47 protein-coding genes (1 of these 47 running past the window's edge) are annotated in these 57,671 nt (G+C 58.2%); 30 read left to right on the top strand and 17 right to left on the bottom strand.

Translation table 11 applies throughout. From position 1 onward, the window contains the following. Positions 1 to 512 carry the 3' portion of a head GIN domain-containing protein gene (locus ACYSMN_RS09520; protein ID WP_488923636.1) on the top strand. Its footprint begins 205 nt before the window's first position, so the window shows 512 of its 717 coding nt (coding positions 206-717); the start codon falls outside the window, past its left edge; the stop codon is at positions 510 to 512. A gap of 70 nt (positions 513 to 582) precedes the next feature. Here ACYSMN_RS09520 and ACYSMN_RS09515 read toward each other — a convergent pair whose 3' ends face one another. Next, the gene (locus ACYSMN_RS09515; RefSeq protein WP_488923635.1) at positions 583 to 1,161 is read right to left on the bottom strand and encodes a hypothetical protein; all 579 of its coding nucleotides are present in this window, start codon (positions 1,159 to 1,161) and stop codon (positions 583 to 585) included. Between the two features lie 161 nt (positions 1,162 to 1,322). Here ACYSMN_RS09515 and ACYSMN_RS09510 point away from each other — a divergent pair, with 161 nt between their 5' ends. Together ACYSMN_RS09510 and ACYSMN_RS09505 are read left to right on the top strand one after the other, a co-directional pair. Further along, on the top strand, positions 1,323 to 2,270 hold the full coding sequence (locus ACYSMN_RS09510; RefSeq protein ID WP_488923634.1) for a 3-oxoacyl-ACP synthase III family protein: 948 nt from the start codon (positions 1,323 to 1,325) through the stop codon (positions 2,268 to 2,270). A gap of 38 nt (positions 2,271 to 2,308) precedes the next feature. Continuing rightward, entirely contained in the window at positions 2,309 to 2,911 is a 603-nt protein-coding gene (locus tag ACYSMN_RS09505; RefSeq protein ID WP_488923633.1) for a DUF6992 family protein, read from the top strand. A 105-nt stretch (positions 2,912 to 3,016) separates the two neighbouring features. Here ACYSMN_RS09505 and ACYSMN_RS09500 read toward each other — a convergent pair whose 3' ends face one another. Next, on the bottom strand, positions 3,017 to 5,122 hold the full coding sequence (locus tag ACYSMN_RS09500; RefSeq protein WP_488923632.1) for a matrixin family metalloprotease: 2,106 nt from the start codon (positions 5,120 to 5,122) through the stop codon (positions 3,017 to 3,019). A gap of 105 nt (positions 5,123 to 5,227) precedes the next feature. After that, positions 5,228 to 6,136, bottom strand: coding sequence for a DUF72 domain-containing protein (locus ACYSMN_RS09495; protein WP_488923631.1), 909 nt, complete (start codon positions 6,134 to 6,136; stop codon positions 5,228 to 5,230). A gap of 718 nt (positions 6,137 to 6,854) precedes the next feature. Here ACYSMN_RS09495 and ACYSMN_RS09490 point away from each other — a divergent pair. From ACYSMN_RS09490 to ACYSMN_RS09475, 4 genes are all read left to right on the top strand, one after another. Beyond that, complete coding sequence (locus ACYSMN_RS09490) at positions 6,855 to 7,622, top strand: septal ring lytic transglycosylase RlpA family protein (RefSeq protein ID WP_488923630.1); 768 nt, start codon at positions 6,855 to 6,857, stop codon at positions 7,620 to 7,622. A gap of 124 nt (positions 7,623 to 7,746) precedes the next feature. Then, positions 7,747 to 8,355: a DUF3575 domain-containing protein gene (locus ACYSMN_RS09485; RefSeq protein ID WP_488923629.1), complete on the top strand. Its 609-nt coding sequence runs from the start codon at positions 7,747 to 7,749 to the stop codon at positions 8,353 to 8,355. A 104-nt stretch (positions 8,356 to 8,459) separates the two neighbouring features. Further along, positions 8,460 to 10,898, top strand: a complete 2,439-nt coding sequence (locus tag ACYSMN_RS09480; RefSeq protein ID WP_488923628.1) for a penicillin acylase family protein — start codon at positions 8,460 to 8,462, stop codon at positions 10,896 to 10,898. A gap of 12 nt (positions 10,899 to 10,910) precedes the next feature. Further along, on the top strand, positions 10,911 to 11,282 hold the full coding sequence (locus ACYSMN_RS09475; RefSeq protein ID WP_488923627.1) for a hypothetical protein: 372 nt from the start codon (positions 10,911 to 10,913) through the stop codon (positions 11,280 to 11,282). A gap of 578 nt (positions 11,283 to 11,860) precedes the next feature. Here ACYSMN_RS09475 and ACYSMN_RS09470 read toward each other — a convergent pair. Further along, positions 11,861 to 13,084: an alpha/beta hydrolase family protein gene (locus ACYSMN_RS09470; RefSeq protein WP_488923626.1), complete on the bottom strand. Its 1,224-nt coding sequence runs from the start codon at positions 13,082 to 13,084 to the stop codon at positions 11,861 to 11,863. 253 nt (positions 13,085 to 13,337) lie between these two features. Here ACYSMN_RS09470 and ACYSMN_RS09465 point away from each other — a divergent pair, with 253 nt between their 5' ends. The 3 genes from ACYSMN_RS09465 (at position 13,338) to ACYSMN_RS09455 (ending at position 16,397) form a co-directional block, all read left to right on the top strand. Then, entirely contained in the window at positions 13,338 to 13,766 is a 429-nt protein-coding gene (locus ACYSMN_RS09465) for a BlaI/MecI/CopY family transcriptional regulator (protein WP_488923625.1), read from the top strand. Continuing rightward, positions 13,723 to 15,060 (top strand): TonB family protein, encoded by a 1,338-nt coding sequence (locus ACYSMN_RS09460; RefSeq protein ID WP_488923624.1) that lies wholly within the window; start codon positions 13,723 to 13,725, stop codon positions 15,058 to 15,060. Before ACYSMN_RS09465 ends, ACYSMN_RS09460 begins: the two co-directional genes overlap by 44 nt. A 302-nt stretch (positions 15,061 to 15,362) precedes the next feature. Then, positions 15,363 to 16,397, top strand: coding sequence for a hypothetical protein (locus ACYSMN_RS09455; RefSeq protein WP_488923623.1), 1,035 nt, complete (start codon positions 15,363 to 15,365; stop codon positions 16,395 to 16,397). A gap of 184 nt (positions 16,398 to 16,581) precedes the next feature. Here ACYSMN_RS09455 and ACYSMN_RS09450 read toward each other — a convergent pair whose 3' ends face one another. The 10 genes from ACYSMN_RS09450 to ACYSMN_RS09405 all read right to left on the bottom strand — a co-directional run bounded on the left by ACYSMN_RS09450 (position 16,582) and on the right by ACYSMN_RS09405 (position 26,625). Beyond that, entirely contained in the window at positions 16,582 to 17,280 is a 699-nt protein-coding gene (locus ACYSMN_RS09450) for a carboxypeptidase-like regulatory domain-containing protein (protein ID WP_488923622.1), read from the bottom strand. A gap of 244 nt (positions 17,281 to 17,524) precedes the next feature. Continuing rightward, a complete protein-coding gene (locus tag ACYSMN_RS09445) occupies positions 17,525 to 17,905 on the bottom strand; it encodes a hypothetical protein (RefSeq protein ID WP_488923621.1) in 381 nt (126 codons plus the stop codon). 55 nt (positions 17,906 to 17,960) lie between these two features. Further along, positions 17,961 to 18,389: a hypothetical protein gene (locus ACYSMN_RS09440; protein ID WP_488923620.1), complete on the bottom strand. Its 429-nt coding sequence runs from the start codon at positions 18,387 to 18,389 to the stop codon at positions 17,961 to 17,963. 621 nt (positions 18,390 to 19,010) lie between these two features. After that, positions 19,011 to 19,556: a BLUF domain-containing protein gene (locus tag ACYSMN_RS09435; RefSeq protein ID WP_488923619.1), complete on the bottom strand. Its 546-nt coding sequence runs from the start codon at positions 19,554 to 19,556 to the stop codon at positions 19,011 to 19,013. Between the two features lie 31 nt (positions 19,557 to 19,587). Beyond that, entirely contained in the window at positions 19,588 to 20,526 is a 939-nt protein-coding gene (locus ACYSMN_RS09430) for a carboxypeptidase-like regulatory domain-containing protein (protein ID WP_488923618.1), read from the bottom strand. A 47-nt stretch (positions 20,527 to 20,573) separates the two neighbouring features. Then, on the bottom strand, positions 20,574 to 21,269 hold the full coding sequence (locus tag ACYSMN_RS09425; protein ID WP_488923617.1) for a bacteriorhodopsin: 696 nt from the start codon (positions 21,267 to 21,269) through the stop codon (positions 20,574 to 20,576). Positions 21,270 to 21,664: 395 nt separating this feature from the next. Continuing rightward, on the bottom strand, positions 21,665 to 23,236 hold the full coding sequence (locus tag ACYSMN_RS09420; RefSeq protein ID WP_488923616.1) for a DHA2 family efflux MFS transporter permease subunit: 1,572 nt from the start codon (positions 23,234 to 23,236) through the stop codon (positions 21,665 to 21,667). A gap of 203 nt (positions 23,237 to 23,439) precedes the next feature. After that, positions 23,440 to 24,552, bottom strand: coding sequence for an HlyD family secretion protein (locus ACYSMN_RS09415; protein WP_488923615.1), 1,113 nt, complete (start codon positions 24,550 to 24,552; stop codon positions 23,440 to 23,442). A 105-nt stretch (positions 24,553 to 24,657) separates the two neighbouring features. Beyond that, positions 24,658 to 25,092, bottom strand: coding sequence for a universal stress protein (locus ACYSMN_RS09410; RefSeq protein WP_488923614.1), 435 nt, complete (start codon positions 25,090 to 25,092; stop codon positions 24,658 to 24,660). A gap of 207 nt (positions 25,093 to 25,299) precedes the next feature. Further along, positions 25,300 to 26,625 carry a TolC family protein gene (locus ACYSMN_RS09405; RefSeq protein WP_488923613.1) on the bottom strand — a complete coding sequence of 442 codons (1,326 nt, stop codon included), beginning with the start codon at positions 26,623 to 26,625 and terminating at the stop codon, positions 25,300 to 25,302. 209 nt (positions 26,626 to 26,834) lie between these two features. On the opposite strand from ACYSMN_RS09405, the gene ACYSMN_RS09400 reads away from it, so the two are divergent. The 9 genes from ACYSMN_RS09400 to ACYSMN_RS09360 all read left to right on the top strand — a co-directional run bounded on the left by ACYSMN_RS09400 (position 26,835) and on the right by ACYSMN_RS09360 (position 40,133). Continuing rightward, on the top strand, positions 26,835 to 28,925 hold the full coding sequence (locus ACYSMN_RS09400; protein ID WP_488923612.1) for a sigma 54-interacting transcriptional regulator: 2,091 nt from the start codon (positions 26,835 to 26,837) through the stop codon (positions 28,923 to 28,925). A gap of 171 nt (positions 28,926 to 29,096) precedes the next feature. Beyond that, a complete protein-coding gene (locus tag ACYSMN_RS09395) occupies positions 29,097 to 29,288 on the top strand; it encodes a hypothetical protein (protein ID WP_488923611.1) in 192 nt (63 codons plus the stop codon). Between the two features lie 4 nt (positions 29,289 to 29,292). Then, positions 29,293 to 30,618 (top strand): AAA family ATPase, encoded by a 1,326-nt coding sequence (locus ACYSMN_RS09390; RefSeq protein ID WP_488923610.1) that lies wholly within the window; start codon positions 29,293 to 29,295, stop codon positions 30,616 to 30,618. 133 nt (positions 30,619 to 30,751) lie between these two features. Then, positions 30,752 to 31,783, top strand: coding sequence for a 5-methylcytosine restriction system specificity protein McrC (locus ACYSMN_RS09385; RefSeq protein WP_488923609.1), 1,032 nt, complete (start codon positions 30,752 to 30,754; stop codon positions 31,781 to 31,783). A 163-nt stretch (positions 31,784 to 31,946) separates the two neighbouring features. Further along, complete coding sequence (locus tag ACYSMN_RS09380; RefSeq protein ID WP_488923608.1) at positions 31,947 to 33,593, top strand: TldD/PmbA family protein; 1,647 nt, start codon at positions 31,947 to 31,949, stop codon at positions 33,591 to 33,593. Between the two features lie 109 nt (positions 33,594 to 33,702). Next, the gene (locus ACYSMN_RS09375; protein WP_488923607.1) at positions 33,703 to 35,037 is read left to right on the top strand and encodes a TldD/PmbA family protein; all 1,335 of its coding nucleotides are present in this window, start codon (positions 33,703 to 33,705) and stop codon (positions 35,035 to 35,037) included. A gap of 144 nt (positions 35,038 to 35,181) precedes the next feature. Next, the gene (locus tag ACYSMN_RS09370; RefSeq protein WP_488923606.1) at positions 35,182 to 36,834 is read left to right on the top strand and encodes a TldD/PmbA family protein; all 1,653 of its coding nucleotides are present in this window, start codon (positions 35,182 to 35,184) and stop codon (positions 36,832 to 36,834) included. Positions 36,835 to 37,051: 217 nt separating this feature from the next. Continuing rightward, entirely contained in the window at positions 37,052 to 38,698 is a 1,647-nt protein-coding gene (locus tag ACYSMN_RS09365) for a TldD/PmbA family protein (protein WP_488923605.1), read from the top strand. A 109-nt stretch (positions 38,699 to 38,807) separates the two neighbouring features. Beyond that, positions 38,808 to 40,133 carry a TldD/PmbA family protein gene (locus tag ACYSMN_RS09360; RefSeq protein ID WP_488923604.1) on the top strand — a complete coding sequence of 442 codons (1,326 nt, stop codon included), beginning with the start codon at positions 38,808 to 38,810 and terminating at the stop codon, positions 40,131 to 40,133. A 167-nt stretch (positions 40,134 to 40,300) separates the two neighbouring features. On the opposite strand, the gene ACYSMN_RS09355 is transcribed toward ACYSMN_RS09360, so the two are convergent. Then, positions 40,301 to 40,924 carry a porin family protein gene (locus ACYSMN_RS09355; protein WP_488923603.1) on the bottom strand — a complete coding sequence of 208 codons (624 nt, stop codon included), beginning with the start codon at positions 40,922 to 40,924 and terminating at the stop codon, positions 40,301 to 40,303. 234 nt (positions 40,925 to 41,158) lie between these two features. On the opposite strand from ACYSMN_RS09355, the gene ACYSMN_RS09350 reads away from it, so the two are divergent. Then, positions 41,159 to 41,782, top strand: a complete 624-nt coding sequence (locus ACYSMN_RS09350; RefSeq protein ID WP_488923602.1) for a DUF4159 domain-containing protein — start codon at positions 41,159 to 41,161, stop codon at positions 41,780 to 41,782. Positions 41,783 to 41,794: 12 nt separating this feature from the next. On the opposite strand, the gene ACYSMN_RS09345 is transcribed toward ACYSMN_RS09350, so the two are convergent. Continuing rightward, positions 41,795 to 42,436, bottom strand: coding sequence for a hypothetical protein (locus tag ACYSMN_RS09345; RefSeq protein WP_488923601.1), 642 nt, complete (start codon positions 42,434 to 42,436; stop codon positions 41,795 to 41,797). 164 nt (positions 42,437 to 42,600) lie between these two features. Between ACYSMN_RS09345 and ACYSMN_RS09340 the strand changes: the two genes are divergently transcribed. From ACYSMN_RS09340 to ACYSMN_RS09320, 5 genes are all read left to right on the top strand, one after another. Further along, positions 42,601 to 43,578, top strand: a complete 978-nt coding sequence (locus ACYSMN_RS09340; RefSeq protein WP_488923600.1) for an AAA family ATPase — start codon at positions 42,601 to 42,603, stop codon at positions 43,576 to 43,578. 122 nt (positions 43,579 to 43,700) lie between these two features. Then, entirely contained in the window at positions 43,701 to 44,579 is an 879-nt protein-coding gene (locus tag ACYSMN_RS09335) for a DUF58 domain-containing protein (RefSeq protein ID WP_488923599.1), read from the top strand. Between the two features lie 203 nt (positions 44,580 to 44,782). After that, a complete protein-coding gene (locus tag ACYSMN_RS09330; protein ID WP_488923598.1) occupies positions 44,783 to 46,372 on the top strand; it encodes a BatA domain-containing protein in 1,590 nt (529 codons plus the stop codon). Then, a complete protein-coding gene (locus ACYSMN_RS09325; RefSeq protein WP_488923597.1) occupies positions 46,369 to 48,627 on the top strand; it encodes a hypothetical protein in 2,259 nt (752 codons plus the stop codon). The genes ACYSMN_RS09330 and ACYSMN_RS09325 overlap by 4 nt, the downstream gene beginning before the upstream one ends. Next, positions 48,624 to 50,402 (top strand): hypothetical protein, encoded by a 1,779-nt coding sequence (locus tag ACYSMN_RS09320; protein WP_488923596.1) that lies wholly within the window; start codon positions 48,624 to 48,626, stop codon positions 50,400 to 50,402. Before ACYSMN_RS09325 ends, ACYSMN_RS09320 begins: the two co-directional genes overlap by 4 nt. A 493-nt stretch (positions 50,403 to 50,895) precedes the next feature. Here ACYSMN_RS09320 and ACYSMN_RS09315 read toward each other — a convergent pair whose 3' ends face one another. Further along, positions 50,896 to 51,135 carry a hypothetical protein gene (locus ACYSMN_RS09315; RefSeq protein ID WP_488923595.1) on the bottom strand — a complete coding sequence of 80 codons (240 nt, stop codon included), beginning with the start codon at positions 51,133 to 51,135 and terminating at the stop codon, positions 50,896 to 50,898. 134 nt (positions 51,136 to 51,269) lie between these two features. Between ACYSMN_RS09315 and ACYSMN_RS09310 the strand changes: the two genes are divergently transcribed. The 5 genes from ACYSMN_RS09310 (at position 51,270) to ACYSMN_RS09290 (ending at position 57,372) form a co-directional block, all read left to right on the top strand. Beyond that, positions 51,270 to 51,857 carry an RNA polymerase sigma factor gene (locus ACYSMN_RS09310; protein ID WP_488923594.1) on the top strand — a complete coding sequence of 196 codons (588 nt, stop codon included), beginning with the start codon at positions 51,270 to 51,272 and terminating at the stop codon, positions 51,855 to 51,857. Positions 51,858 to 51,910: 53 nt separating this feature from the next. Further along, complete coding sequence (locus ACYSMN_RS09305) at positions 51,911 to 53,071, top strand: S1C family serine protease (protein ID WP_488923593.1); 1,161 nt, start codon at positions 51,911 to 51,913, stop codon at positions 53,069 to 53,071. 255 nt (positions 53,072 to 53,326) lie between these two features. Continuing rightward, positions 53,327 to 55,069, top strand: a complete 1,743-nt coding sequence (locus ACYSMN_RS09300; protein ID WP_488923592.1) for a DUF1800 domain-containing protein — start codon at positions 53,327 to 53,329, stop codon at positions 55,067 to 55,069. A gap of 98 nt (positions 55,070 to 55,167) precedes the next feature. Beyond that, positions 55,168 to 56,754, top strand: coding sequence for a DUF1501 domain-containing protein (locus ACYSMN_RS09295; protein WP_488923591.1), 1,587 nt, complete (start codon positions 55,168 to 55,170; stop codon positions 56,752 to 56,754). A 288-nt stretch (positions 56,755 to 57,042) separates the two neighbouring features. Beyond that, positions 57,043 to 57,372 carry a hypothetical protein gene (locus ACYSMN_RS09290; protein WP_488923590.1) on the top strand — a complete coding sequence of 110 codons (330 nt, stop codon included), beginning with the start codon at positions 57,043 to 57,045 and terminating at the stop codon, positions 57,370 to 57,372. Positions 57,373 to 57,671 lie beyond the last annotated feature (299 nt).

The following is a 57,671-nucleotide window of genomic DNA, read 5'->3' as shown; positions in this document are numbered from 1 at the left end:
TCGAAACCACCGTGGAAGGCGGCCGGCTGCGCATCACAACCAAACGCGAAGAAGGCAAGATGTGGTCGAATGAGCGGTTTGAAGGTTCGGTGACCGTGTACGTCACGATGCCTACCATTTCGGAGTTGAGCGTCAGTGGCTCGGGCCAGATTCAGGCCGAAGACGCCATCAAAGCTTCCACGCTGTCGTTGGCCATCAGCGGTTCCGGCAAACTCACGCTGCCCAAAGTCACGGCCGACAAAATAACCTCTAGCGTTTCGGGCTCGGGCGAAATTACAGTGGCCGGCACCTGCCCGGAGCACGAAGCCCGCATCAGCGGTTCCGGCGACGTGCGCGCCGCCGACCTGCGCACCGAAACCAGTTCTATTCGTATCAGCGGCTCCGGCAACGGCCGCCTCTACGCCAGCCGCAACCTCGAAGCCAACATCGCTGGCTCTGGGGATGTGTACCTGCGCGGCGGCGCTAGCGTGAGCAGTAAAATAGCGGGCAGCGGCCGGGTACACAAAGAGTAGTTCGGCCCGCTAACGAAGTAGGTCTATAAGCACGAGTCCGGCGGAAGTATCCGCCGGACTCGTGCTTTTTTTACCAATCGAACAAGCCCCGCCCAGCGGCGGGCTTCTTCTTTTTCTTGGGTTTACCGTCGCCCTTATCCCTCTTTTTGTCGCCGCCAAACATTCCGTCAAAAAGACCCGTTTTCTTTTCCTTGATGAGGATATAACGGACGGAAAAAGCCGTTGGGAAACGCGCCCAATCGTCAGAATTGAATTCGACGCTCGGTTTGAAATCGGCGGCGATGACTAGGCGGGAGAGAGCAATTTTGTATTCCACCCCTACAATGCCATCGAAGCCGCCGAAGGTGCCGGTGTCCTTGTTGCGGCCCATGTGCCCACCAGCGCCAAGGTAGTAGTTGAGGCTAGGGCCCAGGATGCCAAAATGCCGCTCGGCCAGCACCGTGCCCGTCACTTCTCGCAAACCGGCTAGGGCTAGGCCTTCGAGCGTGGCTTTGGGCAAAAACTTTTGTTGCACAGTGAGCCCGTACAAGCCGGAACTCAGCCGCAACCCCGCGGCCGTACGGTATTTTTGCGCCGCCGCCGGACTGGCAGCACTCAACCCGAACACCAACAGGGGCACCAGACGGTACCCACGAAAACGAAACGTCATAATCTTGTAACGAAAGCAGCTAAACAGGCCCGCTCATTTGGGCGTTTGAACGTGCAAGACCCGCATAAAGTACGGGCCACGGCAACATTTGGGCCGCACCGTGCGGCCTGCTCCGCTTACCTTGCCGCGTTTTTCCGCCCCAACCCTTCGCTCTCCTTTCTGTGTACATCCACCGGGTGGCAGCCTATCTGCCAGAACAAGTTGTTACCAACGAGCATTTTACCCGCCTCAATGGCCTTTCTGATGATTGGATCATCGAGCGGACTGGTATTCGGGAACGGCGCAAAGCTGGCCTTACCGAAAATACCAACACTATGGCCATTGAGGCCACGCGCCGGGCGCTAACCCAAGCCCCCAATTTCCCGGTGGCTGAAGTCGACCTCATCATCGGCGCCACTTACACCCCGCACGATACTATTTACACGCTGGCCCACGCAGTACAGCGCGACCTGGGCGTGAACGACATTCCGGTGGTTAGCATTTCATCGGCCTGCTCTTCGCTGCTCAATGCCATTGAAATCGTGGAAGGCTACTTCGCGCTGGGCAAGGCCAGTCGCGCCGTGGTGATAGTGAGCGAGCACAACACGGCTTACAACAACGAGCAAGATACTATGGCCGGCCACCTCTGGGGCGACGGCGCGGCCACTCTTCTGCTCGCCAAAGAGCGCCTCGCTCCCACCGACCTGCGCGTGGTAGACCTACTAACGGGCGGGGCCGCGGTGTCGGGTAAAGCCGACGAAGCCGTAACCTTAAAACTGCTGGACCGCGGCATTGTGATGCCCCACGGCCGGGACGTTTTCACACACGCCTGCCAGTACATGGCCCGCGTGACGCAGCAGGTTCTGGAGCGCCAACACCTCACCCTGGATAGCCTCACGTATCTGATACCGCACCAAGCAAACCTACGCATCACGAAGAATGTGGCGCAGCAGCTCCAGCTTCCCGCCGAGCGGGCCGTTTCCAACATCGAGCAGCTTGGCAATACGGGGTGCGCCGGCGCGGCTATCGGCCTGGCTGATACTTGGGACCAGCTACAACCCGGCAATCGGGTGGTAATTACCGTGTTTGGTGGGGGCTACTCGTTCGGGGCTATGCTGCTGGAGCGGTAGCTTCGGTCCAAGGGTTTCGCAACTTGCTTCACGCGCCTATGATTCGCTTAGCTCTACTTTTTATTTGCTTGGGGCTAGCGGGCTCACTAGCGGCGCAGCCCACAACGCCTTTGGCGGATTATGCCGCGCAACGCACCACCCTCGACCGGCGCGGTATGCTCGTGCTAGGTAGCTGGGCGGTAGCCAACGTAGGCGTGAGTGGCGCGCGTTATTTTGCTACTGAGGGCTCGGAAAAGTACTTCCACCAAATGAACGTGGGCTGGGGCGTGGTGAACCTGGCACTGGCGGGCACTACATTCCTGGCCGCGCGCCGCCCGTTGCCCGAAGCCAGCCGCACAGAGCTAGTCCGGACCCAGCTTCGCACCGAAAATCTCTACCTCTTCAATGCCGGACTCGACGTGGCTTACGTGGCCACGGGCTTTTACCTGCGGGAGCGCGCCCAAACCCGCCCCACCAACCGGCGGCGCGACCAGCTACAAGGCTACGGCGAATCGTTGCTGCTGCAAGGCGGGTTCCTGCTGGCTTTCGACGGTATATTATTCGCGGCGCACCACCGGCACGGGCAACGCGCCTTATACCCGCTGCTTAGCCGATTGCAAGTAGGCCCCGGAACCGTAGCCCTGACGCTGCCTCTACGGTAGTTGAGTGGCAGTATAAGCTAGCCTACACGGAGAGGCAGCAGAACGACAGTCAGACAGTCAGACAGTCATGCAGAGCCGGAGGCGCAACAACCTCGACTTTCTAGGCTATGGGCTGACTTTTACCAGCGGTAGCCCGCCTTTTCGGCCGTCAGAATCTTGGTAGCGCAGTAGGTACCAACCTGGCTTCAAAGTCGATTCTGGTAGGGTCAGAATATTGATACCTGGCCGATAGTCGATAAAGACCGTGGATAGGCGGCGGCCGAGGGCATCGTAGAAAATAAGCCGCAGCTGGCCGGTTGTCGTGCTTGGGTATTGCAGTTGAAGCGGTCCGTCCGCCAGTGGATTTGGAAATACCGCCGGCCGCAGAGCTGCCGCATCGGTGGAGACAAGTACGGCCGGAGTGGCATCGAGCGAGTTGTCGGGCCGGCGCAGGAGCAGGCGGTAGTAGCTGAGGCCCGCGGCCGGCTGCGTATCGAGGTACTGATATGGAGCAGTTCCTCGTGGCACGGTGGCTATGGTTTGCCAGCTCGTGGTGTCGGTGCCGCGCGACCGTTGCACCTCAAAGTTGTTCAGGAAGCACTCAGCGCGCGTGGCCCACGTCACCGCGACGCCCCCAGTAGCGCTAGCGGCGGCTAGCTCGGTGAGCGGAGCGGGGAGCATGGCGGCGGGGCCGCAGCTCTGCGTTACTAAACCGCGCGTACGCAGCACCTGCCGGCCCCCTACAACATCGTCGGTGCTGATACTGCGGCTGTTTTGATTTCGGGCAATAGCGTAGTGCATCACGGCGCGCGGCAGAATCACGTGCGACAATTGTTGCGCGTGCCCCAGCTCGTGCACCACCACCGACTCGAAATCAAACTGCCCCCCGATTGCCGGAGCAGGCCCAAACTGCCAGGAAATAGCGTCGTCAAACTGCATATCGATTTCCTGCACGTAGAATACCAGCCGCCCATCGGGCCGAAAGCAGCCCCGGTAGTAGCTGGTCGTACGCCCCAGGGTGTTGGTCGGTAACTCAGCGCCTTGGTCGAAGCCAATGCTATTTTCGTTGTCTTCGGCGGCACCCCGGCCGGTGCGGGGCTGCGCGTCGGCCTCCCAGTTCATCCCCGTCTGGCAGCGCCAAGTAGCCAAGGCGCGGCTCCATGAGGCCACCGCCGGCGCATTGCTGGCAAACCCCGCCTCAAATTGAAAGCTATAGCCCCCGCGCCCATTTTGGTTGATGGGATTAGGCCGCACCAGTTCGTTGCCGTTGGTAGGCTGCACCCGACTGATGGCGTACGGCACCGTCAGCGCTCTGGGGCTACTCGCTTGTAGTTGCTCATTTGTCGTAACGCGCACGGTGCCGCTGCCCGCTGGGCTGGCCGGCTGTCCCAGCGACGGTACCTGCACCTGAATGCGGGTGTCGCTCCAACTCACGTATTCACTCTCTTGCGGCCTGATGAATGAGCTACCACCGTTATCTGCGTTACGAAACTCCACGAATCCTTGCCCACGTGCCGCCCCGAAACCTGAGCCGCTGATGGTAAGCACGGCCCCCGTTCCCGCAGGTATAGTTTCCGGGCTCAAACTGATGATAACCGGAGCTTGACCCCGCGCCGCTACTACTGGTGCCTGCTCGCGCCGCAAGGCTGTTTCCAGCGCGATATTGGCTTGCACTTGACGGCGCGACTGGCCGGTAGCCGCGGTTAGCGTCTGATAAAAATTGTCTGTAACTCGGCCGTACTCGCGGAAAGGGTCGGTGGCGGTGGCAGTGCTAAGGTCGTATTGAATGAAGCCCTGCTTGCTGCCGTACGCAGTCCAAGCAGTACCCACAGCATCGGTGCCGGGAAAACGAGCGGGCATCAGAAATAGAACGCCTTGTTCGCTGGGCCGCAGATGGAGCGTATTCGTCAGTTCGTGCCGGTCGAGGTCTACAGTTCCGCCTTCCGTGAGGATGGTTAGCTCGCCGGGAGCCGTGCCCTTCAGCACACTAAACACCCGTACTCGGTGCGCGGTGTAGATGCGGCGGTGTTCCGCGTCCCAAAAGCTACGCGCGTCCAACACTTCCGCTTCTACCACCACGGCCGCCTGGGCCGCCCGTTGCGGCAGGCTGAGCGGCAACAGCAGGCACTGGGCTTCGGCGGGCTCAGGTGCCGCTTGGCCCAATCCCGCGAGTGGCAAAGCCAGCATACCAGCCAAACCAGCCAGCATCAAGGAGTGCGTACGAATCTTCATAAACTGGCGAAATATCGCTTAATGCAAGGTGTGGGCAGTCAGATGTGTAAGGTACGAGTTTGCCGGGCACGTCGCTGCTGAGCCAGCCAGCAACAGTCAAGTTGGTCAAAATAAACTGCCTTGCACCGGCTGCGGAATAATGCGGGGGGCGGCCACAACCAGACCCGTGAGGCCGTTAAGCCGCGCAAGAAAATGTTGCGTCCAGAGCGGCGTGTGCATAATATCCTTTTGATGCACGAAGAAATACACGGTCTGTAAGCCTTGTTGCAACCAGTCGGCAATTCGGGCGGCCCAGGCATCTGCCCGTTGGTAGTCGGAGTTCAAGAGGCCGTGGCCATTGAAGCGAATGAAGGCGACAGACGTGGTCAGGCGCATGTGCAGTACATCGCGGCGGCCAGCCACGTCGCTCAGCACAAGCGTCTTGTTGAGAGCCTCCAGCATGGACGCCACCGCCGCAAACGCCACTGCGTCGGAAAACCAGCCCGGATGGCGTAATTCCACGGCTAGCGGTACTTCGGCCGGAAAATCGAGCAGATACCGCTCCAAACGGCTCAGGTTTTCGGGGCCGAAAGTGGGCGGCAGTTGCAGAAAACACCAGCCCAGCCGGTCGTCCAGTTCCCGGATGGAGCGGCAGAAAGTAAGTGTCAGGTCGTCGGCGTTGTAGAGCGCCCGGTCGTGGCTGATGCTTTGGGGCAGTTTGGGGCAGAAGCGAAAACCCGGCGGCACGGCGTCGCGCCACTTGCGCACGGTGGGGGCGTCGGGAATGCGGTAGTGCGTAGTGTTCAGCTCTAGGCTGTTGAATTGGCGGGCGTAGTGATGCAAATAGTCCGCGTCCCGGATTCCCGCCGGAAAATAAGAACCCAACCAGGCTTTGTTGGTCCAGATGGGGCAGCCCACGAATAGTTCGGGCTGGGTTGGAGCAGCCGTACGCACCAGCACGGCAGCAGTGTCGGGGTGGTCCGGTGGCAGCCGGAAATCAACGTAGCGCAGGTCGGAAAGACGGCCAAAATCCATGCGGCAACATACGGCGAAATCCGCATTGCTGGCTATTAGTGAGCGTCTGCTCTCTGTACGAAGAAGCCAGTGCTTCAATAAGATTCCGCCCTTCGGATTACCAGACAGGGGCAAGCCCAAAAGCACTCTCGTAACTTTCTCTTACCTCTCTGCCCCATCCAGACAGTGGAATTGGCTGTTGGTCAAGAGCCTTCGCAACGCCAACCGCTAATTGTTTATAGGTGCGGCGCTCCAAAATACGCAATGAGACCTATTAGGCGTTGTCGGCTCATTTTTTGAGTGGAGTACTAAGTCAAGTCCCGGCTCCATAGCACAAGAAGCTCGTCCTTATATAATTGCTGCTTCCGAGGAATACTGTTTGGCTATACTCTTATGAAAAAGCACAGACTTTTCCAACCCGCTCCAACAGCACTTACCATAAGGATGAACAAAATTTTTTGTCCCGCACATAATCTTATTTCTCGGCTATCAGTTAAGCTTCCATATATAGTGCAAAATGCGGCTTAACTAAACACAATCGTTCAATTATGCCCGATTTACCTTAATTAATTTAATGCAAATTTTCTTTAAAAAGGCCAATTTTTGAGGCAACGCCTTAGTTCTCTGCTTTGGAGTTTACTATTCACTCTCAGATGCTCTTCTAGCTTTGCCTGTTCACCAATGCAGAGAAATAATGAAGTTGCCTCTACAACGGAAGGTTTCAGGCTTGATGATAGCCATGCTGTTAACGTTACTGTCGGTCTTTGCTCCTGAGGCCCGTGCTACACGTTTCGGCGATGATGACAAGACCCCTACTACCACTCGCCGTAGTGCCGTAATGCGGGGCCGCGCCTCTTGGTACGGCCGCCAACACCAAGGCCTGCGCACCAGCAGCGGCGAGCGTTTTGACCGGCACAAATACACCTGCGCCCACAAAACGCTGCCTTTCGGCACCAAGCTGCGAGTCACCAACATCGAAACCCAAAAGTCAGTTGTAGTACGCGTAACGGACCGTGGCCCTTTCCGCCATCAGCGCATTTTAGATTTGGCTGAGGTAGCTGCCCGCCCATTGGGCATCATTACGCACGGCGCCGTATCAGTAGTAGCCGAAGTAGTGCCCGCCGATACGCCTCTCGGTCCGACCGACGCTCCACTCGACCTTGCGGAGCTAGCCTCCGACTCGCTCACCATGCTCACGGCCACAACCACCATTCTGCCAGGCGCTACTGAAGCCGCCGACGTGGTGGTAGTACCCGAGCCTCAGCCCACCTTCGTGGTGCAAGCCGGCACTTTCGGCGACGCCCGCAACGCTCAATTCATGCAAGACAAAATTAGCTCGCTGGATAAAACGCTGAACGTGATAGTGGCCACCGGCACCAAAGATGGTCAACCCATAAATAGAGTCCTGATTAGCGGCTTCCAGGATAAAGCAGAGGCCGAGAAGGTTCGTCTGCGGCTGCGGCAGTGGGGCATTGCAGGGCTGGTACGGCAGAGCGAAAATTTGTAATAAGCATTCGCTTCAATGAAAAGCCGCTGGCACTTGGTGTCAGCGGCTTTTTTGCGTGTAAGCGTGGCGCTGTTTTTGAGGACGCTGGACCGAACAAATCACTTTGTACTTTTCCTCTCTTCAAATGAAAAAACTATTTCTACTCTGCTTAGGCGGCGTTTTCTCGCTAAGCGCCACGGCTCAAACGGAGAAGGGCGCCAAGTTTCTAGGAGCCAGCGTTGGTAACCTCAGCTATGGCACCGGCGATGGCCGCAACAGTATTTCGGTAGCACTGTATCCATCGGTCGGCGTATTTGTGGTAGATAATTTACTGCTGGGCAGCAACGTGCAGCTAGGCTATGATCGTTCGAGTTCCGAGTCCCGCTTTGGCGAATTCAAACGGCGCACCGTGGTATACGGTTTGTCTCCGTTTATCCGCTACTACTTCGCAGGCTCCGGTGCACACCAGTTTTTTGGGCAGATTGGCGGTGGTATAAACTGGCAAAACACCAAAATTGAAGAAAGTAGTAGCCTTGGCAGCTCAAGTGTCCAACGCTTCAAATCTGATTATTCAACTATTGGCGGGGCTCTAGGCTACAACTATTTTCTGACTCCTGGTGCTGCTCTGGAAGTAACGGCGGGCTACGTCCGCGACACGAATGGTCCAGAAGTTACCACCGGCGCGCTAGACGTGCGGGCGGGCTTCGTGGTGTTTCTGCCCTCTAAGAAAGCAGCGACAGCACCAACCCAATAAGCATACGCGAGCAGGCTTGGGCGCGCCGCGCAAACCCACTTGGTTTGCGCGGCGCGTTTTTTTGTCGGATGTTGTGGGGCCGACTGTCTCACCTGCTTTGTTTTATGCTGCGTACCGTCAAAGCCTTTCTGGCTCTACTCATTAGCGTTTCGCTGACGTGGTTTCTCGATACTAAGCACGGCGACGTGCCGCCGTTTGGCAAGTTTCTGAGCCCGTTCCGGGGTTTCTGGCAGAACGGCGAAACCGCCGATGCGCTACCCACGCAACGGACGCTGCGACTACCGGGCCTGCAACAGCCCGTGCAGGTGCGCTTCGACGATAAGCGCGTGCCGCACATCTTCGCCCAGAACGACCACGACCTGTATTATGCTCAGGGCTACCTCACGGCCCAGGACCGGCTCTGGCAAATGGACTTTGTGACCCACGTAGCGGCCGGCCGATTGGCTGAAATTGTAGGGCCGGCGCGGCTGGAAACTGACCGTTTCTTCCGGCGCATGGGTCTCAAGTTCGGGGCGGAGAAGTCGTTGCGAGTGATGATGGAGAACCCGACTACGCGTACCGTGCTCACGTCGTACTCTGAAGGTGTGAATGCATATATCCAGACGCTCACGCCGGCTTCGCTGCCATTTGAGTACAAGCTGCTCGACTACACGCCCGAACCCTGGGAGCCTCTCAAGTGCGCGCTGCTACTCAAGTACATGGCCTTCGACCTCAGTGGCCGCTCCGACGATTTGCGCCTGAGCAACGCGCTAGCCAAATATGGCCCGCAGGTGGTGCAGGACTTGTTTCCGGGCTACCCTACCCGCGAAGATCCCATCGTGCCCGTTGGTACGCCGCTCGACTTCAAGCCCAAAGCGGTACCGCCGACGCCAGCTTCGTTTCGGGCGGCTATGTCTAATGCAGCGCCGCAGCACGAGCCGGACCCGGAGCTGGGGTCCAACAATTTCGCGGTGAGCGGGGCTAAGTCGGCTTCGGGGTTTCCGCTGCTAGCCAATGACCCGCACTTGCAGCTCAACTTGCCTAGTATTTGGTATCAAGTGCAGCTTTCGGCGCCGGGCGTAAACGTGTACGGCGTCACGATTCCCGGCTCGCCGCTGGTCATCATCGGCTTCAACCAGGAAGTGGCCTGGGGCGTGACGAACGTGGGGGCCGACGTGCTCGACTGGTACCAGCTCAAATTCAAAGACGATACCAAGCGGGAGTACTGGCACGACGGCCGCTGGAAACCCGTGCGCCGCGTGGTGGAGCACATCAAAGTTCGGGGCCAGCCCGACCGGTTCGATACGGTGCTTTACACCCACCACGGTCCCATCGTGTACGACAAGGATGAAAAGCCCTTCCTGCCCCAAACGCCCATCCGCCACGCCATGCGCTGGACGGCTCACGAAGGCGCTAACGAGGTATTAGCCTTCTATCAATTGAACCGCGCCCGCACTTACCAAGACTACACGGCGGCGCTGACCAACTACGGCTCGCCAGCGCAGAACTTCATCTTCGCCAGCCAGCAAAACGACATTGCCATCTGGCCCAACGGCCAGTTTCCGCTGAAGTGGCGCGACCAGGGCAAATTCATCCTCGATGGCACCGACCCGGCTTACGACTGGCAGGGCTGGATTCCGCAGGCCCAGAACCCGCACGTGAAAAACCCGCCGCGCGGCTTCGTCAGCTCTGCCAACCAGTTTTCCGCCGGGCCCGATTATCCTTATTACCTGGGCTGGACGTTTGCTTCCTGGGAACGAGGGCACCGCATCAACGAGCGGCTGGCGCGCATGACGCAGGTTACACCCGACAGTCTGCGCCAGCTGCAAAACGACAATCTCAACCTCAACGCCCAGCTGATGCTGCCGCGCCTGTTAGCTCTGGTGCCGCCGGCTCAGCTGACAACTGCCGAGCGCAGCGCCTACGACGAGTTGCGCCGCTGGAATTACTTCTACGACGCCCGCTCCATCGGCCCCAGCGTGTTTGAGTTGTGGTACGGCAACCTTGCGAAACGCCTCTGGGACGATGATTTCAGCACAGGGGCCACTGGGTTGGAGATGCGCTACCCGCCCCGCGACCGGACCAACAACTTGCTGCTCCGGGAAGACACGAGCCGCTGGATTGACGACCGCCGCACGCCGGAGCGAGAGACGCTGCCGCAGCTGGCCCTGGCCTCCTTCCGCTTCGCTACCGACTCGCTCACCCGCAAATTCGGGACGCTGGGCCCTAAGTGGGCCTGGGCCAACCAAAAGAGCACCGACATCCTGCATCTGGCTCAACTGCCCGGCTTCGGCCATATGGACCTGGACTGTGGCGGCGGCGCCGGTATTGTGAATGCCACGTCGGAGCGCAACGGCCCTTCCTGGCGAATGGTAGTGGCGCTAGGCCCACAGGTGCGAGCATACGGCGTATTTCCGGGCGGGCAAAGCGGCAACCCCGGTTCTCCCGCCTACGACGACCTGCTGGAAACCTGGCGCGTGGGCCAACTCAATGAGCTAGTATTTCTGCGCTCCGCCACTGAGTCTCACCCGCGCGTGCGAACGAGCTGGTCTTTGTCCAAGTAGTTTTCCGATGACATGATGATCCTCTTTCTCCTGATTTTACTGCTGGCTGCACTCGCCCAGTTTTTCCTGCCTTGGTGGGTGATTACGCCGCTTTGCTTTCTGCTGGCCGCCTGGCGCGGCGGGACGGGCGGCCGGGCCTTCTTGGCCGGCTTTCTCGGCATCGGGTTAGGTTGGTTGATGCTGGCTGGTTGGCTGAGCGCGCAAAACAACGGCTTGCTCGCGCACCGCGTGGCGCAGCTTCTGCCACTGGGCGGTAATACTTGGCTGTTGGTATTAGTCACCGCTATAGTTGGCGGCCTAGTAGGCGGACTGGCTGCCCTAGCCGGCGCCTGGACGCTCAACGCCTTCGTGCCGGCCACAACCTCGGCTTCAAATCCTAGATAACCCCGGCAGCGGCAAGCAAAATAGCCAACGCAAATGAGGACGTGGCCGCATAGCGGCCTAAGGTGTGTAGTTTGAGGTCTGTAGAATGTCCCGCGCCGCGTAGCGGTGCCAGGTTGGCCGGCGTCTCTGGCACCGCTACGCGGCGCGGGTTTTTTTTATAAATCCCGATCTACATACCTCAAGCCGCTATGCGGCCACGTTTCCATTTGAGTTGGTAACTTCCTCATTTCACCAGCCCCGGCAGGGCGACATATCGTAGAAAACCTCTGCCCTCTATTTTACAAGCTCCAGCAGAGCGACACCCGGCTACCGGATATCGCTCTGCTGGAGCTTGTTTATTTTCATTTCGTCTGTACTACCGACATGTCGCCCTGATGGGGCTGCGGTACGAAAGCTATAGCTCTACCCGAAATAAAGTATTGAAACTATTTTAAGAAGCCGTTAAATATGTTGGCGGCTTCTTAAAAGAACTTAATTGCCACAAAACAGAATGCCAGTTCCTTCTCTACAGGAAAAGAACCGGCACTCTGCGTTTTATAAGTAACTGCTAAATGAGCGGAGGCGCAAGCTTCGCGATGCTACTGTTGGTATTGCGTGATGAATGCCAGTGCTTCTAGCGTGTACTGCGGCACAGAAGTGAAATGGTTGCCGCCCTGAATAGGACGCAGCTCGACTTGGTTGGCACCACGGGCACGCATGGCGCGGTAGGCATCCTCGGAGTTGAAGTAGGGTACGTAGTCGTCGGCGGTGCCGTGGAAGAGGGCCAGTGGGGCGCGCGGCTTCCAATCGTAAATGTCGTTGTCGCGGAAGGCGGCGAGCAGTGGGGCGTCCGTTTTGTTGAGCACGGCCTGGCGGAACGGGGCCGCAAACAGCTCTTGTGCCTGCTCGGGCACTTCACTGAACGGATTCGCTTGCAGTTGGCTGGCCCAGGGCTGATTGTAGTAGTAGGTCAGGGGCCGGTTGAGTCCGTACACGCGGTTGTAAGTATCGAGCACCCAAACGTAGGTGCTTAGGAAATTGAGCGGCCGGGTGGAGCTGAGGATGTAGTCGGCGAAGGCGGTTTTGTGGTAGGCACCAGCACCAGGTGCGCTAGCTGTTACGCTGAGGTTAGGGTAATTCTTCTCCTCCATCAGCTTGTGCAGCGCCATGGTAGCGTAGCCACCTTCGGAATAGCCCAGCAGGAAGTTTTTAGCGTTGGTAGACACCTGTTTTTGCTGGCAAAACTCCCGCGCCGCCCGCAGCATATCCAGCGAAGCCGAAGCCAGCGAAGCACCGTGCTCATACGGGTGCGGCAGATTCTTGGAAGCGCCGTAACCAATATAGTCCGGTACCGACACCACGTAGCCGGTGGAGGCCAGTACCGACACCACCGAATATACCTCACTGTTGGTACTGTAGTATGATGGGGCTCGGTTTTCATCATCGGGCCGGATAGTGCCGTGCTGGTAGCTGAGCAGCGGCAGCGCTGGTGCGCCCACCGGCACCAGCAACGCCCCCGACGCCGTCACGGCTTGACCGTTGGTGCCCGGCGTGGTGTACGTGAGGCGGTACACCCGGATCGGGTAGCGGACCAACGCCCCCGCAATGGGAATGTTCGACACCCGGCTGGCTAGCTCCGAGCTACTGTATTCACCGATGAGCGTGCTGCTGAGCAGACGAGTTTCGGGAGCGGCCGGCGGCGTGGGAGTGGCCGGCGTGGCGGAGGTTTCCTTGGCGCAACTTGTGCTGGCAACTAGGCTAAAACTCAGCCAGCCCAACGTGAGCAGGCGCGCAAGGTGAAAGGAGAAACGGGTACGGAGCATGTAGAAATCGGTAGGAGGAACGAACGGTATCTCATAACACCAACGCCGCCAAAAGATTTCGTAGGCCGCTGCCAAGTGCAATGGTAGCCCAACAAATGGCTTTGAGAGTATTTGGAAAGACTATTTCCTTTTAACTAACAATTTAGTTGTACAACTAAATTGTTAGTTGTACATTCATCACATCAATACTGCCTTTATGCTGCTGTGTAACCAAACAGCACAGCAACAATATCAACCAGCCATTCACCAACAAATGGACAATTTCCCGGAACTCACCCGTGCGGAGGAGCAAGTGATGCAAGTACTTTGGCAGCGAGGGCCCTCCTTCGTGAAGGAAGTCTTAGCTGAGCTACCGGCCCCATCGCCAGCATACAACACGGTCTCCACCATCATCCGCATTCTGGAGCAGAAGGGCTTCGTGGGCCACGAGGCATTTGGGCGTACCCACCGCTACCACGCACTAGTCGCCCAGGATGCTTACCGCCGCTTCTCGCTCCGTAAGCTGCTCGGCGGCCACTTCGCAGGCTCCTTCAGCCGCTTGATTTCTTTCTTCGCCAAAGAGGAAAACCTTGATGCCCGGCAGCTAGAAGAACTGCTGCGTCACGCCCAGCAGGATTCACCTTCTAATCCCCTCAGCGATGATACCCTCCCTCCTGCCAACGACACCGGCCGCTCTGCTTAGCTGGCTATTGCAAAGCACGCTGCTGCTCGGCGGCTGTTGGTTGCTCTACCGCGGGCTACTGCGGCAAGAACGGTTCTTCCAGTACAACCGCCGCTTGCTGCTCGGGGCACCATGGCTAGCGTTGTTGCTGCCGCAGCTACTAACCATAGCCGCACCCTGGCTTGGGAAGTGGCTACCTGGTTGGCACTTAGATCCTGGCCCCACTAGCTTGCTTTCGGGAGGCTTACTGCCAGGTGTAACCGTGCAGGCCGCTGAGTTAGCCACCGCCAACAGTTGGTCTAGCGGAGCACTACTACTGTATTGGGCAGGTGCATTGGTGCTATTAGCGCGGTTGGGTTGGCAGCTAACCGGCATTTGGCTGACCACCCGCACCTGGCCTCAAGAGCGGCGGACTGGCTACACGCTCGTGTATACCGCCGGCCGACGCCCCATTAGTTCTTTTGGGCGCTGGGTGTTCTGGGACGAAACGGCGCCACTTAGTACCGTTGAAGCTGCGCAGGTGCTGCACCACGAAGTAGCGCACGTGCAGCAAGGCCATTCGGTGGAGCGGTTGAGCCTGGAGCTAGTGCGGGCCCTGCTTTGGCCGAATCCTTTCGTGCACTTGTTTCCGCGGGCGCTGGAACTCACCCACGAGTTTCTAGCCGATCAGGCAGCCCTCCGCCAGGAAGCCACGGCCGCCACTACCTATTCCTCCCTGCTGGCGCGGCTCGCTCTGCGCCAGCTTCATCCCGACTTACCACTTGTCCATTCTTTCACTCAGTCTTTCACCCTTTCCCGAATCCGTATGCTTACTTCCCCATCTCCCGCCCGCCGCTGGAAGCAGTGGCTACTGCTGCCGGTAAGTGCCGCGCTTCTCTTCGTGGTGGCCTGCGAGCAGGCTACTCAGTCTCCGGTACCAGCTACTGCTACTGCCACTTCCAGCGCCCAAGTAGCGCCCCCGCCCCCACCACCTGTCGTTTATAACTCCGTCGAAACAATGCCAGAATATGAAGGTGGTCAGGTACGACTACTCAATGATATTGGCAAAGCAATACGCTACCCTGCTACGGCTAAAACAGCGGATCTGAAAGGGCAAGTGCTCATTAGTTTTATCGTAGCCGCCGATGGAACAGTGCAAGATGCTAAGGTCATGAAAGGCCTCACCCCACCTCCAGGCCAAGAGCAAGCGGCCCGCGACCTGGAAGCACAAGCCCTGAAGGCGGTGCAAGAGCTGCCAGGCCGCTGGACTCCCGGCCAGCAGGATGGCAAGCCCGTTGCCGTGAGCTATACCATCCCCATATCATTCGCGCCGTAGATATAGTCTTCGAGCCAATATAAAAGCCACTACTTGGTCTGCTCCAGGTGGTGGCTTTTTCGTGGATTGCAGCGTTTTCTTAGTTGTTCATACCAAGGTTTTTGCGTTGGCAGAACAGTTTTTGGGCTTAACGGTGTAGTGGATTCTTTTTGCTCATCATCTTCCGACCGTGCAATCCATCTGATTTCCGGCTTAGGTATGAGCTGATCTGGATTGTTGTAAAAAGCGCCGCAGCTCCTCTATTCTTCGTGAAAAGGCCCTAACTTCGGGGCTCTTTTTCGACTTCAAGCAGTTTCTTTTCAGTGTCTTACTTTCGGACTGCAACCAGCCTGACGGCCCCGTTGCTCGCTTCCCTGGGCTTAGCCCTCTCCCTCACCACCTTACCCGGCTGCGGTTCCGGCTCCAGCCCCGATTCGAAAAAGCCAGTTGTCGCTGCCGATACTACTAAGGCGACTGTAGTGGACACCCTGAAGCTCAAGCGCGACGCCATGCGCCGCGACTCGCTCAAAGCCGACTCCATCGTGAAAGCCAATGGACAGTTGCCGGGCGCCATTCTGCCGGGCAAACGCATTGTGGCATTTTATGGCAATATCCGGGCAAAGGGCATGGGTATTCTGGGCCGGGAGCCGAAGGAGCAGATGTTCCGCAAGTTTGAAAAAGTGCTGAAGGAATGGCAGGATGCCGACCCGAGCATTCCCGTGCAGCCGGCCCTGCACAACGTCACCATTACGGCCCAGGGTGCCGCCGGTGCCGACAAGAAGTATCGCTTGATGAACTCCAAAGCCACCATTGAGGAAGTTATTTCCTGGGCCAAGGAGCACAAGTGCATCTTGTTTCTGGATGTGCAAGTGGGCCTCAGTGACTTGGAGCACGAGCTACCCAAGTTGGAGCCCTACCTCAAAGACCCCATCGTGCACCTGGGCATCGACCCGGAGTTTGCTATGCAGACCAAAGGCGTACGGCCAGGCAAGAAAATCGGCACCTACGATGCCAAGGACGTGAACTACACGGTAAACTTTTTGGCGCGTATCGTGAGTGAGAACAAGCTCCCGCCCAAGGTACTGACCGTCCACCGCTTCACGCAGGGCATGATTACGAACTACAAAAACATCAAGCTCGACCCGCGCGTACAGATTGTGATGCACATGGACGGCTGGGGCGACCCAACGTTGAAAAAGGATTCGTACAAAGCTTACATTCAAAAGCAGCCCGTGCAGTACACTGGCTTTAAGCTTTTCTACGAGTACGACATCAAGCCCAAAGGCTCGCACCTGATGACCCCTAAGGAAGTATTAGCGGAGCTCACGCCCAAGCCTTTGTACGTGCAGTACCAGTAAGAACAAAGCCGTTTGCGAATACTCCTCAAGCACAAAAAAGGCCCGCAGACAGAATCTGCGGACCTTTTTTGTGCCTATGTTTATGCTTATGTAAAAATAGAGAATAGCTTTATTTTAAGATACACCCAACCGATTAGCTCTGTGCTGACCAGCAGCGGACTTAAGTAGCTGTTCCGCGCTCTGCTTAAAAGAACAGCCAGCGGCGATGCTGCTTGGGTGTGGCTTCCAACTGCTTGCGGGGTACCAGCGTTACGTTCTGGGTGTAGCTGCCATTAAGCTGAATTTCTTCATCGGCGTAGCCGCCGTACCCGAAATGCAGTTTCTTAGCTTGCGTCTCTGGCACCTGCAAGGTGTAATTACCGTTAGCATCGGTGCCCACACCTTGGCCGGAAAGCTTGTCGAGGACGGTGGCCCCAACCAGCGGGCGGCCGTTTTCGTCGAGGATGCGGCCACGTACCGTTACCATGCGCAAGCTGGCTACGTTGGTCTCGGTCGAGCTTAAATCAGCTGAATTTAGATCGGCGAGTTCCGTGGTGGTAGGCAACTCGGTGGGCAAGCGGGGTAGGCTAGTAGCCATAGAAGCGCCCGCCACCAGCGCAGCCCCAGCCACCAGTGAAGCAGCTCGGCGACGGAAACGCTGGGGTTCCGTGCGAATCAGCTCGATCTGACGGTGCACCCAGCCAATGGGTCGCACTTGCTCGCCTTCCTGCTTCATGTCGTAGAAACGACGCAGCGTATCGTCGGCCAAATGGCGGTTCTTCTTGAGATAGGCGTCCACGGCTGTGGTGTTCCGCGACGTCAGGTCACCGCGCAGGTAGGCATCGCGGTACACGGGAAGCAATGCTCCTGTGGTCGGGTCGAAAGGGGAAGCAGTAAGTCTCATAACGGTAAGGATTTAGGTTGGGGACTGAGCTGAGAAGACGGATTTTAAAAGTTAAAATCGGTCTGCTCTTTCTCAAAAGCGGGTGTTGTATGTGGTTTTGGAGTTAGGCCAGCAGCCTTAACTTATCAAAGAGCAAAGGCACCAAAGAGCTATACAAGCGCCTAATTGGTGCTGTAAGCGAGGTGGTAATCGTATGAGGAGAATCTTAACGCCGGTAGCAAGAAGGCGGCAAACCGAGCGGCAACTACTTGAGTAGGTCTACCTGCTGGCGTAGGACGTCGCGGGCAATGGCCAAATTGGTATCCCGTGAGTTCACGGCCAAGTAGATGAATTTCTTGCCACCGTCTACCAAATTGATGAGGTGGATTTGGTTGGTGAGCGTAATGAGAATGTCATCAATGGTTTCGTTGGTCAGTTTCAGCGCCGTCATAGCTTTTTGCTTCTGCTTTACCACCTCTGTGTTGTAAGCCGCCGCCGTTTCTGGGTTGAGCGTAGGGGAGTTGCTGTGCGAAGCTAGTGCCATACCCGACTGGGTGTCGACAATGGCGACGGCAATCAGTTGAGGTAAGTCGTTGATGATGTTCTGGATGGCCTGACCAGCTGGATTATTAGTAGAGTACGCCATGCTTGGGTAAAGGTGAAAACGACAAAATGAGTGAAAGAGCGGAAAAGAATGGCAATCAGTTGCTGTGGGCCCGCAGCACGTCGCGGGCGACGGCCAGATTAGTGTCCTGGCTGCTTACAGCCAGATACAGCAGCCGTTGGTCGTCGGGGCTGACGCGCAGTAGGTGCAATTGCTCGTGGAGCGTAACGAGGATGTCCTCAATTTTTTCGTCGGCCAGCGCCAATACTTCCAAGGCCCGGCGTTTTTGGCGAATTATTTCGGCGTTGTAAGGAGCTGCTTTGACGGGCGAAAAGCTCGGCAAGCTACTGTGTGCCGCCAATGCCTGCCCACTTTCAATATCGATGACTGCCACGGCCAGCAATTCCGGTAGTGCAGCCCGCACAGCTTCCACAGTAGCTTTGGCCTGCGCCAACGAAGTGCCATCAGCCGATGAAACACTTGGTTTGGCGAGAGCCTGCAGACGACTGAGAAATGGAATATTCATAAAGCGTGGCACAGATACCTGGATTGGACAGGTGATGCTTGTACGGCAGTGGCTTTCCTTTGTTTAACTTTTGGACATAGAACATTAAACAAATTTTCCAGCGTTTAGACAAACGATCTAAAATGGGAGATGAACATTAAATTTTGACTGGTGAAAAAAGATGACATCACTCATTATTTTATGAAGTCAGGGATGTAAAAAACCTTTTCTGTTCAGCTTACCAAAGCGCTTATTTTGTAATAATTGGTACTCAACAACCGACAGCCAACAAACCTTAAAAGGCTTTATTTTTGAACTATACTCATATTTAATTACTAGAAGAGCAATGCAACTCTCTGTTTTACTCCCTGTAAAAAACGAATAGCTAAGCCCAGGGGGGTTAGCCATTGATGGTTTTGATGTGTACCTGGCTTTTTACAGTCTCAGAAGAACGACACATGTTTTGTGTAAAGCTGCTCCCGGAGCTCCTCCAATGCTACTTAACCGTGTAAAAAGCGCTTATGCTGGTTAGAACATCCCAGCTAGCGGGGTAAATAGTGTCTGCACCCACAGCCTACCCAAAGCAAAGCCTACCCTTCTATAGAGGGGTAGGCTTTGCTTTAGGTGCTCTTGTTGTTGAACTCAAGCCATGTAGGAATTGAGCCGGGTACTCGCAATTGGAAAAGGCCCGGGTGGGCGCCCCACAACGGGAGCGGAAGGTTTGTGCGGCTCCGGGGCAGAATCCCAAATAGATGGGGCAGGCATGGCCGCTACGAAATCCTGTAGCAATGCCCGCAGCATAACTGGTGGCTTTTTATGGCTCGCGGCATGAGGCGCCAGGAAATTGGGAGCATTGAGGTCTAAATAGCCACTAAGCCGCTCAAACTCCACCCTAGACACCGGCCGGAAACCCATGGACCAGTCGGCGAATACGCGCGTGGGCACGGGTCCATCGGCCACCTTTACCACGTTGCGGTGGCGGCAATCTTGCTCAATCTGAGCAAACACTGTTTCCACGGTGGCTTGTTTTCCTTCCAGCACTTGCATGATGTTGCCATCATCGCCGTAAAGCAACACCCCGCTGATGTCGCGGCGGTGGTTGTGCATGCGCCAGCGTACTAGCAGCTCGCGCAGCTCTATTTCCTCAAAAGGCCTGGTGGCTACGCTTAGATAGACAATGCAGTACATGGCAGATGCAGTAAGACAGAAAACGGAAGATTTACAGCGAGGCTCGACGGCGCTGACGCTCACCTTCCAGCGTCACGTCGAGCGTCTCGTTGAGACGGCAGCGCAGCACGATATCGGTACAGCCCGCGTAGCCAAATTGCAGCAGCGCCCCCGCAGGCACTTCTAGCGTGTACTCGCCGTTGGCGTTGGTGCTCGTGGCATTTTTGCTGCCAACGACCAGTACAGTAGCTCCTACTAATGGCTCGCCTTCCTGGTTGAAAATGCGCCCCCGCACCACGCCTTTTCGCGCGGAGTTGGCTTCCATATTAGCGCTGGCTTCGGCAGCCGCACTCGCAACGGATGCAGTGGTATCAGTGAGCATAACGGCTATGGTTCGGGCGCTAGTTGGGCTCACGGGTTCCGGGCGTACGGCATCGTAGGCTGGCGCGGCGCGAGTCGTGCGCACTGGCTTAGTAGCGGCTACGGTTGGCTTGGGTTTGGACTCAGGTTCTGGCTTGGGAGCTTCGGTGATGTGCAAGGTGGCTAGTCCCTCGCGGGCCAGGCTTTGCGTAACATGGCTGACGGAAGTGGCAGCAATAGTTACGGCTTCTACCACGGGAGCTGGCACCAGAGGTTCGTTTCGGATCCATTGCACTACGCTGGCACCGCACAGCACCACCACCACTCCTAAAGCTGCCCGCACCGCAGGCCGGCGCAATGGACCAGCCGCCGATACCGACGGCTGAAACATCAATTGCTGCTGCACCCATTGCGGCGGCACGAAGGTCTGGTCTTTGCGTTTGGCCTCAGTGGCCAATTGGTGGTAGCGGCCCATCACGATGTTGGTCTGGACGGGGCTGCGCTTTAAATACTCTTCCACGGTTTGCTGCATATCTGGCGGCAAACTACCGTGCAGGTAGAGTTCACGATAATCGGGCAGCAAGTCGCCCGTCATGGGGTCGAAGGGGGTAGCCGATAGGTCAGTATTCATTGGAAGTTGCTTAAAAGGCAATAAAGAAGGCCCATGAAAATGGTGGGCTAGGCGGGAGTCAAGTCGCTGAGGCGGCGCTGGCGGCTGGCGGCGCGGATTTTCTTGAGCCGGGCCGCCTTACGGGCCATCACGTAGACCACCAAACCGAAGCCGAGCTTGTTCACTACGTCGCCGAAGTTGTAGATCAGGTCGCGATTCAGGCCGACAGTTTCGAACACGTTGAAAGGAATGGTCATGTAGCCGAGCGGGTACACAGCCCAGCCAATGAGCACGAAGTAGCTGAGGTAAGTGAAAGCACGGACCACTTCTTCGTTGCCGGAACGGTCGGCGAGCTTGGCTAGTGGTCCAAACCACACTTCGTAGAGAATGACCAAATAGCCAAGTGAGGAAACCGAGCCCCACACAATAGACCAGTAGGCATTGGTGGCTTCGCCGAAATAACCGAATCCTATCATCCAGAAGCCACTTATAAGCAGCCGTACCAACGAAGCGGGGCGGGCACCCGCGGGCCGCAGCAGCAAGTAAAACTGCGTGCACATCAGCGGCACCGTAAACAGCCAGTCAATGTAGCGGAACTGCGTGGGCGACACTCCCTGGTTGAGATAGATGCCCTGCATGTAATGGTAACTAATGCCCGCGATGAGGCAAATAATACCTGCTACCGTGAGATTGACGTGCCAGCGACGAGGCACATTGGGCCTTTCCAGAAAGAAAAACACTGCCCCGCCCAGCAGAGCGAACATGCTGAAAAAGAAGGTAGAAGCCACTAAATCGCTGCCAACGGCCAACGGAGCCGTAGCAGCAACGACTTGCTTTGGTACTTGAAGAAGTAAAATGTGGGGCATAGAAACACGTAATGAAAACCCTGCTCTCCAGAATAGAGAGAGGCACTTTTTACTACTGTTTTTTCCACTATTTGTTGATGTGCTTACGCGATATACTAATGCACGCTTTACCATCAATTATATGATTATCAGACTAATGCGAGTTAATCAAGCACAATAAATAAGGGTTTATAATTAGATATTTAAGTATTAATCCCCATACCAAACAGGAAGTACCTCCAGCCTTGATGAATTACACAAAAAAGGCGGCCTTCCCAAAAGGAGCCGCCTTTTTCTAAGTTAGCCGCTAATAGTTAATGCGCGGCGTTGAGGTCTATCTTACCAGCACTTTGGGCCCGCTTGACAAGCAGGATGAGCGGCAAACAGCCCAGGAAAAAGAGCCCGAGCATGGTGAACGTCTGGGCATAAGTGATGAGTGAAGCTTGCTTGATGAGGCCGCCTTCGAGAGCCGCGTAGGCTTGCTGCTGGGCTTGCAGGAAAGAGAAGCCCTTGCTCAGGAAATTTTGAGTGAAGGCTTGTATACGCTGCTGCGTTTCCGAGTCGTAGAGCGAAATGTTGGGCAGCAGCGCCACCCGGTTGAAAGCCAAGTTGCGCTCTACGTACGTGCCCACAATGGCCACGCCGAACGAGCCGCCCAGCTGGCGCAGCATACCCGTGAGGCCCGCTGCCTGCGCCCCGTCTTTGCCGCGCAGCCCCTGCAACGACATGGTAGTAATCGGCAGGAACAGCAGCCCCAGTCCCACTCCACGTAAAATCAACGGCCAGAAGAAATCCTCTTCGCCGGCCGTGGGCGAAATCTTCAGGCTCATCCAAAACGTGAACAGGAAGAAGATACCAAACCCGAAGGGCAGCATGTATTTCTGCGGTACGCCCGCTTGCAAAGCCCGCCCAATCATGGGCATCATGAAGCCCGACACCAACGCGCCCGGCAAAAGCAGCAGCCCGGTTTGCGCCGCCGTGAAGCCGAGAATGCGTTGCGTGAAGATGGGGAAGATGAACACCGAAGCAAACAGCCCAAAGCCCAGGATAAACGACAGGATGGCGCCTATTGCCAGGTTGCGGCTACGGGTAAGCACCCGCAAGTCCACGATGGGGTTGCTGGCTGTGAGTTCGCGCCAGATGAAGCCCACAATGCCGATGACAGAGAAGGCGCTGAACGTGTTGATGAGGCTGGATTCGAACCAGTCCTCGGTTTCGCCTTTTTCAAGCACAAATTGCAAGGAACCCACGCCCAGAATCAGCAGAAAAATGCCGAGCCAATCCAGCTCCCGCAAGGGCCGCGGGATAAGGCCGCGTAGCCGTTCGGGGTCCTCAATGAAGGAGAAGGTGCAGATGGTGGCCAGAATGCCTACCGGTATATTGACGTAGAAAATCCAGGGCCAGGAGTAATTCTCCACGATGTAGCCGCCCAGCGTAGGGCCGATGGTAGGCCCAATGATAACGCCCATGCCGAACAAAGCTTGCCCCAAGGGCAATTGTTTGGGCGGGAACGTGTCAATCAGAATGGACTGGGAAGTGGCCATAAGCGCTCCGCCCCCAATGCCCTGAATGAAACGGAAGGCCACCAACTCCCAGATATTTGTGCTTTGGCCGCAGGCAATAGACGCCAGCGTAAACAGCACCACCGAAAAGCCAAAGTAGTTGCGCCGCCCAAACTGCTCCGACAAAAAGCCGGTCAGCGGCACCACTATCACGTTGGCAATGGCGTAGGCCGCAATAACCCAGCTCACTTCCGAAAGAGTGGCCGACAGGTTACCCATCATCTGGGTTAGGGCCACGTTGACGATGCTAGTATCAATGAGCTCCAGCAAGGTGCAAAGCACCACCGTCGCCACAATAATCCATTTTTTAGCGCCTGATTCCATAGAGTCGCCCGGGGTAGGAGCGCGTGGTACGCGCCCGGTTGGTGGCGTAGTACACGCCTGTTAGTTGAGTAAGAACGCCGTTATGCGCCCGTCGTTGAACGATGAGTCGGAACGAAACCATTTGTTGCTCAGCAGGACCAGCGTTGCTTACGTGCCATGAAATAGCGGACGTAAGCAGCACGGCCTCACCAAGCAATGGGCTGTTACTTGACTGCCACGGTGGCCTTCACGCTCATACCGGCGCGCAGCGGGTGGTCGGGGTCTACTTTGTCGAGCACAATCTTGACGGGCACGCGCTGCACCACTTTCACGAAGTTGCCGGAAGCATTATCGGGGGGCAGCAAGGCAAAACGGGCACCCGTAGCGGCCGACAACGACTCGATGTGGCCGGAGAATTCTTCGTGCGGGTAAGCATCCACTTCTACGGTCACGGGCTGGTTCACTTTCATGTTTTCCAGCTGCGTTTCTTTGAAGTTAGCCACCACCCAAGTGCGCTCCGATGCTACCAGCCCCATCAGCTGCTGGCCGGGCTGGATAACTTGGCCGGGCTGCACGTTTTTCTTGCTTACTACGCCATTGCCGGGCGCCGTAACAGTGGTGTAGCTCAGTTGCAACTTAGCGTTGTCGAGGTCGGCTTGGCGCTGTTTCACTACGGCTTCGGCTACGGCTACTTGCTGGCGTGCCGCGGCTACTTGCTGCTGCGCCACGCGCACCTGCTGCTGGGCCGTGGTCCGTTGCGCGCTAGTCGATTTGAGGTTGGACTGCACGGCATCGTACTCGCTCTGCGGAATGATGTCTTCTTTGCGCAGGAAGGCACTACGCTGCAAGTCTTTTTCGAGGCGGGCACGGGTGGCGTCGCTCACACCGATAGAGGCTTGAGCAGTGCTCACGTTGGCTTGGGCCGTACCCACGCCGGCACGGGCCGCCACCACGTTGGCTTTAGCCGCGGCGAGGGCAGCTTCGGCGGCATTCACGCGCTGCTGATAGTCGGCGGCATCAAGCACGACGAGCACGTCGCCTTTCTTCACGGGCTGGTTGTCAGTCACTTTCACTTCCAGCACGGGGCCACCCACGCGGGGCAGAATCGGATATACGTCGCCTTCCACTTGGGCATCGTCGGTTTCTTCGTGCGCCTGGGCAAACTGATACGCCTGCCAGCCGAAATAGCCGCCCACGAGTAGCACCAGCGCCACGATGACGAGAATAACGGGGCGCTTGGAACGGCCCGCTGACTGCTCTTCCACGGCCGGTTCGTAGGCGGGAGTTGCCACGGGAGGAGTAGCTACGGCCGGGTCTTGTTGAACGGGAGTTGCCATATGTAAAGGAGTGTGTGGTTTCTGGTTGCTTGTTTCTACGTGGTAAGGGTCTCGGAGCGGAAGAGAGTCTTCTCCTCTAAATCAGCCCCGAGTAATTGCTGAGCATCAGGCCGACGCGCGGTAGGTCCTGGCATCGGCCGGAGATTTCACGAGCAGCGTGACGCACGGAGCCGTGCGCACCACTACCTCGGCCGTATTGCCCATCAGGAACCGGTTGATTCCGGTTTGGCCGTGGGCTCCGATAACAATAAGGTCGGCGGAATGACGCCGAGCCTCGGCTACTATTTCCTGCGCGACGTCGGCGGAATGCAAAACGATAGTGCTTACGCGGGCTCCCGCCTGCTCGGCCAGCGCATGGTAATGCGCCAGTTGCTGGGCGCGCTCCAGGTCGGGAAGTCCCTCCAAGGCCGGCTGAGGCTCCAGCACGTGCAAGATTCGCAGCTCCGCCCCGGTACCCGCCGCCAACGCCGCAGCATACGCAACCAGCGGCCCGGTAGCCTCCGAAAAATCAACCGGACAAAGGACAGTGGCGAGGTTCATGGGTTGATGCTTTTTGATGTGCTGATTTCTTGATGTGCTAATGTGCTAATGGGTTGATGTGCTTATTCTTTCCTTGATGTGACGATGGACCTTGTTTGTGCTTGGTGGGACTCTGTGCGAGAAGAGGCTTGGATGGTGCTCATCGTTCCACTAATCCCTGACCTTACAGCACATTAGCACATCAAGAAATCAGCACATCAAAAAGCATCAAAAAAACTGCTCGCCGGTGGCGCGTTTGAGTTGGTACTGGCCGAGCGTGTAGTTGTAGATGGCTTGCAGGCGGGCCAGACGGGCTTGGGCTAGGGAAGTTTCGGCGTCTAGCACGTCCAAATTGGTACCTACTTGATAGCGGTAGCGGGCACGGGCGCGGGTTAGGGCTTCGGAAGCCTGGCTGATTTGAAGCTGAGCGTTGTCGTAGCGGGCCGTGCTGGACTGCATGTTGTTGACTGCCTGCCGCACATCGGACCGGATTTGCTCTTGCGTGTCCTGGGTGCGGGCCTGGGTGCCACGGATGTTGGCTAGCGCCTCCACTCGCTGGTTTTTATTTTTGTTGCCATCATAAATTGGCACCGAAAGCTGCACCACGCCCACCGAATTGGGGCGAAACTTATCGAGGTTGGGCAGATAGCCGTTCTTGCCGCCGAGCTGCGCGCCAACCCCAAGAATCGGCGTGTTGGCCCGCTCAATCACCTTCAGGTTCAGGTTGGCGGTATTTTCGGCGTCGCGGGCTAGCTTCACCTCGGGCCGGTTTTCGGTGGCTTGAGCGAGGGCCGTATTCAGGTCCACGGTTTGCGGCTGGTAGGCGAAAGCGCCCCGCACGGGCACATCCACGTACTCGGGCTTGTGTAGCAGCCGAGCGAGTTGCACCTGTTGATTACGCAACTGATTTTCGAGGTCAATCTTCACGTTTTGTGCCTGCGTGATGCGCACTTGCGTGGTTGTGACGTCGAATTTGGTGCTTACTCCGCCTTGCACTCGCCTTTCCATTTCGCGTTGGTGGGCTTGCAAAGAAGCAATCTGGGCATCTTGCACCTTGATGCTCTCCCGCACAAACAGAATATTATAGTAGGCCTGCGCCGCTGAGTACGCCAAGTCACGGCGCGTCACCGTGATTTGGTCTACGGCCGTCAGGCGGCGGCCTTCGGCTAGGTTATAGGCCGCGTCTTTTTTACCGAAATCCACTAGCCCGTATTGCAGCGTGATGTGGGCATCGTAGTTGTTGTTGGGGGCGAACTGAAAAGCAGGTGCTTCGGGCGTTATCTGCACCTTCACTACGGGGTCGATACGGGTGTAGGTGGCAGTACCCGTTATCTGCGGTAGGAAACCGCCCCGCGATTGAGTCACGCGGCTGGTAGCGGCGTTTACTTCTTCTTCGAGTGAAGTGATGGCCGGATTAGCCTCCAGCACGGCCCGGATGGTACCGTCGAGCGTCAGCGAATCGGTCAGCACTGGCCCCTGGGCTTGAGCTGAACTAGGAGTTGTCAGCAAGCCGAGCGGCAGAAGTGAAACAGCAAATAAGGATCGAAAGAGCATCGGGGTACAGCTTGTTGGTGACGCGGCGTATCCCAATGACGTGCCAAAGCATTAAAAGGACTTTAATTTCCTTAAGAACCTCATTTAAGGCTTCCAAGAGGCTATAAATTTTTATTGAGCCTTACAAAAAACCATTTCGACTAGCAGCTGTTTTTCTCAAATATCAGGATATCCTAAAATCAATTCCTGATATTTAAGCATAGATCTCCATGCCCCATCAAGAAGAATCACTGCTTCTCTACTTAAACGAAGCTATTGCTACTACCCGCAGCAAGGACAAGCTCTTTCAGCTTGTAACGGACAAGCTCAGGCTTATTTTTCCTTTTGATGCTATTGCCATCATTACGCTCGATGCGACGCTCCAGCAAAAGCGCGTGTTCCTGCGCGACTACCAGGGCGAAGACCCGCCTTTCGCAGTGGGCACCGCTGTGCCGGACGCGACGCCCGTAGCCGGCTCGCCAGTGGAGGTATTTATCCGGGAGCCTCGGGTGCAGCAACACGAAATAGAGCTGATACTGGAACAATACCCCGATTTTATGCCGCTACGGCTGTTGTATCAGCGCGGCATGAAGTCGATGACAGCCGTACCATTGCGCACGGGCGGGCAGCTAGTGGGTCTGCTGAACATGGTAGCCCGCCGAGCCCAGACGTTCAGCCCGGAAGACCGCACGCTGCTCGAAAAAATAGGCAGCTTGGTGGCCGTAGCGGTAATCAATACGCTGGCTTTCGAGGAAATAGCCCGGCGTGAGCGGGAGAAATCATTACAGCTTTCCGTTACGAATGTGCTGCTCAGCCGCAAAGATCGAGAAGGCCTCTTTCGGACTGTGGCCGAGGAAATTGACCGTATCGTACCGCTCGACTACTTCGGAGTGCGCATTCAGCGGCGGACCACCATCACGCAGGGTTTCGCGGAGTTTGCCAAGCAGCCCGATGGCACGTTTGCGCCGCTGGCTGAAAGCCGTTGGGATGGTGTAGCCGACCGCGAAAAAATGCAGAGCGAAGCATTCGGCATTTTCGCGCAGCCTGTGCTGCTGACGGGCACCGAATACGAACTGGCCGCCCGCCGCTACCGAATGCTGCAATACACGATGGAAAAGAACGGCACTCGCGCCATGCTCGGCGTGCCACTCTGGACCAAGCAAGACTTGGCCGCCGTGCTGGTGTTGGCCAGCCATCGGCCCGATGCCTTCACCGCCGCCGACCTGGAGCTGGTAACGAGCCTGGCCCCGCAAATTGCGCTGGCTATGCGCAATTTGTTTGCTTTCGAGCAGATTGAGGCCCTGCGCGCCCAGTTGGAGCGGGAAAAAACCTACCTCATCGACGAAATCAACACGACGGCTAAATTCGAGGATTTCATTGGGACCAGCGCCGTGATGCAGCAGGTGCAAACCCGCATTCGGCAAGTGGCCCCTACCGATACCACCGTGCTCATTCAGGGCGAAACCGGAACCGGCAAGGAACTCGTGGCCCGCGCCTTGCACAACCTCTCGCCGCGCAAGGAGCGCGCGCTCATCAAGCTCAACTGCGCCGCTTTGCCCGCCCAGCTCATCGAAAGCGAATTGTTCGGGCACGAAAAAGGCGCGTTTACGGGCGCGTTGGAGCGGCGTATTGGTAAGTTCGAGCTGGCCGACGGCGGCACCATTTTCCTAGACGAAGTGGGCGAGTTGCCGCTGGATTTGCAGGCCAAGCTGCTGCGCGTGCTGCAAGAGAAAGAGTTTGAGCGCATCGGCGGCCGGCGTGTCATTCAAACCGACGTACGGGTTATTGCGGCCACCAACCGAGTGCTGGAAGAGGAAGTAGCCGCCGGCCATTTCCGCGCCGATTTGTACTACCGCCTCAACGTGTTTCCCATCAAACTGCCCGCCTTGCGGGAGCGGCCCGAAGACATTGAGCCGCTGCTGCGCCACTTTCTGGAGCGGTTCACGAAGCAGATGGGCAAGCCGGTGCGCGGCCTGCGTGAGCGGGATTTGCGGGCCCTGCGCCAGTACACTTGGCCCGGTAACGTACGGGAACTGGAGCACGTGCTGGAGCAGGCCGTAATTGTGAGCCAGGGGCCGTTTCTGGAATTCGCGGGCTTCTCGGCCAACGCGCAGGCAGCTCCGGCCCCCGCTGAAAGCACTGGTCAACTCAAGACTCTGAAAGACCAAGAGCGGGACCATATTTTGGCCGCTCTGCGCCGCACCAGCGGCCGAGTAAGCGGCCCCAACGGCGCCGCCGTTCTACTCGACATCAACCCTAAAACGCTGGAAGCCCGCATGAAAAAGCTTGGCATTCAGCGCACCGTGACCGTAGCAGCTTAGCGGGCTCTTCCAATAGTGTCCGCCGCGGTAAGTTAGTTTATGCCGAAGGGCGCCGTAGTATTTAAGTAGGGAATAAGCCACAGGTAGGAGGATCTTAGCCAGCTAGTGAAGCTTGGCAGACCAATACCTTACCTATCCCATTACCAACTATTACCTACTCATCGTCTGCTGATGCAACTCCTCATTTCGCCTACGCAAAACCAACTGCGCTACCTGGCGGAGCAGTACCAGGCCATCGTGCCCGACGACACCTGGGAGTTCAACAACGAAGTGGGAAAGGGCACCATTCGCTGCACACCACTGCCGCAGGACTTTACGCTCTACACAGAATGCGCGCCGAATGCGTTTTGCCCGTACTTTTAACCGAATGCCCACGCCCGACCTCGCCCCTACCCAACTCACCCGTGAGCAAGTGCTGCGGGCCCTGCGCCAGCTAGACCGCGAAGGGCCACGCATGCCGCTGAGCACCGTCTACGACCTCGTATACCGGGGCCGACGCTACGCCCCGCGGGCCGTGGCGCAGCTGGCTTTCCGCCTCGCCACCGGCCGCCCCGACGCGCCCTGGCCGCTGGCTGCTGGTGGCCCCACCAACCGCGTGCTGGAACAGCTCGATTTCACCATCGCCACCAAGCGTCCCACTCTTTCCAACTCCTCGCTCGATGGCGACGTGGCGGCGCAGGAAGCCATGCAGGAGCTGTACACCGGCACCACCCGCGACACGCCCCCGAAAGCCAAGAAAGCTGTTTCTGCGCCCGAAGTCGCTACTCCGGCAGAAACCGTGGCGAGCGAACCAGCCACGGAATACGAGCGGCCTGCCCCGCAGCCCTATGACCGTAGCCAAGCGTTGCGGGAGCTATTTATAGGCGACGAAAAACTAGACGCGGCTGTAGCCGCGTTGCGCCGGCGGCGTAACCTCATTCTGCAAGGACCGCCGGGCACGGGCAAAACGTTCCTGGCGCGCCGCCTGGCCTGGCTGGAGCTGGGTGCTGCCGATGCTCACCGCGTGGAGCTAGTACAGTTTCATCCGAGCTACAGCTACGAGGATTTCGTGCAGGGTTTTCGGCCCGATGCGCAAGGTGTTTTTCGGTTGCAAAACGGCGTGCTGCTCAACTTCTGCCAGCTCGCCGCGCAGGACCCGGAGCGCCCTTACTTCCTGCTGATCGACGAGCTGAACCGCGGCAATCTGAGCCGTATTTTTGGCGAGCTGCTGCTGTTGCTCGAAGCCGATAAGCGCGGCCCCGCGCACGCCATTCGGCTGCCCTACGCGCCGGCCGAAGCGCCGCGTTTTTTCGTGCCTGAAAACGTCTTCGTCATTGGTACCATGAACTTGGCCGACCGTAGCTTGGCGCCGCTGGATTACGCCTTGCGCCGCCGCTTCGCCTTCGTGGAAATGGCGCCGGAATTCGGCCCGACTTTGCAGCAATTTCTAGCCGAGAAAGGCTTGCCGAATCCGGTGATACAGCGCCTCGTCCAGCGCCTCACAGAACTCAATCAAACCATTGCCGAAGACCCTGATTTAGGCCCCGACTTCCGCCTCGGCCATAGCTATTTCTGTCAGCCCCCGACCGAACCCAAGCAAGCATCCGAATGGCTCACGCTGATTCTGGAACAGGAAATAGCGCCGCTTCTAGATGACTATTGGCTCGACCAACCCGCTAAAGCCGCCGCACAGAGAAAGCGGCTGCTTGGGTGAATGAAGAATGAAGAATGAAGAATGAAGAATGGCTACGCCGACCTTCCGATACTGGGTTGCGCCACAGACCTTGTTTTCCTCCCTCTTCAATCTTCTAATTCTTCATTCCTCATTCTTAATTACTAATTCCGCTATGATTCCCATCCAGAACCTGTACTATCTGCTCTGCTACGCCTGGAACCGGCTGCCGGAGCAGGCTGAGTTACTGGCTATGGATACTACCCCGTTTCATCGGCCAATGGAGCTGCTGGCGCACGTGTTGCTGACGGGCGCGCGGCGCCTGCTGCGCCAAGGTTTGCCGGTGGCGTATACGGAGCGAACCGAAGAATTACCCGAATTGCGCGGCCGGCTGCTGCTGGCTCCTACCCTCACGCGCCACTTGCTGCCTCGCGGCCGGGCCGTGTGTGCCTACGATGAGCTGGGCCCGGATACTCCTATCAACCAACTGCTCGTAGGCACGCTCCAGCAGTTGGCCCGCAGCCGCGCCTTGCCCGCCACTCTGCGCCACGAGTTGAAGCTGACGATCCGCCGATTTCCGCTGCGGGTGCAGGCGCTGCCGCTCTCCACCACTAATCTGCGCGCTGTGCACCGTTTGCGTCCTAGCGGCATGGCTGGTTTTCTGCTGAACGTATGCGAGCTAATTCATCTCAGCACTCTGCCCGAGCCGCAGGCCACCGGCCGGCGCCGCTTCCGCGACTTTCGGCGCGACGAGCGGCTGATGTCCCAGCTATTTGAGCAATTCGTACGGAACTTCTACCGCCTGGAGCAGCGCCGGTTCCGGGTGTCGTCGGAAACCATTCAGTGGCAGGCCGAGGCTGATTCGGCAGAGGCACTGGCCCTGCTCCCGGCCATGATTACGGACACTTCCCTCGAAGCGCCGGACCGCAAAATCATCCTCGACACCAAATACTATGCTGCCGCGCTTCGCTCCCGCTACAACCAGCAGAAGCTCATTTCACCCCACCTCTACCAACTCTACGCCTACCTGCAAAACCAATCGGCCGCGCAGGGCCAGCAGTTGGAAGGCATTCTGCTCTACCCCGCCGCCACGCAGGCCGTGGATATGCGCTACAATCTCGGCGGCCACCCCGTGCGCGTCGTTACGCTGGACCTGATGCAGCCGTGGCCTGCTATTGCGGCTGATTTGCTGGCGCTAGTGAAGTAGCAGAACAGTAGAGCAGCACAAGGTCGGAGGACCGTGCTAGTATTCGCCACGCGGTTACTCATCAGTAGTGCATCCTGCGCAAGGTCATTGCGTCCTTCGATTGCAGTTTCGGCTGTTTCTAACTAAACTTCTTCCCCCTTTCCATCTCCAAAACTTTTACTCTTTGAAACGACGCGAATTTGTGGGCTTATCCGGCTTAGCGGCCGGCGCCCTGTGGCTACCCTCGTTTCCGGGCCTGGGCGGCAACCTCGTAGATCCCGCCCGGCTGCTGGAAACTGTGGACCCAGCCATCAAAAAACGCCTGGCCGACGCGGCACTCAACGCGGCTAAATCAGCGGGTACTTCTTATGCGGATGTGCGCATCGGGCGCTACCTCAACCAAAGCATCTTCACCCGCGAAAAGCAGGTGCAAAACATTGCCAGCGGCGAGAGCTACGGCGCCGGCGTGCGCGTGATTGCCGACGGCACCTGGGGTTTTGCAGCCACCAACACCGTGACGGAAGCCGGCCTGGCCAAGGCCGCGCAACTGGCCGTGCAAATTGCCAAAGCCAACGCCAAAGTGCAGAAGGAGCAAGTGAAACTGGCTCCGCAGAAAGGCTATGGTGAGGTATCGTGGAAGACGCCGATTGAGAAAAACGCCTTCGAAGTGCCCATCAAGGAAAAGGTAGATCTGCTGCTCGCGGCCAACGCTAAGGCCCTGGAAAATAGCGCGTCGTTCGTCAATTCGGCACTGTTTCAGGTAAACGAGCAGAAATATTTCGCCAGCACCGACGGTTCCTACATCGACCAAGACGTGCACCGCATTTGGCCCACGTTTGGCGTCACGGCCATCGATCGCGCTTCGGGCAAATTCCGCACTCGTGAAGCGCTGAGCGCACCGATGGGCCTCGGTTACGAGTACCTCACGCCCAAAGCCGCCGACCGAATTGCCGGTCCGCAAGGCACGGGGCTGGTGGGCTACAAAATGAGCTACGATATCCTGGAAGATGCCGCCCTGGCCGCCAAGCAAGCCAAGGAAAAGCTCACCGCGAAATCTGTCACGCCCGGCAAATACGACCTCGTACTCGACCCCAATCACCTAGGTCTTACGATTCACGAAAGTGTTGGTCATCCGCTGGAGTTGGACCGGGTGCTCGGCTACGAAGCCAATTACGCCGGCACCAGCTTCGCCACGCTAGAATGGAAAGCCAAAGGCGCACCTTACGGCTCTAAGCTCGTCAACATCGTGGCCGACAAGCTCCAGCCCGGCAGTTTGGGCGCGGTGGGCTATGACGATGAGGGCGTGAAAACCAAGGAGTGGAACCTCATCGAAAACGGCAAGCTCGTGGACTATGAAAAAATCCGCGACCAGGCGCACATGGTGGGCCAAAACAGCTCCGACGGGTGCTGCTACGCTGATTCGTGGAGCAGCGTGCAGTTCCAGCGCATGCCCAACGTGAGCCTCAAGCCCGGCACGGCCAAGCTCAGCGTCGATGAGATGATCAAGAACGTCGACAAAGGCATTTACATCGCTGGCCGCGGCTCGTTCTCCATCGACCAGCAACGCTACAACTTTCAGTTTGGGGGTACGGTGTTCTACGCCATCGAGAAGGGCAAAATCACGGGCATGTTGGAAGACGTGGCTTACCAGGCCAACACCCAAGAGTTCTGGAATTCCTGTTCCGCTATCTGCGACGCCTCGGATTACCGCCTGTTCGGCTCGTTCTTCGACGGCAAAGGCCAACCAAGCCAAATCTCGGCCGTGAGCCACGGTTCCAGCACCACGCGCTTCAACGGCGTGAACGTCATCAATACCGCCCGCAAAATCTAGGACAGTGGCCGATTGAACGTCATTTTGAGCTGGCGAGATGCTTCGGCCTTCAGTCTCTGCGTGACGACAAATCAGCACATCAGCACATCAAAAATTAGCCCATCAGCACATGGCAATTCTTTCCCAAACCGAAGCCCAGGCCATCCTCCAAAAGGTACTCAGCTTCTCCACCGCCGACGAGTGCGAAGCCACGCTCAACGGCACCACGGGCGGCAACGTCCGCTCCGCGCGCAACGCCATCAGCACCAGCGGCGGTGTCGACAATGTATCGCTCGTCGTAGAATCGCGCTTCGGCAAACGCTCCGGCATTGCGACCTGCAACGAATTTGACGACGCCACGCTGCGCCGTTGCGTGCAGCGGGCCGAGGAAATAGCCAAGCTCGCGCCCGAAAGCCCCGAGTACATGCCTCTGCTCGGGCCCCAGAAATACCTGAGCGCGCCCCAGGCCTTCGCCAAAAGCACCGCCGACATCACGCCCGACTACCGCGCCAAGCAGGTGGGAGCCAGCATGAAGCTCTGCGACGAAAAGAAGCTCAGCTCCGCCGCCTTCCTCAACGACGAAGCCGGCTTCGTAGCCAAGCGCAACAGCAAGGGGCTCGAAGCCTACCAGCAAACCACGAATCTGGAGTTCTCCGTGACCGTGCGCACACCCGACGGCACCGGCTCGGGCTACGCCACGGCCGACTACAACGACGCCAGCAAGTTCGACGCTGCCAAACTAACCCAGGTAGCCGCCGACAAAGCCGCTCTTTCCCGCAATGCCAAGGCGTTAGAGCCCGGCAAGTACACCGTCATTCTGGAGCCTGCCGCGTTGGTCGCCAACACCGATGCCTCGCTGCTGCAAGCCCTGATGAGCGCCCTCGATGCCCGCTCCGCCGACGAAGGCCGCTCATTCCTGAGCAAGAAAGGCGGCGGCAACAAGAAAGGCGAAAAGCTGTTCGACGAGCGAGTAACCATCTACTCCGACCCTACGCACCCCGAAATTTCCGGCCTCACCTTCGCTGCCGACGGCCGGCCGCGGCAGAAGCAAACCTGGATTGAGAAGGGCGTGGTGAAAAACCTGTACTCGTCGCGCTTCTGGGCTCAGAAAAGCGGCATTCCTGATCTGCCGCCTCCCAATGGCTGGGTGATGGAAGGCGGTACGCAGAGCTTGCAAGACATGATCAAGGGCACGGCCAAAGGCATCCTCGTTACGCGCCTCTGGTACATCCGCCCCGTCGATCCGCAGACGCTGCTCTACACCGGCCTCACCCGCGATGGTACGTTCTACATCGAGAACGGCAAGATCAAGCACTCGGTGAAGAACTTCCGCTTCAATGAGTCGCCCATCATCATGCTCAACAACCTCGAAGCCCTAGGCAAGCCAGTACGCGTGGGCGGCAATCTAGTTCCGCCCCTCAAGATCCGTGACTTCACCTTCACTAGCTTGTCGGACGCCGTGTAGCAGTAGCGCGAAGCTCCCGCTTCGCGCCTCGTTGAACGATGGCGTTGCTGCCTTGCGCGGGTTGTTCAATGTCAGCAACGATACGCGAAGCCAGAGCTTCGCGCTACTTTCCATTCGGCCATTCTTTCTTCTCTCCTTCCCTACATGAAAAGACGTGACTTTGTGGGCCTTACGGGCTTAGCCACTGGCGCCTTATTGGTACCTAGCATTCCGGGTTTCGGCAGCGGCGTAGCGGTAGACCCGTTGCGCTTGCTGGATGCGGCCGTGGACCCGGCCATTAAAAAACGCCTGGCTGACGCGGCACTCAACGCGGCTAAATCGGCGGGTGCCACTTATACCGATGTGCGCATTGGGCGCTACCTCAACCAAGGCGTATTCACCCGCGAAAAGCAGGTGCAGAACATTCTGAGCACGGAAAGCTACGGCGCCGGCGTACGCGTAATTGCCAACGGCACCTGGGGTTTTGCGGCCACGAACGTGGTGACGGAAGCCGGCTTGGCCAAGGCCGCGCAGCTGGCCGTGCAGATTGCCAAGGCCAACGCGCAAGTGCAAAAAGCGCAGGTGCAGTTGGCCCCGCAAAAAGGCTATGGTGAGGTGAGCTGGAAAGCACCTATTCAGCAGAACGCCTTTGAGGTGCCCATCAAAGACAAGGTGGATTTGCTGCTGGCGGCCAACGCCAAGGCCCTGGAAAATGGCGCGTCGTTCGTCAATTCGGTGCTGTTCCAGGTGAATGAGCAGAAGTATTTCGCTAGCACCGACGGTTCCTACATCGACCAGGACGTGCATCGGATCTGGCCCACGTTCGGCGTCACGGTCGTGGACCGCGCCACAGGCAAATTCCGGAGCCGGCAGGCCTTGAGCGTGCCGATGGGCCTCGGCTACGAGTACCTCACGCCCAAAGCTGCCGATAAAGTAGCCGGCCCCGCCGGCTCCGACGTCATCGGCTACAAAAACAGCTACGACATCCTCGAAGACGCGGCCCGCGCCGCCAAGCAGGCCAAAGAGAAAATCACGGCCAAGAGCGTCACGCCCGGCAAATACGACCTCGTGCTCGACCCGCACCACCTGGGCCTGACGATTCACGAGTCGGTGGGCCACCCACTGGAGCTAGACCGCGTGCTCGGCTACGAAGCCAACTACGCCGGCACCAGCTTCGCCACGCTGGAATGGAAGGCGAAGAACGTTCCCTACGGTTCGAAGCAAGTCAATATTGTGGCCGATAAGTTGCAACCGGGCAGTCTTGGCGCCGTGGGCTACGATGATGAGGGCGTCAAAACCAAGGAGTGGAATCTCATTCAGGAAGGCAAGCTCGTCGATTATCAGAAAATCCGCGACCAGGCCCACATTGTAGGGCAGAAAGAGTCGGATGGCTGCTGCTATTCGCAGTCGTGGCAGGATGTGCAGTTTCAGCGCATGCCCAACGTGAGCTTGAAACCGGGCACCGCCAAGCTGAGCGTGGACGAAATGGTCAAGGGCGTGGATAAGGGCATCTACATCGCCGGCAACGGCTCCTTCTCTATCGACCAGCAGCGTTACAACTTCCAGTTTGGCGGGCAGGTGTTTTACGCCATCGAGAAGGGCAAAATCACGGGCATGTTGGAAGACGTGGCTTACCAGGCCAACACCCAAGAGTTCTGGAACTCCTGCGCCGCCATCTGCGATGCTTCCGATTATCGGTTTGCGGGCTTCTTCAACGATGGCAAGGGCCAGCCCAGCCAAAGCTCCGCCGTCAGCCACGGCTCCGCTACTACGCGCTTCAACGGCGTCAATGTCATCAACACCGCCCGCAAAGTGTAGCGGCCTTCGGTCGGCCAACCACGGCTTGCACCATTTGCTGCCCGCTTAGCCTGTGCCAAGCGGGCAGTTTTCTTTTTATCTGACTAGCTTAATATTTTCCTTCTGTGCAAACAACCCTAGCCACTAGGGTTGCATCTTTAACCTTAGCTGTTTCGCTGGTTTTATTAAGCTAGGCGGCTTTTGGCTTTCTTTCCACCACTTCCCAAACCAGAACACTTTGAAAAGACGTGATTTTGTAGGGCTTACTGGCCTGGCGGCTGGGGGCTTGCTGCTACCGAGTCTGCCCGGCATGGGTGGCATCTTCGTGGAGCCCGAGCAGCTGCTCGAAACCATCGACCCGGCCCTCAAAAAGCGCCTGGCTGATGCCGCCCTAAACGCCGCTAAATCGGCCGGAGCTTCTTACACCGACGTGCGGCTGGGGCGCTACCTCAACCAGTACGTTTTCACGCGGGAAAAGCAGGTGCAGAACATTGTCAGCACCGAAAGCTACGGGGCGGGCGTGCGGGCGCTGGTGAACGGAGCTTGGGGTTTTGCGGCCACCAACACCGTGACCGAAGCCGGCCTGGCCGAAGCCGCCCGCTCGGCCGTAGCCATTGCTAAAGCCAACCAGAAGGTGCAGAAGCAGCCCGTGCAGCTGGCCCCGCAAAAAGGCTACGGCGAAGTATCGTGGAAGACGCCGATTGAGAAGAATTTCTTCGAAGTGCCCGTGAAGGAGAAGGTGGATTTGCTGCTCGCCGCCAACGGCAAAGCCCTCGACAACGGCGCCAGCTACGTCAATTCAGCATTGTTTCAGGTGAACGAGCAGAAGTATTTCGCCAGCACCGACGGCTCCTACATCGACCAGGACGTGCACCGCATCTGGCCCACGTTCGACGTGACAGTCGTGGACCGGGCTTCGGGCAAATTCCGCTCGCGCGGCTCCATGGCCTCGCCGATGGGCCTGGGCTACGAGTACCTCACGCCCCGCGCCCAGGACAAAATAGCCGGCCCGCAAGGCACCACTGTCATCGGCTACAAGCAGCGCTACGACATGCTGGAAGATGCCGCGCTGGCTGCCAAGCAAGCCAAAGAAAAAATCACCGCCAAGAGCGTAACAGCCGGCAAGTACGACTTGGTACTCGACCCATCACACTTGGGCCTGACGATTCACGAGAGCGTCGGCCACCCGCTGGAATTGGACCGGGTGCTCGGCTACGAAGCAAATTTTGCGGGCACTTCCTTTGCCACACTAGAGTGGAAAGCCAAAGCTTCTCCCTACGGCTCCAAGCTGGTCAACATCGTGGCTGATAAGCTGCAACCGGGTAGTTTGGGCGCGGTGGGCTATGATGATGAAGGCGTCAAAACCAAGGAGTGGGATTTAATCAAAGAGGGCAAGCTGGTCAACTACGAGAAAATCCGCGACCAAGCGCACATCGTCGGCCAAACGGAATCCGACGGGTGCTGCTACGCTGATTCGTGGAGCAGCGTGCAGTTTCAGCGCATGCCCAACGTGAGTCTGCGCCCCGGCACGGCCAAGCTCAGCGTCGATGAGATGATTAAGAATGTGGACAAAGGCATCTACATCGCCGGCGAGGGTTCCTACTCCATCGACCAGCAGCGCTACAACTTCCAGTTCGGTGGCAAGGTGTTTTACGCCATCGAGAAAGGCAAAATCACGGGCATGTTGGAAGACGTGGCCTACCAGGCCAACACGCAGGAGTTCTGGAACTCCTGCGCCGCCATTTGCGACGCCTCGGATTACCGGTTCCTAGGCACCTTCTTCGATGGCAAGGGCCAGCCGAGCCAGATCTCGGCCGTGAGCCACGGATCGAGCACCACGCGCTTCAACGGCGTGAACGTCATCAATACCGCCCGCAAAATCTAGGACAGTGGCCGATTGAACGTCATTTTGAGCTGGCGAGATGCTTCGGCCTTCAGTCTCTGCGTGACGACAAATCAGCACATCAGCACATCAAAAATTAGCCCATCATCACATGGCAATTCTCTCCCAAACCGAAGCTCAGGCCATCCTGCAAAAGGTGCTTGGCTTTTCTACTGCTGATGAGTGCGCGGCGCAACTCGACGGACGCACCACCGGCAACATCCGGTACGCCCGCAATGCCGTGAGTACCGCCGGCTCTTCCAGCAACGTGAGCCTGACCGTGGAATCGCGCTTTGGCAAACGTTCCGGTGTGGCTACCTGCAACCAATTCGACGATGCTACTTTACGCCGTTGCGTGCAGCGAGCCGAAGAAATAGCTAAGCTCGCGCCCGAAGACCCAGAGTACGTGCCCATGCTCGGGCCGCAGAAGTTTCTCACACCCGTCACCTACGCCGCCAGCACGGCCGGTATCAATCCCGATTTCCGTGCCCAAGTGGCCCAGGACAGCATTGCGCTCTGCGAAGGCCGCAAACTCACGGCTGCTGGCTACCTCGAAGACGGTCCTAGCTTCGTAGCCATCCGCAACAGCAAAGGACTGGAAGGCTACCAGCAGTTCACCAACCTCGACTTCTCCGTAACGGTGCGCACGCCCGACGGCACCGGCTCGGGTTATGCCGTGGCCGATTACACCGACGTCGCCAAATTCGACACCAAAGCCATGACCAAGCGGGCCGCCGACAAAGCGGCTGGTTCCGTGGGCGCCAAGGCCATTGAGCCGGGTAAGTACACCGTGATTCTGGAGCCCGCCGCGCTGGTGTCGGATGAGGGCATTCTGAATCGCCTCATCTACGCCCTCGATGCCCGCTCCGCCGACGAAGGCCGCTCCTTCCTGAGCAAGAAAGGCGGCGGCAATAAGATGGGCGAAAAGATGTTCGACCCGCGCGTTACCATCTACTCCGACCCGCTGAACGCCACCGCGCCCGGCCGCGTGTTCGACGGCGACGGACTGCCCGTGAAACGCATGACCTGGGTGGAAAAAGGCGTGATGAAGAACTTGTACTACTCGCGCTTCTGGGCCGAAAAGAACAAGAAAGAGGCCACCGCTTTTCCGAGCGGCTTCATCATGGAAGGCGGCACGCAGAGCGTGGAAGACCTCATCAAGGGCACGGCCAAAGGCATCCTCATCACCCGTCTCTGGTACATCCGCGACGTCGATCCGCAGACGCTGCTCGTCACCGGCCTCACCCGTGACGGTACGTTCTACATCGAGAACGGCAAAATCAAGCACCCCATCAAAAACATGCGCTTCAACGAAAGCCCGGTCATTATGCTCAACAACATTGAGGCCATTGGCAAGCCGCAGCGACTTGGTGGCAACATGGTGCCGCCACTGAAAATCCGCGACTTCACGTTTACAAGCTTATCGGACGCCGTCTGATCACGGATTAGCGCGGATTTTAACGGATTGCACGGATTTTGTGGACGATTGAAAAATAGAAGAGCTTGCCAGCTGGCAAGCTCTTCTATTTTTGGCGGATTAGTTAAGCGACATGCGCGCCAGCTACAAAATCCGTGCAATCCGTTAAAATCCGCGCTAATCCGTGATCAGGGCAGTTGGAACGCGGCGTAGCCCTGAAACAGACGGTTTTTCAGGCGGTTATCGTTGACGCCGGTGATGGTTTGGGCATCGTCGATGTCGTTGAGGCCAGCTACGAAACGGGCACCTACGGAGAGGCCGGCCAGCAGCTTAAAGCCCGCTCCGACGCACAAGCTTACGTCCGTCTTTTTATAGTCGCCCCAGGCGCCCCGGTTGATATTACTGTAATCTATGGTGCCGTCTTCGGAGATGCTCGTGGCCATGCGGCCTTCTTCGCGGGCCTTGAGCAGGAAGCCAAATTGCGGACCAGCTTCAGCAAAAAAGCCGCCGAGCCGCACCTTGGCCAGCACGGGCACGTGCAGGTAATGCAAGTTGGCTTTGTAGTCGGCCACGGCCGATTTGAAGTTGGCGCCTTGCAGGGAATACTGTAGCTCCGGCTGTATCGACAGCGGCCCGAGCAGCTTGCTCTCGTAGAAAACACCCGCGTGGTAGCTGGTTTTGTAGCGCGTGTCGGCATCGATGCGGCTGCCGTTGAGTACAGCGGCGTTGAAGCCGGCTTTCACACCGAACTGCGCCTGCGCGGAGCCTGCCAGTAGCGTAGTGAGGAGGAGAAAAAGGAAGCTTTTTTTCATAGCAGTAATAGCTGCAGGTGAGGCGGAACAGAAACAACAGGCCTTTAACGGATTGCTATTGGTTTGGGCATATATCTCGGCATCTTTTTTACACTTTCTTCGCCGTCGGGCCAGCTGACTGCCAGGCAATCCACGTATTTTTCACCGTCTGGCGGATAGTAAGCCACCCTGAGCAGGTTTTCCCGTCTATCAGCAGCTTTCCGCTCCTACGCACCTACTCCGTACCTCTCCACCGTGCCCGCTCCTTTTACCTTCGTGCGCCTGCAATACCGCTCCGGCGACTGGGACGGCGTGGATGAGCGGATGCCCACCAACTTACTGCACTCGCTTATTCAGTACACCAAAATTCCGGTGAACCAGAAAGAGAAAGTAGTGGCGCTGGACTCGCCGGAGCTGTTTCGGCACCCGTTCTGCTACCTTTCCGGGCACCGGCTGGTGCAGTTTTCCGCCGCCGAAAAAAAGAACTTCATCCAGTACGTACGCAACGGCGGCTTCGTGTTCGTCGACGACTGCAACCACGACATCGACGGGCTTTTCGCGCGTAGCTTCGAGGAGCAGATGCGCCAGTGTTTCGGGGCCGGGGCGCTGAAAAAAATACCCAAGACTCACCCCCTCTACTCGCAGTTTTTCAAGTTCCCAGACGGCCCGCCGCCAACTTCTTTCGAGCTCAACGGCTGGGGCGACGACTTGGTGCACGACTATCTCAAAGGCATCGAAATCAACGGCCGCCTCGGCGTACTCTACTCCAACAAAGACTACGGCTGCGAGTGGGACTACGACTTTCGCAACAAACGTTTCCTAGCCGAAGACAACACCAAGTTCGGTGTCAACATATTGCTGTATGCGCTAACGGCGTAGCTCTGCTCTAGGTCAGAATTGATAACCGATGCCAGCTCGCACGTCAAACCGAAGCCCGGACTCAAGCAGTCCAAACTCCACGCCGTTGATGTTTGATCCTTGCCGTACTTGGTCTTTACCGATAATAGACCATTGCACCGCGCCTAGCGCCATGTCCAGTACTATTCGTGGTGTATGTGGCCTTAACAGGCCGCTTTGCCAGCCTACCATTACACCTGTTCTCAGCCGTCTTGCATGAAATGTTACGGGTGGAGGCTCATCTTTTAGATCAAGCGCCAAGCAGCCTATGACGGGCTGCACATACAATCCACTTAAGGGTGCCAAGTCATTTTTTACAGGCGCAATATAGTAGCGAGTTAGTACACTAGCGCCTTTGCGTCGCTCATCAGGATAACCACCATTAACTAGCGCTTCAGCCCCAATGCTCCACCGTTTAGCCACCGCACGCTCATACGAAACCAATACAGGAAATAGAAATCCCCGATTGGCAAAAAGATTATATCCGACATTGAAACCGATGGGAGTAAGCCAGTCTATGCGCAAAGCATTACGACCAGAGGTTGGATAAGATGTTGGCTTTTGCTGAGCGTGAGCTTTGGCGATAACTAAAGCCAAGCCTAACATCAGTCGAGAAGTAAATAGCTGTACGTTCATAGCGCATAAAGTATTACTTCTGTATTCTCAGCGTCAAACCTATTCGCAGCTTATCCAGACTTTCTTTCTGCATCATGATGAGGCAAAACCTTGCTTGGCAAGCAGCCTTATCGTAAGTAATCTGACTTTAGCACTGCCATTTATTACTCATCCAAACGGTGCTCATGACCGAACAAGACATTACCCGCCTGCTCGCCAAACTCCCCCCGCTGCGCGAAGAAATTGCCAAAGTCATCGTAGGGCAGCACGCGGTGCTGGATGAGGTGCTGGTGGCGCTGCTGGCCGGCGGGCACGCGCTGCTGGAAGGTGTGCCGGGCTTGGCCAAAACGCTACTCGTGCGCACTCTGGCCCAGGCCACCGACCTGCCTTTCCGGCGCATTCAGTTCACGCCGGACCTCATGCCCACTGATATTCTGGGCACTGAAATTCTGGAGGAAGACCACGGCACCGGCCGCCGCTCGTTCAAATTCAACGAAGGGCCCATCTTCGCCAGTCTCGTGCTGGCTGATGAAATCAACCGGACGCCGCCCAAAACGCAGGCCGCGCTACTCGAAGCCATGCAGGAAGGCCACGTGACGTACGCCGGCCAGGAGCACGCGCTGCCGCGGCCGTTTTTTCTGCTGGCCACCCAGAACCCCATCGAACAAAGCGGCACCTACCCGCTGCCCGAAGCCCAGCTCGACCGATTTCTACTGTACATCCGCATCGGCTATCCGTCGGAGCAGGAGGAACTGGCGGTATTGAGCGGTACTACTGGTGTGGCGCGGCCCGAGGTGCGCCCAGTGCTGGGCGGCGAAGACGTCCGGCAGCTTCAGCAGTTGGTGCGGCAGGTGAGTCTGAGCCCGGAGCTGCTGAATTTCGTGAACCGCCTGGTGCGCGCCACGCGCCCGGCCACGTCGGAAGTGCCGTTCATTCGCAACTACGGGCGCTGGGGAGCGGGTCCGCGCGCGGGCCAAGCATTGATTTTGTGCGCCAAAGCCCGGGCCCTGCTGCAAGGCCGCTTTGCCGCTACGCTGGAAGATATTCGGGCGCTGGCTCCCGCCGTGCTGCGCCATCGTGTCCTACTCAACTTCAATGCTGAAGCCGAAAACCTGACGGCCGATGATGCGGTAGCTGAGTTGCTAAAAGTCGTGCCTGTTTAGTTTTTGGTTGTTCGTTTTTGGCTTTGGCTTATGCCCTTGTCAATCCTTCGTTTGACGAAAACCAAACCCGAAAAACCAGAACCAAAAACCAACAACCAAAAACGAACGCCCAACAACCAGCCATGCTTTCCCCTGAACTTCTTCATGCGCTCCACAATCTTCCGCTAGCGGCAAAGCAGGCGGCGGAAGGTTTTCTGCACGGCCAGCACCAGAGCCGGCGGCGCGGCGCGGGCCTAGAGTTCAGCCAGTATCGCCCCTACCAGCCCGGCGACGACCTGCGCCGCCTCGACTGGCGCCTCGCCGCCCGCTCCGACCGGTACTATCTGCGCGAATCGGAAGTGGAAACCAGCCTGACGGTGCACCTCGTGCTGGATGCGACGGCCAGCATGAACCACCAAGACGACAACGGCCTCACCAAGCTCGACTACGCGCGGCTGCTGCTGGCCGCGCTGGCCTACCTGGCTACCCAGCAAGGTGATGCCGTGGGCCTCACGCTGCTGCACCCAACGGGCCTGCGCCACTTGCCACCTCGCGCTGATGCCCGCCAGCTGCCGCGCCTTTACCACGCCCTCGAAACCGCGGAAGCCGCCGGCGCTTTCCCTTCCACCGAAACTCTGGCTCCTCTTACTGCTCGCCGCCAACGCGCCCTTACCGTGTGCGTGAGCGACTTGTACGAGGAGGAAACCGAAATTGAGCGTCTCCTCACGCGGCTGCGAGCCTCCTCCGGCGAAGTATTGCTGCTGCACCTGGTGGCGGGCAACGAGCTGGCCTTTAGTTTCCGAGGCGCCGTCACGTTCGAAGACCTCGAAACTGGCCAGCGCCTGCAACTCAACGCCGACCAACAACGCGCCAGCTGGCAACAGCAACTCCAAACCTGGCTGCGCGACACCGCTCAGCAAGCCCGCCGCCACGGCTTCGACTACCAGCAACTCAGCACCGCCGCTCCTTTGGACCGGGCCCTGCGAGAGTTTCTACTACGCCGAGAAAAAGCCCTGGGATAAATGAAGAATTGGGAATGAAGAATGAGGATTTATCAAACGTAGTACTGCTACTTTTTCAACCTTAACCTCACTCACTGTCAAGCTTGCATTACCTCAATGATTAAGTAGAAAAATGAGCCGCTGAGAGCTGTTAGGAAGCTTCTTCATTCTTCATTCTTCATTCTTCATTCTTCATTCTTCATTCTTCATTCTTCATTAAAACATTGCCCACGCTCCTTATCCACTACGCTACTGCCGGGCTACTGGCGCTGCTGGGACTGGCCGTGCCGCTGGCCATCCACCTCTGGAACCGACGGCCGGGCCGCACGGTGCGCGTGGGCAGTGTGCGCTGGTTACAGGCCACGGCCAACCGCCGCCTGCGCAACCTTCGGCTAGAGCAACTGTGGCTGCTGTTGCTGCGCGCTACTATTGTGGCGCTGTTGGCGTTGGCCGTGGCGGGGCCGTTTTGGCAACACACTCCTCCTCCACAAACAGTGCGTGGCCTCGTGCTGCTGGCCCCAGACGTGCTGCGGCCAGAGGTGCTCCCTGCGTTACGTCCTGACATAGATTCACTGCGGCAGCGCGGCTTTGCCCTACGACTATTTGCCCCAGGCTTCCCGTCAATTAGCCCCTCAGCCTGGCCCCAAACAGATTCGCTGGCAATGCTGGCTCCGTCACGTTCAGCTGCTCCCGACGACTATTGGACCCGCACCCGGCAGGCAGCCGATTCGTTTCCGGGCCGCTCATTGCGCGTAGTTTCCGGTACCGAGCTTGATCACTTCACGGGCCCCCGCCCCGCGCTGCCCGCTCGCCTAACGTGGCAGGCCGTTCCCCTGCCCGACTCCGCCATCTGGCTCGCACAAGCCGCTCTATCTCACCCCGACACGCTCCGCCTCACGATTGGCCGTAGCCGTGAGGAAGGCACTACTTTCCAAACGGTGCGGCTCCCTCGTCCGCGCACGACCACCAAGCTTTCGGTAGCTGGAGTGCCTACTATAGAATACCAGCCTGATTCTGCACCGTCAGTACAATTGAGCGGCCAGGCTGCGGTGCCTGTACTTACGGAGCCGTTGCGCGTGGTGCTTTGTGCGGATGCTGGTCATGCTGAAGCTGGTCGGCACATCGTAGCAGCGTTACGAGCAGCGGCTCTAGGATTGGTTCGGCCGCTTGAAATACGGAAGATAACTCCCACCGAAACCTCCATTGCACTGCTGAACAAGCAACCCAATTGGTTTTTCTGGTTGAGCGATAAGCCAGTGCCAGCATCTTGGCTAAAGCAGGTGCGAGGCGGCAGCCGGCTCTGGCAGGAAGCTGCTACGCTCGGTAGTACAGTGGAAACCATGCTCGATTTGCGCGGTCTGGCAGACGACGCCCGCATAGTCATAACTCGGCTCGATACTAGCCGTGTGCCTACTAGCCAGGCAGTAGTGTGGCAGAGCGGGGCCGGCCAGCCCGTGCTTGTGCGAAAGATGCTTGGCCAAGGTGCTTCTTATCAGCTGCGCACTCGTTTGCAGACCAACTGGAGCAGCCTGCCGGAAAGCCCCGCCTTGCCCGAACTGTTCTTGCAGCTCCTTCGGTCCGAATCGGAGCCGCTGCTACTCTCTTCGCCCGATCTGCGGCAGTTGGATGCTCGTCAGCTTGGCGCGGCGGTTACCAGTCCCGCGCCGGCTGCCACCACGGCCATCACGAAGCTTCCTTCGCCAACGCAAAGCCGGGAGCTGCGGACCTGGGTGATGCTGGCGGCTTTGCTGTTGTTTGCGTTGGAAAGAGGTTTGGCTTACCGCGCTTCCGTTTCCTCTTCGCCGTCCGTATGAGCCACGTTGCCACTTCTTCCAACACCGGCCGCCAGCTTCTGCACCGTCTGGCCCGCCGTGAAACCAACCGCCGCACGGTAGCATTGCTGTTGCCCGTCGCGGCGGCGCTGCTGGCAGTCGGGGCTTGGCTACGGCACTGGCCGCAAAGCTGGCCGGCTGCGGGAGCGGGGTTGGTGCTACTGCTGCTAAGCATTGGCATCGTATTGTACCGTTTGCGGCGCCAACCTCTCGCCACCCTGGCCCGGCGGCTAGATCGACTTTACCTGGAGCTGGAAGATAGCACGGGGCTACTACTACACGACCCTTCTTCCGATTCCAACGCCACGCCGCTCAACCTGCTGGAGCAGTTGCAACAGCAGCGCGTGTACACCCGATTATCGAGCACAAGCGAAGCGCGGCCGTACGTGCTGCCTTTTTCCTGGCAACCAGTGTGGCTGAGCGTGGCGGCACTGTTGCTACTGGCGGTTGGCGGTTGGTTATACAACCCCGCATCCACAATCAGTTCGAAACCACTACCGCTGCACTCACCACCCGCCGAAGCCCCGCGGCGGCCTGGTCAACCAGCCCCGCCGCGGCTGCTCGACACCCGCGTTACGGTGCAGCCGCCGGCTTATACCCGGCGGCCGGTGTTTGCGCCGGTCGGTCTTTCTTTCAGCTGTCCGGCTGGCTCACTAGTGCGTTGGAAGGTACGCGTTAGCCGGGCTAGCCGCACGGCGCCCGTTCTGGAGCTAGGTACTAAACGGCTGCAATGCCGCCCAGTAGCGGGCCGGCCCACTGAGTTTGTAGCGGAAGTGCCAGCTACCAGTTCCGGCTTGTATCGTTTTCATTTCGCGGGCCAAACTTCTGATGACTATGCTCTTGATGTGCAGCCCGACCAAGTGCCAACCATCCAGATTCAGACGCCCAAGCCGTACACGCTCATCGAGTTCGGCCAGCGCCCCCAAGTAGCGGTACGCGTGGCATTGCGCGATGACTATGGCCTTGCAGAAGCGCAGTTGGTAGCCACGGTAGCCCAGGGCCAGGGCGAGGCCGTGAAGTTTCGAGAGGTGATAACCAACTTGAGCGGCGGCCTGCGCGGCCAGCCTCAGCAAGCCACGCTCGCTTCCATATTGCGGCTGCCAGCTCTCGGCCTCACCTACGGCGACGAAGTGTACTTCCACGTCCGGGCGCGCGATAATGCCCGCCACCTCACCCGCTCCGATACCTACCTCGTGCAGTGGGAAGACACCACCGTGCAGGACGGCCTCTCCGACCTTTCGTTGAGCGTAAACGTGGTGCCCGCCTACTTCCGTAGCCAACGCCAAATCATCATCGACACCGAAAAGCTGCTGGCTGAAAAAGCTTCCCTGCCTGCCGCCACCTTTGCGGACCGGGCCAACAACTTAGGTTTCGACCAAAAGGTATTGCGCCTGCGCTACGGTAAGTTCTTAGGCGAAGAATTTGAAGGCGGTATCGGCGAGTCGGCCCCCCGCCCCCCCACTTCCGACTCTGCCAACCACGACGAGCACGCCAACGAAAGCCCCGAAGAACACGCCGGCCACGACCACGGCAGCGGCTCCACCGACCATTCTCCCGCTAGCGAAGCCGCCGCGTCCAGCGGCAGTGCGGAGCTGATGGAAGCCTACGTGCACAAGCACGACGACTCCGAAACCGCCGATTTCCTGGAGCCTGCCGTGAAAGCCAAGTTGCGCGGAGTGCTGAACCAGATGTGGGAAGCCGAATTGCGCTTGCGCCTAGCCAAACCAGCCGAAGCCCGCCCCTTCGAATATCGCGCCCTGCGCCTGCTCAAGCAGGTGCAGCAGCAAACCCGCGCCTACGTACGCAAATCCGGCTTCGAGCCGCCGGTGCTACCTGAAGCCACCGCCCGCCTCTCCGGCGACCTGGCCGGCGCCGCCGTGCCACGCCGTTCCACTGAACCTCTTAAACCCGCTACGCAGCCCGAGATACGAAGCGCCATCCGCTTGTTGGCCGCCCTCCGCGCTGGCCAACCCGCCGCTTCTGCCGACGCCGCCACCTTGGAACGGGCCGGACAGGCCGTGGCGCAGGCGGCTCTGCAACACCCCGGCGCCTACTTAACCGCTGTGCGCGCCCTGCGCCAGCTAGCCACGGATGCTCGTTCGGGCCGCCCGGCTTGCGCAACATGCTTTGCACCGGCCGAAAAAGCATTGGCTTCTCTGCTGCCATCACCGCTCACCGTGCCAACCCGGCCCGCCAACCCTAACCGCATGGCCCAGCGTTACTTGCGCGCTTTATGATGCTTTACATTCTTCTGCTGGCCTGCTTGCTGCTCGCTTCGGGCCTCCTAGTCGCTGCCTGGCGCCGCCCCAGCCGGAGCCGCCGAGCCGCCCGACTAGCAGCCAGCATCCTGGCCGTTGCGGCGCTTTGGCTGATGGCATATCCGCCACAGTACGCTAAGCAGGTTCCTAGGTCCGAAGCGGTTCTGCTCACTCCCGGTTACCAACCCGATTCTGTGCGCGCCTTGCTGCGTCAGCTAGGCCCAGCCACCCGCCTGTGGCGTTACGCTCCGAGCAGCCCTCACATCCCAGATACGCCCACTATTGCTCGCCTCCGCTCCTTGCGTGAGCAATTGCCGGCTCTTCAACGACTACACGTGCTGGGCCACGGACTGCCCGCCGATGCCCTGCCCGAACTAGGCCCGGTCCGCCTGGTGTGGCACAAGCCTCCGACCTTCAATGGCTTCCAGGCCGCCCACTGGAGCCAAACCCTAGAACTAGGCCAGCCACTACTGCTGGAAGGGCATTTTTCCGCCCCAGCCCGCAGCGCCGTCTGGGTACGCCTGCAAGCCGCCGGCACCACCCAGGATTCGGTACAACTCCCCGATGGACGCGGCTCCTTCCGGCTACGATACACCCCCAAAGCAACGGGCCGGCTAGTGGCTACTCTCTCCGCTGGCCCGCTGCCTGGCTTACTAGCTTCGGAGCCCGTACCCGCCGAGGTGCTGCCGCCTACGCCCTTGCGGGTACTGCTGCTGGCTGCCACGCCTTCTTTCGAGTTGAAATTTCTCAAAAACCATCTGGCCGCCCGCCAGCACCAAGTGGCGTGGCGCGCTGGTATCAGCCGGGGCCTTACGCAAACGGAATTCAGCAACCAGCCTGCTGCTGACCTCAGCCGCCTCACATCCTCTCTACTAAGCCGCTACGATGTACTGGTAGCCGATGCTGGCACCTTGGCGAGTCTCAGCAGCTCCGAAACGCAAGCTTTGCGGACAGCACAACGGACCTCGGGCCTAGGCCTGATTTTGTTAGCCGATGCTCCTACATCGTCGAAAGCCATACCGGGCGCGCCGACCATTCGGGTAGTACCGCAGCAAGGCCCCGAAGTTACGCGGCCGCAACGGTTGGCGTGGCCCACAGCCGCTACCATCGTGCCGGCTACGCTACAACTGAGGGGCACTGCTCGCTCTCTGATTACAACAGCGGGAGTTGCCCGGCCAGTAGTGGCGGCCCAACGTGTGGGCCTGGCTACCGTGGTGGTGTCAGCGCTGCCCGAAACCTACCCTTGGCTGTTGCAAAACGCCACCTCGCTCTACGAAAGCTACTGGAGCCGCTTGCTATCCGCGGCGGCGCGGCCCGCTGGCTCCACTAGCCGCTGGTTGGTGACGGACGCTTGGCCCCGGCCCCATCTGCCGGTCACTCTACGGCTAGCCGCCTCTTCACCACCATCCACGCCACCCAATATCTCCGACGCCCGCGCCGCGGTAGCTGCGCGTTTACCTTTACAACAAGACGCCTACTTACCAGAATGGAGTACCGCCGTGTATTGGCCGCTTAGAGCAGGTTGGCAGCAGGTGCAGCGGCCTGGCCAAGCGGCGCAGTGGTTCTATGTATTCGCCGACCATAACTGGCGGGGGCCGGAAGCACAGCGGCGCGCGCAGAGTGTGTTGCCTTGGTTGACTACTGCCAATCAGCCACTCACCCACCAGACTGTATTAGTCACTTGGTCTGTTGGCTGGTTTTTCGCGCTGTTTGTGCTGGCGGCTGGCTTTTTATGGCTTGAGGAAAAACTGTAGTCTCTCTCCCTTAAAAAAGCAAAAAGGCCTGTAAGGGCCGTTTAAGAAGATAAACCGAGCTAGCCAGCTAATACCGGATATCAGGATGCCCACCTAGTTTCGTGTCTTCAGCATCACCTATCAAGTATTCTCCCACAGCGAGGGTAGTTTGCGCATTGAGTGGCGCTACCGCTTCATCGGGTACGGTTAAGGTTGTAAGTATCTCCAGTGAAGCCACTTCAACGAGCCCACCATCTATTTGTGGTACCGCGTCTGCGAGTTCTGAAGTAGGAGAAGGAATTGAAGCACCCGACACGGCACGGCTGGTTGAGGAGAAGTCTGTATAAGACAGAGCAATGAGACAAATTCGCGCAAATATTGCACTTTATACAATATGAACCTCAATATGTCTTGCTTGCTTTACAAAACCAGCTGAATTGGAGCAAAAAAAGTCCGGATTCCCGCGGGAATCCGGACTTTCTTGCAGAGGCTGATAAAGATCAGCTTCTTGTAATTACTTCTTCTCTTCTGCAGGAGCAGTGGTGCCAGCAGCAGGAGCCTCAGCGCCAGCGGCGGGAGCTTCGGTGGTAGCAGGAGCTTCAGCCGACATAGCCGACGAATCCGTAGCAGCAGGAGTGGTAGCTTCCATAGCACCAGTCTCAGTGGTCGTGGTAGCTTCAGTAGCAGGCTTCGACTCGCAAGAGGCCAGAGCTACAGCGAAAAACAGGGCAGATACCTTCAGTAGGTTCTTCATGGTTATGGTAAGTTTGAAAAATTTGTCTCAAAGACCCCTTTCATACCGCCGAGATTGAAAGGTAACCTGGTCAGGAAAAAATTATTTTTGGGCGGGTTACCACGCTCCCCCCAGTGTATTAAAGACCAAAGTGAATGGCGAAGGCCAGTGCTTCTTACACCGACGACGAATTCGTAGCAGCCATCCGTGGCGGCGACGATCGAGCCCTTGCGCAGCTCTACCGGTTGCACCTGCCCATGGTATCGCACTACGTGCTGCAAAACAGCGGCACCGAAGACGAAGCCAAGGATGTGTACCAGGAAGGCGTAATGGTATTCTATGAGAAAGTACGCGATGGCTCCTTGGAGCTGAGCTGCCAGATCAAGACCTACCTCTACGCCGTCTGCCGCCGGCTCTGGCTCAAGCGCCTCACCGAGAAAACCCGCTTCAGCGGCCGCCTCGACGACCACGAGCCGTATCTGGAAACCGGTGCCGAAGCCGACCTCGTGGAAGCCGAAGAGCGCGACCGTCGCTTCGCTACAATGGGCGAGGCGCTGGAACGACTCGGCGAACCTTGTCGTTCGCTTTTGGAAGGATTTTACCTGCTCGATAAGTCGATGCAGCAATTAACGGCCGAGTTTGGCTATACCAACGCCGACAACGCCAAAAACCAGAAGTACAAGTGTCTGGTGCGTTTGAAAAAGCTGTTCTTCACTCACTACAAGGAGGAAGAATCATTTTGATGACGCGCCGCCCGACGCGCAATTAGCGGACCTCACCCACCCGCGCAGACCTCATGATGACCGAAGCCGACTACTACGCTTTATTTGAAACCTACCAACGCGGCGAGCTGGCCCTACCGGCCCGCACCGATCTGGAGCGCCGCCTGGCCGCCGACCCCGTGCTGGCGCAGCGCTACGCTGATTTTCTTGACCTTACCGATACGCTGCACGGTTACGGACAGCGCCTAAGCACCCGCCGTAAGCTGCGCGCCATCCAGGCCGACCTTGATGCCGAGCAGGCCGTGAAGCTGACTTCGGAAGATGAAGTACTGGCTACCGGCAACCCGTTGATGCCGCAGGTGCACATTTCCCGCACCGAACGCAAGCTGCGCGACTTCTGGCACGGCCACCGCGCTACCATGATGGTGGCCGCTTCGGTGGCGGTATTGGCCGTCTTCACTACTCTTTTAGGGATAGAGTGGTGGCGTGCGTCCCAGAAAACCTCGCTCTACGGCTACACGGTGCTCCGCCGCGAGGTCGACCGTATCAAGCGCACCCAGCGCGTAATGAACAAGGCTATCACTCAGATTGGCTCCACTCCGGCCGCCGTAAACCCCGGCAAGTTCAGCGGGACAGGCTTCGCTCTTACGGCCGATGGCTACATTGTAACCAGCTACCACGTGATTCAGGGCGCCGATTCCTTGCTCATCGAAAGCCACGACCGGCAGCGTTTCCGGGCTGAGCCGGTCTTCACCGACGTAGCCCACGACTTGGCCATCTTACGCATCAAGGACAAAGGGTTCGATGGTTTTGGCCGCCTGCCCTACTCGTTTAAGCGGGGCACCGCCGACCTCGGCGAGAAGGTATACACGCTCGGCTATCCCCGCGAAGACTTGGTATTCAACGACGGTTCTCTCAGCGCCCGCTCGGGTTTCGAAGGTGACTCTGGTTTCTACCAGATCAGTATTCCCGTGAACCCCGGCAACTCAGGTGGCCCGCTGCTTGATGATAGAGGTAACCTCATTGGCATCATCAGCGGCCGGCAGATGGATGTGCAAAGCGCCGCCTTCGCCACGAAGTCGTCGTATTTGATGCGGCTGGTGGACTCGTTGAGTGCCGTGAGCACCGAGAAGCCTTACCGACTGCCGCGCACTAATCTGCTGGCTGGCAATTCGCGTCCTCAGCAAATTCGGAAGCTGCGCGACTACGTGTTCGTCGTGAAAGTGTACGAATGATAGTTGCGTAAGCGCCACACTACAAGAGCCTCGCCCTTTCCGGCGGGGCTTTTTTGTTGGCTTCGACGCACCCATTGTTGCCACGACCAATTGGGTACCCTACCAAGAAAATCGTAGCACCCTAGGAAGAATCTGCCATTAAACTTTAACTATACTTAGATAGTCATAGGACGGGTGGTTGTGAATATCCGCGCTAACCCCTTCCTTACAAGCCGCTTACCTGATCTTTCCACTGCACACACCCACTTGCTGCCTATGGACCGTAGAGCTTTCCTCCGCAAACCTGCTTCCACTCTTACCGCTCCCGTGGCGGCCGTGCTCGAACGGCCAGCCGTGGTGGGTAGTGGCGACCCTCCTGGCGGGGGCGAAACCATCAGTCGGTTCGCCAACACCAGCCTGCCAACAGCAGCTCGCTCCCTAGCGGGGCTGGCACCGTATACTGGCCCCTGGGGGTATGCGCAGGCAGCGCACCTGCTGCGCCGGGCCACTTTCGGGCCTACCCGCGCCGAAATCAACACCGCCGCCGGCCAAAACTTGACGACGGTGATGAACAGACTGCTGACGACCCCGGCCGCCCCAGCTCCGCCCGTTAATGGCTTCACCAACGATACGAGCGTGCCAGTGGGCGGGCAGTGGGTAACGGCGCCTTTCAACAACGACTTCGAATATTGGCGCATGCGCAGCCTACGGGCTTGGTGGGTGGGCCAAATGCTGCAAAGCACCACGCTGGTAGAGAAAATGACCCTCTTCTGGCACAATCACTTCGTGGTAGAGTTCGACGACATATACGAGGGCCGCTATAGCTACAGCTACCAGGCGCTATTGCGACGGCACGCGCTGGGCAACATCAAGCAGCTAGCCAAGGACATAACGGTGGAGCCGGCCATGCTGCGCTACCTCAATGGCAACCAGAACCGCGTGGGCGCGCCCAACGAAAACTACGGCCGCGAGCTACTGGAGCTGTTTACCGTAGGAAAAGGCCCGCTCATTGGCAACGGCAACTATACCACCTACACCGAGGCCGACGTGCAGGCGGCAGCCAAGGTACTGACCGGCTGGCGCGACTCCCAAACGGACATCAACGGCTACTATACCGCCACTCGCCACGATACCACCACCAAGCAGTTCAGCAGCGCCTTCGCCAACCAGACTATTGCCAACCAAGGCGACCAAGAGTACAAGGCGCTGGTGGATATGATTTTCAACGAGCTGGAGACGGCCGTTTTCCTGGTGCGCAAGCTCTACCGCTGGTTTGTATACTACGTGATAGACGCGGCCGCCGAGCAGAACGTGATTCAGCCGCTGGCCGCGCAGCTCAAGCAGAACGGCTACAATCTGGCGCCGGTGCTACGTACCTTACTGAGCAGCGAGCATTTCTACGATGTGGTGAACGTGGGCTGCGTCATCAAAAGCCCCATTGAGCTGGTGCTGACGACGGCCCGGCAGCTGCCCATCACGTTTCCGCCGGATTCCAACGTGCTGGCCCAATACGGTATCTGGGACTGGTTCGTAGACCGGGCCTCGGTGCAGCAGCAACAACTCGGCGACCCGCCCAACGTGGCCGGTTGGCCCGCCTACTGGCAAACCCCGCAGTACTACGAAATGTGGATCAACGCCGTGACCATGCCGCGGCGCAACCAGTACACCGACCAAGTCATCAGCCAGAACGGGTATACGCGCTACTTCACCGGCGGCAATTACAACATTAAGGTTGATGTCATTGGTTGGGTGCAAAGTCTGCCACCCGCCACAGCTCAAGACTGCAACTTGCTGATTGCGGAGCTAACCAAGTTGCTCCTGCCCATCCCGCTCACGGCCAATCAGCTGGCTTTCCTCAACGACACGCTGCTGCCGGGCCTGCCCGACTTTGAGTGGACCGTGGAGTGGCAGGAGTTCTTAGCCGCCCCCACTAACACCGCCAAGCGGGCCGCCGTGGAAACCAAGCTCCGGGCCTTGGTGCGCCAGATCATGGGTCTGGCCGAATATCATTTGTCTTAATGGCTAAATGGCTGCATGGCTAGCTGGCTGGTCGATTCAACGACTCGCCGGCCGTCATACAGCAATCTACCAATCAGCCATTTAACCATTAAACAAACATGAAACGCAGACATTTCCTCCAAACCACCGCCGCGGCTACGGTACTACCAAGCCTGCTCGGCGGCCTGCCCATTGGGGCCTATGGATTTTCACCCGAGCTGTTCGACCTCACGGGCGGCGCCACCCAGACCGATAAAGTACTGGTGCTCATCCAACTCAACGGCGGCAACGACGGGCTCAATACCATCATCCCGCTCGACCAGTATTCGGCCATCATGGCCGCGCGCGCCGAAATTGCCATTCCGCAAAACCAGGTGCTGGCATTGCGCGGTAGCACGGGTATTCATCCGGCTATGGCCGGTATCAAAAACCTCTTCGACGACGGCAAGATTGGCGTTGTGCAGAGTGTGGGCTATCCGAACTCCAACGGCTCTCACTTCCGCTCCACCGACATCTGGACTTCGGGCTCCGACTCCAACGTGACGGTTACCTCCGGCTGGGCCGGACGCTACCTCGACGGTGAGTATCCCAACTTTCCTACTGGCTACCCTAATGCCCAGGCCCCCGACCCGCTGGCTATCAGCATTGGCTCGGTGGTGAGCAACTGCGTGCAGGGGCCTTCCGTGAACATGGGTATGGCCATTGCCAGCACCACGTCGTTTTACCAGCTGCTGAGCGGCGGCGTAGATGCGGCGCCCAACACGCCGGCCGGCCACGAGCTGACTTTTATCCGGCGCGTGGTGCAGCAGACGCAAGTGTACCTGACGGCTATTCAGCAGGCCGCGGGCCGGGCGCAGAATCTCTCGCCACTGTACCCCACAGCGGGGCAGAATTCCCTGGCCGACCAGCTCAAGATTGTGGCCCAGCTGGTGGCCGGGGGCCTGCAAACGCGCGTCTACGTCTGCAACCTCGGCGGCTTCGATACCCACGTCAACCAGGTGTCGGCGACGGGCAGCACTACCACCGGCAACCATGCCAATTTGCTCGGCAAGATTTCGGTGGCTATTGAGGCGTTCCAGGACGATTTGCGCCGCCTCAACGTGCAGGACCGGGTAGTAGGCATGACGTTCTCGGAGTTTGGGCGCCGCATCAAAGCCAACTCGGGCAAGGGTACCGACCACGGCGCCGCCGCGCCGCTCATCGTGTTCGGTACGAGCGTAAACCCCATCATCCATGGCAACAACCCCACGCTGCCCGCCAACGCTGGCGTGAACGACAACTTGCCCATGCAGTTCGACTTCCGGGCCATTTACGCCAGCATTCTGAAAGACTGGTTCCGGGTGCCGCAAGCCACGCTCAACGCCTTACTGCCATCAAGCACCGGGCAGTTTCCGTACGTGCCCGTTATTCGGCCCAACATCCTCAGCAGCACGGCTTCGGCGGCCGACTTGGAAGTGGCCGGCTTCAGCGTGTACCCCAACCCGGCACGTGAACGGGCCACCGTGGAGTTTGAGTGCGAAGGCGGCCACGTACAAGTACTGCTCTTCGACGCTGTGGGCCGCGAAGTAAGCCGCGTGCTGGACCGGGAGTTGCTCCGCGGCCGGCGCCAGATTCCACTCGACGTGTCGGGCCTGGCACCGGGTGTTTACCACTGCCATGTGCGTGAGGGCCAGCGCGTAAGTGCCCGCACTGTAGCCGTGCAGTAAGCAGCGTTGCGGCTTCCCTCTAAGCCTCGCTCTCGTTCGTGCAAGCCCCTGATGTCCGCTCTGGCGGGTGTCGGGGGCTTGTTGCGTAAGTGGCGCACGGTGGCAGCCAAGTCAGCGGTTTTGCTTGCTTATTGTAGTTTCGTTGCACCCATGGGCGAACGTAGGGCGCGGGTCACAAAAAAGCCTGGCTCGTCAGCAGCCCGGAACGGAAGTTCTGCGTACACGGAACCAGTGGTTCTACCGCTTTCCCATTTCTACTCTCAACCACAACTGTTTGCATACCAACTCATGGAACAACAACTGGAACAACAGCTTGAAAAAATTCTCCCCGAGGATATCACCCGCACGCTGGAAAGCGCCTACCACGTCGTTTTTCAAGGCGACCATGAGCGCATCGACGACCTGCTGAAGCACGGTGGCACGCTGCTGCGCAAAGCCGCGCAGCGGTTCACGTCTACGCAGCTCATTCTGGGTATTGCGGCCATTGCGGCCGTAGCCGTGGTTACCATCAACTATGCTACCCAGGCCGATGACGCATCATCGGATGATGTACACGAAGGCGAAGCCCAGGACATCACCAAGCAGGACAAAAAGCCCAAGCTGCGCGCAGCTAAGTAAGCTGCCTTGCGTCATGAAGAAGCCCCAGTCATATAGTTGGCTGGGGCTTTTTGTGTATCAAGATGCCTGCGTTTAGGCTAATTCTGAGTCTGAGGAAGCCTGAACAGATGTTGCCCTTGTGGTATCACGTGCCGTAACCACAGGCAGAAGATCTTTACGGCACGGAGCAGGTTGCCTTTGCCCTGTTGCCGCGTAGCCACTTTGCTTTCAAGGTCACATATTTTCCGCTGATACAATAGAGTGTGACTTCAACGCTTGGTGTGAGTTCGGTTAGAGGATGTTGCGGGAGAAAAAACGAA

Source organism: Hymenobacter sp. M1-2 (assembly GCF_057808495.1).
This window is presented reverse-complemented; position numbering and strand designations above follow the sequence as displayed.

Bases quoted from the DNA above. Each gene is read 5' to 3' on its own strand.
- ACYSMN_RS09305 (WP_488923593.1), top strand. From the start codon at position 51,911: ATGATGACCGAAGCCGACTACTACGCTTTATTTGAAACCTACCAACGC.
- ACYSMN_RS09290 (WP_488923590.1), top strand. From the start codon at position 57,043: ATGGAACAACAACTGGAACAACAGCTTGAAAAAATTCTCCCCGAGGAT.
- ACYSMN_RS09310 (WP_488923594.1), top strand. From the start codon at position 51,270: ATGGCGAAGGCCAGTGCTTCTTACACCGACGACGAATTCGTAGCAGCC.
- ACYSMN_RS09465 (WP_488923625.1), top strand. From the start codon at position 13,338: ATGGACAATTTCCCGGAACTCACCCGTGCGGAGGAGCAAGTGATGCAA.
- ACYSMN_RS09400 (WP_488923612.1), top strand. From the start codon at position 26,835: ATGCCCCATCAAGAAGAATCACTGCTTCTCTACTTAAACGAAGCTATT.
- ACYSMN_RS09315 (WP_488923595.1), bottom strand. From the start codon at position 51,135: ATGAAGAACCTACTGAAGGTATCTGCCCTGTTTTTCGCTGTAGCTCTG.
- ACYSMN_RS09485 (WP_488923629.1), top strand. From the start codon at position 7,747: ATGAAAAAACTATTTCTACTCTGCTTAGGCGGCGTTTTCTCGCTAAGC.
- ACYSMN_RS09425 (WP_488923617.1), bottom strand. From the start codon at position 21,269: ATGTTCGCTCTGCTGGGCGGGGCAGTGTTTTTCTTTCTGGAAAGGCCC.
- ACYSMN_RS09395 (WP_488923611.1), top strand. From the start codon at position 29,097: ATGCAACTCCTCATTTCGCCTACGCAAAACCAACTGCGCTACCTGGCG.
- ACYSMN_RS09340 (WP_488923600.1), top strand. From the start codon at position 42,601: ATGACCGAACAAGACATTACCCGCCTGCTCGCCAAACTCCCCCCGCTG.
- ACYSMN_RS09445 (WP_488923621.1), bottom strand. From the start codon at position 17,905: ATGGCGTACTCTACTAATAATCCAGCTGGTCAGGCCATCCAGAACATC.
- ACYSMN_RS09495 (WP_488923631.1), bottom strand. From the start codon at position 6,136: ATGGATTTTGGCCGTCTTTCCGACCTGCGCTACGTTGATTTCCGGCTG.
- ACYSMN_RS09420 (WP_488923616.1), bottom strand. From the start codon at position 23,236: ATGGAATCAGGCGCTAAAAAATGGATTATTGTGGCGACGGTGGTGCTT.
- ACYSMN_RS09370 (WP_488923606.1), top strand. From the start codon at position 35,182: ATGAAAAGACGTGACTTTGTGGGCCTTACGGGCTTAGCCACTGGCGCC.
- ACYSMN_RS09515 (WP_488923635.1), bottom strand. From the start codon at position 1,161: ATGACGTTTCGTTTTCGTGGGTACCGTCTGGTGCCCCTGTTGGTGTTC.
- ACYSMN_RS09440 (WP_488923620.1), bottom strand. From the start codon at position 18,389: ATGAATATTCCATTTCTCAGTCGTCTGCAGGCTCTCGCCAAACCAAGT.
- ACYSMN_RS09480 (WP_488923628.1), top strand. From the start codon at position 8,460: ATGCTGCGTACCGTCAAAGCCTTTCTGGCTCTACTCATTAGCGTTTCG.
- ACYSMN_RS09505 (WP_488923633.1), top strand. From the start codon at position 2,309: ATGATTCGCTTAGCTCTACTTTTTATTTGCTTGGGGCTAGCGGGCTCA.
- ACYSMN_RS09460 (WP_488923624.1), top strand. From the start codon at position 13,723: ATGATACCCTCCCTCCTGCCAACGACACCGGCCGCTCTGCTTAGCTGG.
- ACYSMN_RS09435 (WP_488923619.1), bottom strand. From the start codon at position 19,556: ATGTACTGCATTGTCTATCTAAGCGTAGCCACCAGGCCTTTTGAGGAA.
- ACYSMN_RS09385 (WP_488923609.1), top strand. From the start codon at position 30,752: ATGATTCCCATCCAGAACCTGTACTATCTGCTCTGCTACGCCTGGAAC.
- ACYSMN_RS09470 (WP_488923626.1), bottom strand. From the start codon at position 13,084: ATGCTCCGTACCCGTTTCTCCTTTCACCTTGCGCGCCTGCTCACGTTG.
- ACYSMN_RS09355 (WP_488923603.1), bottom strand. From the start codon at position 40,924: ATGAAAAAAAGCTTCCTTTTTCTCCTCCTCACTACGCTACTGGCAGGC.
- ACYSMN_RS09390 (WP_488923610.1), top strand. From the start codon at position 29,293: ATGCCCACGCCCGACCTCGCCCCTACCCAACTCACCCGTGAGCAAGTG.
- ACYSMN_RS09405 (WP_488923613.1), bottom strand. From the start codon at position 26,625: ATGCTCTTTCGATCCTTATTTGCTGTTTCACTTCTGCCGCTCGGCTTG.
- ACYSMN_RS09345 (WP_488923601.1), bottom strand. From the start codon at position 42,436: ATGAACGTACAGCTATTTACTTCTCGACTGATGTTAGGCTTGGCTTTA.
- ACYSMN_RS09360 (WP_488923604.1), top strand. From the start codon at position 38,808: ATGGCAATTCTCTCCCAAACCGAAGCTCAGGCCATCCTGCAAAAGGTG.
- ACYSMN_RS09415 (WP_488923615.1), bottom strand. From the start codon at position 24,552: ATGGCAACTCCCGTTCAACAAGACCCGGCCGTAGCTACTCCTCCCGTG.
- ACYSMN_RS09475 (WP_488923627.1), top strand. From the start codon at position 10,911: ATGATGATCCTCTTTCTCCTGATTTTACTGCTGGCTGCACTCGCCCAG.
- ACYSMN_RS09375 (WP_488923607.1), top strand. From the start codon at position 33,703: ATGGCAATTCTTTCCCAAACCGAAGCCCAGGCCATCCTCCAAAAGGTA.
- ACYSMN_RS09490 (WP_488923630.1), top strand. From the start codon at position 6,855: ATGCTGTTAACGTTACTGTCGGTCTTTGCTCCTGAGGCCCGTGCTACA.
- ACYSMN_RS09430 (WP_488923618.1), bottom strand. From the start codon at position 20,526: ATGAATACTGACCTATCGGCTACCCCCTTCGACCCCATGACGGGCGAC.
- ACYSMN_RS09450 (WP_488923622.1), bottom strand. From the start codon at position 17,280: ATGAGACTTACTGCTTCCCCTTTCGACCCGACCACAGGAGCATTGCTT.
- ACYSMN_RS09295 (WP_488923591.1), top strand. From the start codon at position 55,168: ATGAAACGCAGACATTTCCTCCAAACCACCGCCGCGGCTACGGTACTA.
- ACYSMN_RS09300 (WP_488923592.1), top strand. From the start codon at position 53,327: ATGGACCGTAGAGCTTTCCTCCGCAAACCTGCTTCCACTCTTACCGCT.
- ACYSMN_RS09500 (WP_488923632.1), bottom strand. From the start codon at position 5,122: ATGAAGATTCGTACGCACTCCTTGATGCTGGCTGGTTTGGCTGGTATG.
- ACYSMN_RS09320 (WP_488923596.1), top strand. From the start codon at position 48,624: ATGATGCTTTACATTCTTCTGCTGGCCTGCTTGCTGCTCGCTTCGGGC.
- ACYSMN_RS09335 (WP_488923599.1), top strand. From the start codon at position 43,701: ATGCTTTCCCCTGAACTTCTTCATGCGCTCCACAATCTTCCGCTAGCG.
- ACYSMN_RS09325 (WP_488923597.1), top strand. From the start codon at position 46,369: ATGAGCCACGTTGCCACTTCTTCCAACACCGGCCGCCAGCTTCTGCAC.
- ACYSMN_RS09410 (WP_488923614.1), bottom strand. From the start codon at position 25,092: ATGAACCTCGCCACTGTCCTTTGTCCGGTTGATTTTTCGGAGGCTACC.